Annotated in this window: 41 protein-coding genes (2 of these 41 running past the window's edge); 29 read left to right on the plus strand and 12 right to left on the minus strand. The window is 62.0% G+C overall.

Annotation, left to right across the window (positions count from 1 at the left end; genetic code table 11):
* The 6 genes from AC0IW7_RS05880 to AC0IW7_RS05905 all read left to right on the plus strand — a co-directional run.
* On the plus strand, window positions 1-86 hold the 3' end of the coding sequence (locus AC0IW7_RS05880; RefSeq protein WP_463536409.1) for a flagellar motor protein. It extends 655 nt beyond the left edge of the window; only the last 86 of its 741 coding nucleotides appear in the window; its start codon lies off the left edge, out of view; it ends in the stop codon at window positions 84-86.
* A 14-nt stretch (window positions 87-100) separates the two neighbouring features.
* On the plus strand, window positions 101-973 hold the full coding sequence (gene motD / locus AC0IW7_RS05885) for a flagellar motor protein MotD (protein ID WP_463382286.1): 873 nt from the start codon (window positions 101-103) through the stop codon (window positions 971-973).
* A 50-nt stretch (window positions 974-1,023) separates the two neighbouring features.
* Window positions 1,024-1,812, plus strand: a complete 789-nt coding sequence (locus tag AC0IW7_RS05890) for a ParA family protein (protein WP_122496990.1) — start codon at window positions 1,024-1,026, stop codon at window positions 1,810-1,812.
* Between the two features lie 87 nt (window positions 1,813-1,899).
* Window positions 1,900-2,928, plus strand: coding sequence for a CheW domain-containing protein (locus AC0IW7_RS05895; RefSeq protein WP_471816388.1), 1,029 nt, complete (start codon window positions 1,900-1,902; stop codon window positions 2,926-2,928).
* Between the two features lie 90 nt (window positions 2,929-3,018).
* The gene (locus tag AC0IW7_RS05900; protein ID WP_122451109.1) at window positions 3,019-3,498 is read left to right on the plus strand and encodes a chemotaxis protein CheW; all 480 of its coding nucleotides are present in this window, start codon (window positions 3,019-3,021) and stop codon (window positions 3,496-3,498) included.
* A 3-nt stretch (window positions 3,499-3,501) separates the two neighbouring features.
* Window positions 3,502-3,906 (plus strand): DUF2802 domain-containing protein, encoded by a 405-nt coding sequence (locus tag AC0IW7_RS05905; protein WP_122451110.1) that lies wholly within the window; start codon window positions 3,502-3,504, stop codon window positions 3,904-3,906.
* 26 nt (window positions 3,907-3,932) lie between these two features.
* Here AC0IW7_RS05905 and AC0IW7_RS05910 read toward each other — a convergent pair whose 3' ends face one another.
* Complete coding sequence (locus AC0IW7_RS05910; protein ID WP_471816390.1) at window positions 3,933-4,265, minus strand: EscU/YscU/HrcU family type III secretion system export apparatus switch protein; 333 nt, start codon at window positions 4,263-4,265, stop codon at window positions 3,933-3,935.
* The gene (gene fliK / locus AC0IW7_RS05915) at window positions 4,262-5,833 is read right to left on the minus strand and encodes a flagellar hook-length control protein FliK (RefSeq protein ID WP_471816391.1); all 1,572 of its coding nucleotides are present in this window, start codon (window positions 5,831-5,833) and stop codon (window positions 4,262-4,264) included. Before fliK ends, AC0IW7_RS05910 begins: the two co-directional genes overlap by 4 nt.
* A gap of 201 nt (window positions 5,834-6,034) precedes the next feature.
* On the opposite strand from fliK, the gene ccmA reads away from it, so the two are divergent.
* The 10 genes from ccmA to AC0IW7_RS05965 are packed head-to-tail and all read left to right on the plus strand — an operon-like array spanning window position 6,035 to window position 13,410.
* Window positions 6,035-6,670: a cytochrome c biogenesis heme-transporting ATPase CcmA gene (ccmA, locus tag AC0IW7_RS05920; protein ID WP_471816393.1), complete on the plus strand. Its 636-nt coding sequence runs from the start codon at window positions 6,035-6,037 to the stop codon at window positions 6,668-6,670.
* Window positions 6,667-7,338: a heme exporter protein CcmB gene (gene ccmB, locus AC0IW7_RS05925; RefSeq protein WP_122496998.1), complete on the plus strand. Its 672-nt coding sequence runs from the start codon at window positions 6,667-6,669 to the stop codon at window positions 7,336-7,338. The genes ccmA and ccmB overlap by 4 nt, the downstream gene beginning before the upstream one ends.
* Before the next feature lie 16 nt (window positions 7,339-7,354).
* Window positions 7,355-8,119 (plus strand): heme ABC transporter permease, encoded by a 765-nt coding sequence (locus tag AC0IW7_RS05930; protein WP_162998634.1) that lies wholly within the window; start codon window positions 7,355-7,357, stop codon window positions 8,117-8,119.
* Window positions 8,116-8,292: a heme exporter protein CcmD gene (gene ccmD, locus AC0IW7_RS05935; protein WP_122451116.1), complete on the plus strand. Its 177-nt coding sequence runs from the start codon at window positions 8,116-8,118 to the stop codon at window positions 8,290-8,292. Before AC0IW7_RS05930 ends, ccmD begins: the two co-directional genes overlap by 4 nt.
* On the plus strand, window positions 8,289-8,771 hold the full coding sequence (gene ccmE / locus AC0IW7_RS05940; protein ID WP_122497000.1) for a cytochrome c maturation protein CcmE: 483 nt from the start codon (window positions 8,289-8,291) through the stop codon (window positions 8,769-8,771). The genes ccmD and ccmE overlap by 4 nt, the downstream gene beginning before the upstream one ends.
* A gap of 11 nt (window positions 8,772-8,782) precedes the next feature.
* A complete protein-coding gene (locus tag AC0IW7_RS05945) occupies window positions 8,783-10,750 on the plus strand; it encodes a heme lyase CcmF/NrfE family subunit (protein WP_471816570.1) in 1,968 nt (655 codons plus the stop codon).
* Between the two features lie 2 nt (window positions 10,751-10,752).
* On the plus strand, window positions 10,753-11,289 hold the full coding sequence (locus tag AC0IW7_RS05950; RefSeq protein WP_122497004.1) for a DsbE family thiol:disulfide interchange protein: 537 nt from the start codon (window positions 10,753-10,755) through the stop codon (window positions 11,287-11,289).
* Complete coding sequence (locus tag AC0IW7_RS05955) at window positions 11,286-11,786, plus strand: cytochrome c-type biogenesis protein (protein ID WP_471816395.1); 501 nt, start codon at window positions 11,286-11,288, stop codon at window positions 11,784-11,786. Before AC0IW7_RS05950 ends, AC0IW7_RS05955 begins: the two co-directional genes overlap by 4 nt.
* Window positions 11,783-12,997, plus strand: a complete 1,215-nt coding sequence (gene ccmI, locus AC0IW7_RS05960; RefSeq protein WP_471816397.1) for a c-type cytochrome biogenesis protein CcmI — start codon at window positions 11,783-11,785, stop codon at window positions 12,995-12,997. Before AC0IW7_RS05955 ends, ccmI begins: the two co-directional genes overlap by 4 nt.
* Entirely contained in the window at window positions 12,994-13,410 is a 417-nt protein-coding gene (locus AC0IW7_RS05965; protein WP_471816398.1) for a hypothetical protein, read from the plus strand. The genes ccmI and AC0IW7_RS05965 overlap by 4 nt, the downstream gene beginning before the upstream one ends.
* A gap of 143 nt (window positions 13,411-13,553) precedes the next feature.
* On the opposite strand, the gene nhaA is transcribed toward AC0IW7_RS05965, so the two are convergent.
* Window positions 13,554-14,723: a Na+/H+ antiporter NhaA gene (nhaA, locus tag AC0IW7_RS05970; protein WP_471816400.1), complete on the minus strand. Its 1,170-nt coding sequence runs from the start codon at window positions 14,721-14,723 to the stop codon at window positions 13,554-13,556.
* Window positions 14,724-14,899: 176 nt separating this feature from the next.
* On the opposite strand from nhaA, the gene AC0IW7_RS05975 reads away from it, so the two are divergent.
* From AC0IW7_RS05975 to AC0IW7_RS05985, 3 genes are read left to right on the plus strand one after another with little or no spacing between them, the layout of a single operon-like run.
* Complete coding sequence (locus AC0IW7_RS05975) at window positions 14,900-15,763, plus strand: DMT family transporter (protein ID WP_463384671.1); 864 nt, start codon at window positions 14,900-14,902, stop codon at window positions 15,761-15,763.
* A 9-nt stretch (window positions 15,764-15,772) separates the two neighbouring features.
* On the plus strand, window positions 15,773-16,897 hold the full coding sequence (locus AC0IW7_RS05980) for a PLP-dependent cysteine synthase family protein (RefSeq protein ID WP_463551873.1): 1,125 nt from the start codon (window positions 15,773-15,775) through the stop codon (window positions 16,895-16,897).
* Between the two features lie 3 nt (window positions 16,898-16,900).
* Entirely contained in the window at window positions 16,901-17,419 is a 519-nt protein-coding gene (locus AC0IW7_RS05985) for a GNAT family N-acetyltransferase (RefSeq protein ID WP_471816402.1), read from the plus strand.
* A gap of 91 nt (window positions 17,420-17,510) precedes the next feature.
* Here the strand turns inward: AC0IW7_RS05985 and AC0IW7_RS05990 are convergent, their stop codons facing one another.
* A complete protein-coding gene (locus AC0IW7_RS05990) occupies window positions 17,511-18,260 on the minus strand; it encodes a 3-oxoacyl-ACP reductase family protein (protein ID WP_471816404.1) in 750 nt (249 codons plus the stop codon).
* Between the two features lie 128 nt (window positions 18,261-18,388).
* Between AC0IW7_RS05990 and AC0IW7_RS05995 the strand changes: the two genes are divergently transcribed.
* Window positions 18,389-19,330 carry a LysR substrate-binding domain-containing protein gene (locus AC0IW7_RS05995; RefSeq protein WP_471816406.1) on the plus strand — a complete coding sequence of 314 codons (942 nt, stop codon included), beginning with the start codon at window positions 18,389-18,391 and terminating at the stop codon, window positions 19,328-19,330.
* Window positions 19,331-19,598: 268 nt separating this feature from the next.
* Here AC0IW7_RS05995 and AC0IW7_RS06000 read toward each other — a convergent pair whose 3' ends face one another.
* Together AC0IW7_RS06000 and AC0IW7_RS06005 are read right to left on the minus strand one after the other, a co-directional pair.
* On the minus strand, window positions 19,599-21,215 hold the full coding sequence (locus tag AC0IW7_RS06000) for an NAD(P)/FAD-dependent oxidoreductase (protein ID WP_471816407.1): 1,617 nt from the start codon (window positions 21,213-21,215) through the stop codon (window positions 19,599-19,601).
* 99 nt (window positions 21,216-21,314) lie between these two features.
* Entirely contained in the window at window positions 21,315-21,698 is a 384-nt protein-coding gene (locus AC0IW7_RS06005) for a DUF4124 domain-containing protein (protein WP_122497023.1), read from the minus strand.
* 678 nt (window positions 21,699-22,376) lie between these two features.
* On the opposite strand from AC0IW7_RS06005, the gene tpx reads away from it, so the two are divergent.
* The 5 genes from tpx (at window position 22,377) to AC0IW7_RS06030 (ending at window position 32,118) form a co-directional block, all read left to right on the plus strand.
* On the plus strand, window positions 22,377-22,877 hold the full coding sequence (tpx, locus tag AC0IW7_RS06010) for a thiol peroxidase (RefSeq protein ID WP_122497025.1): 501 nt from the start codon (window positions 22,377-22,379) through the stop codon (window positions 22,875-22,877).
* A gap of 155 nt (window positions 22,878-23,032) precedes the next feature.
* Complete coding sequence (locus tag AC0IW7_RS06015; RefSeq protein ID WP_471816409.1) at window positions 23,033-24,310, plus strand: MdtA/MuxA family multidrug efflux RND transporter periplasmic adaptor subunit; 1,278 nt, start codon at window positions 23,033-23,035, stop codon at window positions 24,308-24,310.
* Window positions 24,307-27,414: an MdtB/MuxB family multidrug efflux RND transporter permease subunit gene (locus tag AC0IW7_RS06020; protein WP_471816411.1), complete on the plus strand. Its 3,108-nt coding sequence runs from the start codon at window positions 24,307-24,309 to the stop codon at window positions 27,412-27,414. The genes AC0IW7_RS06015 and AC0IW7_RS06020 overlap by 4 nt, the downstream gene beginning before the upstream one ends.
* A 139-nt stretch (window positions 27,415-27,553) precedes the next feature.
* The gene (locus AC0IW7_RS06025; RefSeq protein WP_471816413.1) at window positions 27,554-30,664 is read left to right on the plus strand and encodes a multidrug efflux RND transporter permease subunit; all 3,111 of its coding nucleotides are present in this window, start codon (window positions 27,554-27,556) and stop codon (window positions 30,662-30,664) included.
* The gene (locus AC0IW7_RS06030; protein WP_471816414.1) at window positions 30,661-32,118 is read left to right on the plus strand and encodes an efflux transporter outer membrane subunit; all 1,458 of its coding nucleotides are present in this window, start codon (window positions 30,661-30,663) and stop codon (window positions 32,116-32,118) included. The genes AC0IW7_RS06025 and AC0IW7_RS06030 overlap by 4 nt, the downstream gene beginning before the upstream one ends.
* A 150-nt stretch (window positions 32,119-32,268) precedes the next feature.
* Here the strand turns inward: AC0IW7_RS06030 and AC0IW7_RS06035 are convergent, their stop codons facing one another.
* The 5 genes from AC0IW7_RS06035 to AC0IW7_RS06055 all read right to left on the minus strand — a co-directional run bounded on the left by AC0IW7_RS06035 (window position 32,269) and on the right by AC0IW7_RS06055 (window position 48,571).
* On the minus strand, window positions 32,269-32,784 hold the full coding sequence (locus tag AC0IW7_RS06035; RefSeq protein WP_471816416.1) for a DUF1993 domain-containing protein: 516 nt from the start codon (window positions 32,782-32,784) through the stop codon (window positions 32,269-32,271).
* A gap of 57 nt (window positions 32,785-32,841) precedes the next feature.
* On the minus strand, window positions 32,842-35,703 hold the full coding sequence (locus AC0IW7_RS06040) for an RHS repeat-associated core domain-containing protein (protein ID WP_471816418.1): 2,862 nt from the start codon (window positions 35,701-35,703) through the stop codon (window positions 32,842-32,844).
* Complete coding sequence (locus AC0IW7_RS06045) at window positions 35,696-40,258, minus strand: SpvB/TcaC N-terminal domain-containing protein (protein ID WP_471816420.1); 4,563 nt, start codon at window positions 40,256-40,258, stop codon at window positions 35,696-35,698. Before AC0IW7_RS06045 ends, AC0IW7_RS06040 begins: the two co-directional genes overlap by 8 nt.
* Before the next feature lie 90 nt (window positions 40,259-40,348).
* Window positions 40,349-45,394, minus strand: coding sequence for a Tc toxin subunit A-related protein (locus tag AC0IW7_RS06050; RefSeq protein WP_471816422.1), 5,046 nt, complete (start codon window positions 45,392-45,394; stop codon window positions 40,349-40,351).
* A 42-nt stretch (window positions 45,395-45,436) separates the two neighbouring features.
* On the minus strand, window positions 45,437-48,571 hold the full coding sequence (locus tag AC0IW7_RS06055; protein WP_471816424.1) for a Tc toxin subunit A: 3,135 nt from the start codon (window positions 48,569-48,571) through the stop codon (window positions 45,437-45,439).
* A 230-nt stretch (window positions 48,572-48,801) separates the two neighbouring features.
* Between AC0IW7_RS06055 and AC0IW7_RS06060 the strand changes: the two genes are divergently transcribed.
* The gene (locus tag AC0IW7_RS06060; protein WP_471816425.1) at window positions 48,802-49,788 is read left to right on the plus strand and encodes a GNAT family N-acetyltransferase; all 987 of its coding nucleotides are present in this window, start codon (window positions 48,802-48,804) and stop codon (window positions 49,786-49,788) included.
* Window positions 49,789-49,847: 59 nt separating this feature from the next.
* On the opposite strand, the gene AC0IW7_RS06065 is transcribed toward AC0IW7_RS06060, so the two are convergent.
* On the minus strand, window positions 49,848-50,381 hold the full coding sequence (locus tag AC0IW7_RS06065; protein ID WP_122497040.1) for an RNA polymerase factor sigma-70: 534 nt from the start codon (window positions 50,379-50,381) through the stop codon (window positions 49,848-49,850).
* A gap of 254 nt (window positions 50,382-50,635) precedes the next feature.
* Here AC0IW7_RS06065 and AC0IW7_RS06070 point away from each other — a divergent pair, with 254 nt between their 5' ends.
* The 3 genes in view from AC0IW7_RS06070 to AC0IW7_RS06080 are tightly spaced (at most 54 nt apart) and all read left to right on the plus strand, a layout consistent with a single transcriptional unit that may run on beyond the window.
* Entirely contained in the window at window positions 50,636-50,854 is a 219-nt protein-coding gene (locus AC0IW7_RS06070) for an MbtH family protein (RefSeq protein ID WP_122451137.1), read from the plus strand.
* Between the two features lies 1 nt (window position 50,855).
* The gene (locus AC0IW7_RS06075; protein WP_471816427.1) at window positions 50,856-51,614 is read left to right on the plus strand and encodes a thioesterase II family protein; all 759 of its coding nucleotides are present in this window, start codon (window positions 50,856-50,858) and stop codon (window positions 51,612-51,614) included.
* Window positions 51,615-51,668: 54 nt separating this feature from the next.
* Window positions 51,669-57,671: the beginning of a non-ribosomal peptide synthase/polyketide synthase gene (locus AC0IW7_RS06080; RefSeq protein WP_471816429.1), read on the plus strand. The gene runs 6,930 nt beyond the window's last position; 6,003 of the gene's 12,933 nt are visible here — the first part of the coding sequence; its start codon is at window positions 51,669-51,671; its stop codon lies off the right edge, out of view.

Consider the following 57,671-nt stretch of genomic DNA (forward strand, 5'->3'; position numbering starts at 1 on the left):
AAATGCTCCTGGAAGGCATTCTCTCGATTGCCGAGGGTGAGAATCCGCGCTCCATCGAGCTCAAGCTGCAAGGCTTCATGGACTAAAGGTCGGGCTCACTATGGCGCGTCGGCGGCATCAGGAAGAACACGAAAATCATGAACGTTGGCTGGTGTCCTACGCCGACTTCATTACGCTGCTGTTCGCCTTTTTCGTGGTGATGTATTCAATTTCGTCAATCAACGAAGGCAAGTACAAAATTCTTTCCGACACGCTGGTGGGCGTCTTCAATCAGCCTGATCGCGCCGTCAAACCGATTCCGGTGGGCGAAGAGCGGCCGCTGACCACCGAGCCGGAAAAGATGCAGGACCAGGACGAAGCCCACGGCGAAGACCCGAGCAAGGCCCTGCAAGAAATCAGCGACGCGGTAAAAACGGCATTTGGCGACCTGATCAAAAGCGATGAATTGAAGGTGCGAGGCAACGAGTTGTGGATTGAAATCGAGCTGAACTCGAGCCTGCTGTTTCCCAGCGGCGACGCGATTCCCAACGACACCGCCTTCACCATCATCGAAAAAGTTGCCAAAATTCTGGCGCCTTACGAGAATCCGATTCATGTGGAAGGGTTCACAGATAACCTTCCGATCAAGACCGCGCAATTTCCTACGAACTGGGAGTTGTCTACGGCGCGGGCAGCTAGCATTGTAAGAATGATGGCCATGGATGGCGTGAACGCCGGGCGCCTGGCAGCGGTCGGTTATGGAGAGTTTCAGCCAATCGCGGATAACGCGACGGCAGAGGGAAGAGCGCGCAATCGCCGGGTGGTTCTGGTGGTGTCACGCAACTTGGATGTGCGGCGCAGTGTGAGTGGTGTAGGCAGTGGCCATGCACAGCCCGACGCCGCGTTAGAGCGGGCTGGCACACAACCTGCACAACCGCCTGCGGTGCAGCCGCCTTCGGGCGGTGCTGTCAATTCCCCGTCGCCGGCCCCTTAGGTTGGCGCTTGTTCTCGGTAAGCCCTTGGTGCGCCGGGAGGATAACGAACATGAGAGTCTGGGCAGTAGCCAATCAAAAAGGTGGGGTCGGCAAGACCACCACAAGCATCGCACTAGCAGGGCTGTTGGCCGATGCGGGCAAGCGCGTGGTTGTGGTCGACTTGGATCCCCATGGCTCCATGACGAGCTATTTCGGGCATGACCCCGATTCGCTGGAGCACAGCGCATTCGATTTGTTCCAGCACCAAGGCAGCGTGCCGCAAGGGTTGCCGGGGCAATTGCTGCTGCCCACCAGCCATCCGCTTATTTCGCTAATGCCCTCCAGCACGGCGCTCGCCACCCTTGAGCGGCAGTCGCCAGGGCAGAGCGGCCTGGGCCTGGTGATCGCCAAAAGCCTGGCGCAGCTGTGGGATGACTTCGACCACGCCATCATCGACAGCCCGCCCTTGCTTGGCGTGTTGATGGTGAACGCCTTGGCCGCCAGCCAGCAGTTGGCCATTCCGGTGCAGACCGAGTTTCTCGCCGTGAAGGGTTTGGAGCGTATGGTCAGTACGCTGGCGATGATCAACCGTTCGCGCAAACAAGCGCTGCCGTACACCATCGTGCCGACCCTGTTCGACCGCCGTACCCAGGCCTCGTTGAGCACCTTGCGCACCTTGCGCAACGCCTATCCCGATCACCTGTGGCCCGCCTACATTCCGGTGGATACCCGTTTGCGCGACGCCAGTCGGGCAGGGCAGACGCCGTCTCAGTTTGATGACAAGAGCCGGGGTGTACTGGCGTATCGCGCGCTGCTCAAGCATTTGCTCAGCCACGAACTGTCTGCGCAGGTCGCATAGCATGGCGATTTTTGCTATCAGGGCTGGCTCAAGTCTGCGGCAGATGCTGCCGATATATGAGTCAGTCCATTTCACCAGGTTTGTTCTATGAGTCGTCCTACCGCCACCGCTAATCGCCCGCAGCTGGCCTTGCAGTCATATCTGGACGGCTTGCTGCAGGAAGCGGCTGCCGAACTGGCCGACGCGCTTCCTGCTGAGCCGGTGAGCCTTGCGGTCGTTGCACCAACACCGGCGCCGGTGGCGGCTCCCGTGCGTGCCGTGCAGCCAGCGCCTGTGAGCAAGCCGACGCCGGTGGCGGTTGAGTCCGACGCCGTTTCCCTTGATGAATTCGAAGCCGCGGTGCTGGAAGAACAGGTGCGCGACGCGCGTCTGCAAGCGCCGCCTGTGGCTGCCCGACCTGCTGCGGTCGTGCTGGAGCGGCCGACGCTGGTCCTGCCTACCCTGGAAATGCCCAAGCCGCTGCTGATGCCAACCTTGCTGGTCGAGCAGGCTGAGCCAGTCGCGGAAAAACCGATTGAAGCAAAACCCGTCGTCGAAAAACCTGTGGTGCTTGCGCCGCCCGTGGCCGAGTCGATAGTCGAGCAGCAAATCCACACCGACATGACGCCCACGCCGCCACCGTTGCAGCTCGAAGGCCAGCCGAGCTGGGGCGAGGAGCCGTTCGAGTGCCTGCTGTTCGACGTCGCCGGCCTGACGCTGGCCGTGCCGTTAGTGTGTTTGGGCTCGATTTACCCGCTGGTGGGCCAGGAGCTGACGCCACTATTTGGCCAGCCGGACTGGTTCCTCGGTATCCTCCCGTGCCAGGCTGGCAACCTTCGGGTACTCGACACCGCGCGCTGGGTAATGCCCGACCGCTACCGCGATGATTTCCGCCAGGGCTTGCAGTATGTGATTTCCGTGCAAGGCTACGAATGGGGCCTGGCGGTGCATCAGGTCAGTCGCTCGATCCGCCTGGACCCCAAAGAGGTCAAGTGGCGCAGTCAGCGCAGCCAGCGGCCTTGGCTGGCGGGCACCGTAATCGAACATATGTGTGCGTTGGTGGATGTGGCCGTTCTGGCCGAGTTGATCGCCAGCGGCGCCGCCAAGCGCCTAGGCAGCGATGGTCGCGTGCAGTAACGGATTGAACAGCCCCGCCAGCCGGGGCGCTAAAGTAAACGGCGGGTTACACCCGTACGCCACGACAGTGGCATTGATGAGGCTAGGGATATGAAGAAAACGTCCGCGCAAGGTTCCGAAGATCCCATTCTGCAATGGGTGACGTTTCGTCTGGATAACGAAACCTACGGCATCAACGTGATGCAGGTGCAGGAAGTGCTGCGCTACACCGAAATCGCCCCGGTGCCGGGTGCCCCTAGCTACGTGCTGGGCATCATCAACCTGCGCGGCAACGTGGTGACCGTGATCGACACCCGCCAGCGCTTCGGCCTGGACTCCGGTTCGGTTACCGACAACACCCGTATCGTGATCATCGAAGCCGACAAGCAAGTGGTAGGCATCATGGTCGACAGCGTTGCTGAAGTGGTTTACCTGCGCCAGTCTGAAGTGGAAACCGCGCCTAACGTCGGCAACGACGAGTCGGCCAAGTTCATCCAGGGCGTCTGCAACAAGAACGGCGAACTGCTGATTCTGGTTGAGCTGGACAAAATGATGTCCGAAGAAGAGTGGTCCGAACTGGAGAGCATCTAACCCATGCTCGACATCGCGCTGTTGGTGCTTGCCCTGGCTTGCGTCTCGCTGGGCGGCACCTGCATCTGGCTGGCGGGACGACAGCGAGAATTCGCTCGTCAGTTCGAACACCAGGCACAGCGCGACGCACTGCGCGACCAAGCGATTAAAGAACTGAAAAAGCGGTTGGACACCTACCTGACCGGTAGCATCCGCATGGGTGAAGAACTCTACGAACTGCGCCGCACCCTGGCGCCGATTCCGGACAAACTCAGCCAGATTGAACAACGCGACCCTAGCAATCTCTCCTTCACTCAGGCCGCCCGCCTAGTCGGCCTGGGCGCCAGTGTCGACGACCTTACTCAATCCTGCGGCCTCAGCCGCGCCGAGGCTGAGTTGGTGAGCAAGCTGCATCAAGCCAAGCGCTAACGCCGCCTGGCTCCTACAAAGGGCGCTTAATCCAGCAACCGCTGCGGCGTATGCGGCGTGACATCTTTCTCGCCACCTTCATCCGGGGTAAACCCTTCCGGGCACTTGCCTTTCAAGTACCACGCAAACGCGATGATCTCGGCCACGCTGCGGTACAGCTCTTCGGGAATGGAATCACCTAATTCCATGCGCGCCAGCAGACGCACCAGTTCGGCGTTTTCGTAAATCGGCACTTCATATTCCCGAGCCACGGCCAAAATGGCTTCCGCCAATTCATCGTCGCCCTTGGCGGTGAGGCTCGGTGCGCTCTTGCCGTCGTAGTTGAGCGCAATGGCCTGGCGGGGGGCTTCACGTTTCATGCTTTTTCGTCAATCCAGCGTTGTTCGAGGGTGGTGCGCGGGCCTTGGGGCGGCACGCCTTGCTGGCAGGCCAATTCGCCGACATTCAAGCCAGCAGCGGTCAGGCGATCACGCAGGGTGCCCAGTTCGTTATCGATCAGGTTCACTGTGCTGGCCCGTTCTGCCCACAGCTGGCTGGTCAGGCTGCCGCGCGCCAGTTGCGCCTGAACTTGCAGCGGGCCCAGCGGCGGAATGTCGAAAGCCAATTCGATGCGCCACACCGGCTCTTGCTGCTGACCTTTCTTGCCGCCCTTGCCAGATTTCTCTTCTTCTTGCGCATCTTCACGCTGCATTTTCAATTGCAGCGGCACCAGGTCTTGCCCGTTGCGCATCGGAATTTCCATCTGCCAGGTGGTCAGCAGATTGCCTTCCGGCGTCAGCTGGCTCTGCGCCAGGCTCGACAGTTGATGCGTCTGCAAGCGGGCCACGGCGGCGGCGGCGAGCTTCAACAGGCCTTCCAGGTCGCCTTCGTTTTCCATTTCCTGTTGCAGCTTGCTTGGCAGCGGGAATGTCAGGCCTTGCTGCTTAACGCCGGTTTGCCCCAGCGCGCCGAGGGCGTTGCGCAGGAACACCGGTAGCGCTTGGCCGAGGTTGGCGCCGATGTTGTTTGGGCTAATCGCCGCGCCGCTGGGCAGGGCCGGCAAAATTTGTGCGATCAGGCGCAGCAGGTTGGCTTTCATGTCTTGCGAAAGCCCGGCGGTGTTGCCACTGAGCAGTTTGGCTTCGAGGAACATGCCGCTCTTTTCCAGCGCTTGCGACAGGCCTTTGGAATCGCTCAACTGCGCGCCGTCGGGCAGCGAGCCCAGCAGCTTGTCGATGGCGCCGCGCATGCCTTCGGGCAGGCCTTCCTTGCCGCTCAGGCCTTGCAGCGATTTCAGCAGATTCTCCAGAGAGCCTTGACGCGCTTGCTGACTGCCCAACTGTTGGCCCAGCTCAAGTTGATCGAGACGGCCGCTGAGTGGCAGAAAGGTCAGCGATTGGTTGCTCTGCACCTGCGCGGTCAACAGGCTGCCGACGGGCAAGTTCAGCGGCGTTTCAATCGACAATTTACTGCCGGCCAGCGGCGTGTTGAGCAGGGCGACCAGCACTTTATTCAGCACCTGCAACGTTTGCGGCTGCACAAACGGTTGGCTGGACTCGACCTTGCCTTGAATCACCGTGCCCGGCGGCATGGCCTCGCCATCTAGGCTGGTGAGCGGATTGCCGCCAGCGGCCACCTGCATCAGCACGGACAAACGCGTATCGGAAAGCGCCGTCACCGCCACGGTGCTGCCTTGGATCAGCGGTTGGCTGGTGGTTGCCTGCACGGTGGCTTGCTGGCCGCCGTTCACGGTCAGCCTGAGCAGCACTTGTTGGAAGTTCTGCGCCAGGTCTTTCACGCTGACCACTTCGGCGGTGGTGCTATCGCCTACGGCCAGCAGGTTGCCCAGCGGCTGCAAGAGTTTCACCGCCGCATCGGTCACCGAGGTGTTCGGGCGTGGGGTCGGCGCAACGGGGGAGAGTGGGCGAGTGCTACTGATTTCGCTCATCGGCGGTTTACAACCTGTCGAAAAAGCCAGCTTCGAGGGGCGGGCGTGACATGTATAATGCCGCCCCGTCCGGGTCGGCCGTGCAAGTGGCTTGCCTGAGTATAGCGGCCAAGCTTGCCTGGACTTGATAGCAAAAGCAGCGCCAGAACCACCCCGTCCGGAATTTTCCCCCGGCCCCTTAGCCCGCAGGTCAGCCTAACCTTGAAGAGCCCCTTTCTCGAAGCTGTAGCACTCGCCTGTGAGCGGGACTGGCGCATGCTTTTCGAACAGTTGGAGCTGCGGTTGGCGGCGGGCGACATGCTGCAAATCAGCGGCCCCAATGGCAGCGGCAAAACCAGCCTGCTGCGCTTGCTCGCCGGGCTGATGCAACCGACCGCTGGCGAAGTGTTGCTCAATGGCCAGCCGCTGACCACGCAACGCAACGAGCTGGCCCGCAACCTGTTATGGCTTGGCCACGCGGCAGGCATCAAGGGTTTGCTCACCGCTGAAGAAAACCTCACCTGGCTCTGCGCCCTGCATCAGCCGGCCACGCGCGATGCCATTTGGCAGGCGCTGGAACAGGTGGGTTTGCGCGGTTTTGAAGACGTTCCCTGCCACACCCTGTCTGCCGGCCAGCAGCGCCGCGTCGCCCTGGCGCGCCTGTATCTCAACCCACCACCGTTGTGGATTCTCGACGAACCGTTTACCGCGCTGGACAAAACCGGCGTCACCCAACTCGAAGCGCACTTGGCCGAGCACTGCGAACACGGCGGCATGGTGCTGCTGACCACGCACCACACCCTGGCGCAGCGGCCGAGCGGTTACCGCGAATTGGACCTGGGGCAGCCCCGCCCATGAGCAACGTCTTCACCTTGTTGGTCGCCCGCGAGGCGCGCTTGCTGTTCCGCCGTCCGGCTGAGCTGGCCAACCCGTTAGTGTTCTTCGCCATCGTCATCGCCTTGTTCCCGCTGGCCGTTGGCCCGGAAAGCCAACTGCTACAAACCCTGTCACCCGGCTTGATCTGGGTGGCGGCGCTGTTGGCGGTTTTGCTCTCGCTGGACGGGCTTTTTCGCAGCGATTTTGAAGACGGTTCCCTGGAACAGTGGGTCCTTTCGCCGCACCCGTTGGCTCTTCTGGTATTGGCCAAGGTGCTGGCACACTGGCTGTTTTCCGGCCTGGCGCTGGTGCTGCTGGCGCCCTTGTTGGCGCTGATGCTGGGCTTGCCGGGGCACTGCATTCCCGTGCTGTTGGCCACTTTATTATTGGGAACGCCGGTGCTCAGCCTGTTGGGCGCGGTGGGTGCGGCGCTTACCGTCGGCCTCAAGCGCGGCGGGCTGTTACTGGCGCTGCTGATTCTTCCGCTTTATATCCCCGTGCTGATTCTCGGCAGCGGGGCGCTGCAAGCCGCGTTGCAGGGCTTACCAGTGATCGGTTACTTGCTGTGGATGGCCAGCCTTGCTGCCTTGGCCGTTACCCTGACACCTTTTGCGACCGCCGCAGGCCTGGCCATTAGCGTCGGCGAATAAAAATGACGTGGTTACCCTGATGAATTGGACTTGGTTTCACAAATGGGGCTCGCCCAAATGGTTCTACCAGATCAGCGGCCGCTGGCTGCCCTGGTTGAGCGTGGCGGCCGTTCTGCTCATTGCCACCGGTCTGGTCTGGGGCCTGGCGTTCGCGCCGCCGGATTACCAGCAGGGCAACAGCTTTCGCATCATCTATATCCATGTGCCGGCCGCCATGTTGGCGCAGTCGTGCTACGTGCTGCTGGCGATTGCCGGTCTGGTCGGGCTGGTATGGAAGATGAAAATCGCCGACGTCGCCCTGCAATCCGCCGCGCCCATTGGCGCCTGGATGACCGCCATCGCGCTGCTCACCGGCGCCATCTGGGGCAAGCCGACCTGGGGCTCGTGGTGGGTGTGGGACGCGCGCCTCACCTCCATGTTGATTCTGCTGTTCCTCTATTTCGGCATCATCGCCCTGGGCAACGCCATCAGTAACCGCGACAGCGCCGCCAAGGCGTGCGCCGTGCTGGCGCTGGTGGGCGTGGTGAATATTCCGATCATCAAATACTCGGTGGAGTGGTGGAACACCCTGCACCAGGGCGCCACGTTCAAAATCACCGAACGTCCGGCCATGCCGTCGGAAATGTGGATTCCGCTGTTGCTGATGGTGCTCGGTTTCTACTGCTTCTTCGGCGCCGTGATGCTGATGCGCATGCGCCTGGAAGTGCTCAAGCGCGAAGCCCGCAGCAGTTGGGTGAAAGCCGAAGTGGCGCAACAGATTGAAAAAGGAGGCGTGCGATGAGCTTTGCCTCGTTCAGTGAGTTTCTCGCCATGGGCCACCATGGTGTTTATGTCTGGACCGCCTATGGCATCAGCCTGGCGGTGTTGGCGCTCAACGTCGCGCTGCCGGTTCTGGCGCGCCGTCGTTATCTGCAAGAAGAGGCGCGCCGTTTGCGCCGGGAGAGTCAGAAGTGAATCCGCTGCGTAAAAAGCGCCTGTTGATCATCCTCGCCATCGTCGCGGGCGTCGGCATTGCCGTTGGCCTGGCGTTGAGCGCCCTGCAGCAGAACATCAACCTGTTCTACACGCCCACGCAAATCGCCAACGGCGAGGTGCCGCATGACACCCGTATTCGCGCCGGCGGCATGGTGGAAAAAGGCTCGCTGGTGCGCAGCGGCGATTCGCTGGACGTGCAATTCGTAGTCACCGACTTTGCCAAAAGCGTGACCATTCGTTATCGCGGCATTCTTCCCGACCTGTTCCGCGAAGGGCAGGGCATCGTCGCCCTCGGCAAACTCAACGCCGACGGCGTGCTGATCGCCGACGAAGTGCTGGCCAAGCACGACGAAAAATACATGCCGCCCGAAGTCACCAAAGCGCTGAAAGACAGCGGCCAATCGGCTCCCCAAGACGGCGCCGCCTATGCCCCGGCAAGTGGAGATAAACAACCATGATGGCCGCCCTGATCGTTCCCGAAATTGGTCACCTGGCGATGATCCTCGCCCTGTGCATGGCGCTGGTGCAGGCCACCTTGCCCATGATCGGCGCCTGGCGCGGGGATCGGCAGTGGATGGGCCTGGCCCAGCCGGCCGCCTGGGGCCAGTTCAGTTTTCTGGTGCTGGCCTTTGCCTGCCTGACCTGGGCGTTTATGACCGACGACTTCTCCGTCGCCTACGTCGCCAACAACTCCAACAGCGCGCTGCCCTGGTACTACAAGTTCAGCGCCGTGTGGGGCGCGCATGAAGGCTCGCTGCTGCTCTGGGCGTTGATTCTCGGCGGCTGGACCTTCGCCGTGTCGGTGTTCTCCCGCCAGTTGCCGCAAGTGATGCTGGCCCGCGTGCTGGGCGTGATGGGCATGATCAGCATCGGTTTCCTGCTGTTCCTCATAATCACCTCCAACCCGTTCGAGCGCCTGCTGCCACAGAGTCCGGTAGACGGCCGTGACCTCAACCCGCTGCTGCAAGACATCGGCCTAATCGTGCACCCGCCGATGCTGTACATGGGCTACGTCGGTTTTTCCGTCGCCTTCTCCTTTGCCATCGCCGCCTTGCTTGGCGGGCGTCTGGACGCCGCCTGGGCACGCTGGTCGCGGCCGTGGACCATCGTCGCCTGGGCGTTTCTGGGCATCGGCATCACCCTCGGTTCGTGGTGGGCGTATTACGAGTTGGGCTGGGGCGGCTGGTGGTTCTGGGACCCGGTAGAAAACGCCTCGTTTATGCCCTGGCTGGTGGGCACGGCGCTCATCCACTCCCTGGCAGTCACGGAAAAACGCGGCGTGTTCAAAAGCTGGACCGTGCTGCTGGCCATTGCCGCCTTTTCCCTGAGCTTGCTGGGCACCTTCCTGGTTCGTTCCGGCGTGCTGACTTCGGTTCACGCCTTCGCCTCGGACCCCGAGCGCGGCGTGTTTATTCTGGCGTTCCTGCTGGTGGTGGTCGGCGGTTCACTCACCCTGTTCGCCCTGCGCGCACCGGTGGTGAAAAGCCAGGTCGGCTTTGCGCCGTGGTCGCGGGAAATGCTGCTGCTCGGCAATAACCTGGTGCTGGTGGTGGCCGCGTCGATGATTCTGCTCGGCACCTTGTACCCGCTGGTGCTCGACGCGCTGACTGGCGCCAAGCTGTCTGTCGGCCCGCCGTATTTCAACGCGCTGTTCGTGCCGTTGATGAGCCTGCTGATGATCGTGATGGCCGTGGGCGTGATCGTGCGCTGGAAAGACACCCCAGTGAAATGGCTGCTCGGCATGCTCAGCCCGGTGCTGATCGCCAGCGTGGTGCTCGGCGGCGTGGCCTCCATGGTGCTCGGCGACTTCAACTGGGCGGTGCTCGCCGTGTGCCTGCTGGCGGCCTGGGTGCTGCTGGCCGGCGCGCGCGACTTGCTGGATAAAACCCGCCACACCGGCCTGCTCAAAGGCCTGGGCAAAATGACCCGCAGCTACTGGGGCATGCAACTCGCCCACCTTGGCATCGCCGTATGCGCCCTGGGCGTGGTGCTCTCGAGCCAGAACAGCGCGCAACGCGACATGCGCATGGAGCGCGGCGAGTCGACTGACTTGGGCGGCTATCACTTCGTGTTCGACGGTGCCGAGCACTTCGAGGGCCCGAACTTCACCTCCGACCGTGGCACCGTGCGCGTCATTGAAGACGGCAAGGAAGTCGCCGTACTGCACCCGGAAAAACGTCTGTACACCGTGCAGCAGTCGGTGATGACCGAAGCCGGCATCGACGCCGGGTTTACTCGCGACATCTACATTGCCCTCGGCGAGCCGCTGGACAACGGCGCCTGGGCCGTACGCATTCACGTCAAACCCTTTGTGCGCTGGATCTGGTTCGGCGGCTTGCTCACCGGCTTCGGTGGCCTGCTGGCGGCGATGGACCGGCGTTACCGCGTCAAAGTCAAAACCCGAGTGCGTGAAGCCTTGGGCCTGGAAGGAGCGTAGGCATGAAGCGCGCGTTGTTGCTGTTGCCGTTGGCGGTATTTCTGGTGGGCGCGGTGTTTCTGTACCGCGGCCTGTTTCTCGATCCGTCGGAATTGCCGTCGGCCCTGATCGGCAAGCCGGTGCCGGAGTTTTCGTTGCCGGCCGTGGACGGGCAGAAGACCCTGACTCGCGCCGACCTGCTGGGCAAACCTGCACTGTTGAACGTGTGGGCGACGTGGTGCATTTCCTGCCGAGTCGAACACCCGGTGCTGAATAAACTGGCCCAGCAGGGCGTGCGTGTGTACGGCGTCAATTACAAAGACGAAAACGCCGCCGCGCTGAAATGGCTCAAGGAATTCCACAACCCGTACCAGCTGAACATCAATGACGCCGAAGGCAGCCTGGGGCTGAATCTGGGCGTGTACGGCGCGCCGGAAACCTTTCTGATCGACAGCAAAGGCATCATCCGCCACAAGTTTGTCGGCGTGATCGATGAGGTGGTTTGGCGCGAACAACTGGCCAGCAAATACCAGGAACTGGTCGACGAGGCCGCGCAATGAAGCGTTGGCTTGCCGCAATGGCGCTGGGCTTGAGCTTGGTCGGCGTGACTCAGGCTGCCATCGACACCTACGAGTTCGCCAACGAGGCCGAGCGTGAACGCTTTCGCCAGCTGACCCTGGAACTGCGCTGCCCCAAGTGCCAAAACCAGGACATCGCCGACTCCAACGCACCGATTGCCGCCGACCTGCGCAAAGAGATTTTCCGCATGCTCGGCGAGGGCAAAAGCAACGAGCAAATCGTCGACTTTATGGTCGATCGCTACGGCGAATTCGTGCGCTACAAACCGGCCGTCACTGCGCGCACCTGGCTGCTCTGGTTCGGCCCGGCTGCCTTGTTGGGCACCGGTTTGCTGGTGATGGTGGTGATGGGCGTGCGCCGTCGTAAGCCGGTTGCTGGCGCTGACCTCACCCTGTCGGGCGATGAACAAGCGCGCCTTGATGCGCTGCTCAAAGCCGACAACTCTTCTTCTGTGGCTGCGGACAAAACTTCCCAATGATTGAATTCTGGCTCTCTGCCGGCCTGCTGTTGCTGGTGGCCTTGGCGTTTTTGCTAATCCCCGTTTTGCGCGGTCGCCGCGCCCAGCGCGAAGAAGACCGCACCGCCCTGAACGTGGCGCTGTATCAGGAACGCGTCGCTGAACTGCAAGCCCAGCAACAAGCGGGCACGCTCGGCGACGAGCAACTGCAAGCCGCCAAAGCCGAAGCCGCCCGCGAGCTGCTGGCCGACACCGAAGGCGCCGACCAGGCGCGGGCCTCGAAGTTGGGCAAATGGGTGCCGCTGCTGGCCGCCGTGCTGGTGCCGGTGCTGGCCGTCGGCATGTATTGGCATTGGGGCTCGCTGGACAAAGTGCAGCTCGCACAAGACGCCACCCAAGCGCCGCGCACCATCGAAGAAATGACGGCGCGCCTTGAACAAGCGGTGAAAGCGCAGCCCGAATCTGCCGAAGCCTGGTACTACCTCGGCCGTGCCTACATGAGCCAAGAGCGCCCAGGCGATGCCGTCGGCGCGTTCGACAAGGCCATCAGCCTGGCCGGTCGCCAGCCTGAGTTGCTCGGGCAACTGGCCCAAGCCAAATACTTCGCCAACAACAAACAGTGGTCGGCCGAGTTGCAGGGCTTGACCGACGAGGCGCTGAAAACCAATCCGCAAGAAGTCACCAGCCTTGGCTTGCTGGGGATTGCCGCGTTCGAAGACAAACGCTTCCAGGATGCCGTGACCTTCTGGGGCCGGCTGGTCGCCTTGCTGCCGCCCGAAGATCCGTCGCGCGCCGCCATCGAAGGCGGCATCGCCCGCGCCCGCGAACAATTGCCCGCTGATCAGCAGCAAGCGCAACAGCCGCCGACGGCTGCCGAGAGTGGCACGGTGCTGAAGGTGCGCGTCGAACTTGCCGCCGCACTCAAAGACAAGGTGCACCCGGGCGACAGCGTATTTGTGTTTGCCCGCGCCGCTTCGGGGCCGCCGATGCCGTTGGCGGTAAAACGCCTAACCGTCGCCGACCTGCCCGCCGAGGTCAGCCTCGCCGACAGCGATGCGATGATGCCGCAGCTGAAACTCTCCAACTTCCCTCAGGTCATACTGCAAGCTCGCATTTCGCGGGCAGGCAATGCCAAGGCAGGCGAGTGGATCGGCCGCAGCCAGCCCTTGGCCAGTAGCAGCAAGGATCAGCAGCAGCTGACCATCGACTCCGCGGACGGACAAGCACAATGAGCACATGGGCACGGGGCGCAGCAGCGCTGATGATTTTGGCTTTGGCCGGTTGCACCACGCCGGCCGTGCAACAACCCAGCAGCGAACCGATTCCCGTGCCGCCCGGCAACCTGCCGCAAACCCCGCCGGGCAAAACCACGCAGCAACCCAAAAGCGCACCGTTGCCGACCCAGGCACCGGCCAGCACCCGTCTTAAAGCCCACCCGCACTTCGCCCCGCCACCCGGCGTAAGCAGCTACTGGGATACGCAGTTGGGCGTGTATGTGCTCGATAAAGTGCCGGGCCTTTACTACCGCCAACGCACCTACTACCGCTGGAACGACGGTTGGACCTGGGCCACCTACGCCAACGGCCCGTGGTTGCCGGTTGACGCCACCGGCCTGCCGCCGGGCTTGAATCGACTGCATCCGTAAGGGCAAAAGCTCGCGGCTGAAGCCGCTCCTACAGAGGTCAGATGCTGTTGCGGGAGCGGCAAAAGCTCGCGGCTGGAGCCGCTCCTACAGAGGTCAGGTGCTGTTGTGGGAGAGGCTTTAGCCTCGATAGCCGCAACGCCATTTCAGCGCTTGCTCGCTTTCACCATCACGCCATAACCAATCACTGCTGCGAAAAACGACCCGGTCAAAATGCCGATGCGGTCCATGCCCGCCAGCGCACTTTCGCCCGGCTCGAACGCCAGCGAACCGACAAATAGGCTCATGGTGAAACCGATGCCGCATAGCACCGCCACGCCGAGCACCTGACCCCAATTCGCGCCCTCCGGCAATTTGGCGATGCCCACGGCAATCGCCAGCCACGCCAGGCCAAACACGCCCACGGTTTTGCCCAGCAACAAGCCGCTGGCGATGCCCAACGGCACCGGGTGCAGAAAACTATCAAGCCCCACGCCCGCTAGCGGCACGCCGGCATTGGCGAAGGCGAACAGCGGCAGCACGCCAAACACCACCCACGGATGCAACCCATGCTCCAGCGCCCGAGCCGGGGAGGGCACGCCATCGCGGGTGCGCAGCGGAATGGTGAAGGCCAGCGCCACACCCGCCAACGTCGCATGCACGCCGCTCTTGAGCACGCACACCCACAAAATCAAGCCCACCAGCACATACGGACTGAGGGTTTGCACCCCCGCGCGGTTCATGCCAATCAGCACCGCCAGGCACGCACCCGCCAGCAGCAGCGAAAGGGTCGACAGGTCGCCGGAATAGAACAGCGCAATGACGATGATCGCGCCGAGGTCATCAATGATCGCCAGCGTCATCAAAAACAACTTGAGCGTCAGCGGCACGCGCTTACCCAGCAAGGCGAGCACGCCCAGGGCGAAGGCAATGTCGGTGGCCATGGGAATCGCCCAGCCGTCCATGGCCTCGGGGTGCTGACGGTTGATGGCCCAATAGACCAAGGCCGGCACCAGCATGCCGCCAATCGCCGCCATGCCCGGCAGCACAATCTGCGAGGGATGGGACAGGTGCCCCTCCAACACCTCGCGTTTCACTTCCAACCCGATGGTGAGGAAGAACAGCGCCATCAGCCCGTCGTTAATCCACAGCAGCAACGGCTTGGCGATTTTCAGCGCGCCGACTTGCACCACCACCGGCGTTTCCAGCAAACCGTTGTAGAGAAAATCCAGCGGCGAATTGTTGATGATCAACGCCAGCACCGCAGCGGCAATCAACAGCAGGCCGCTGGCCGCCTCCAGGCGGAAAAAGCGTGTCAATGCGTGGCGAACAGACAATGTCGTGCTCCTGAAAAGGCGGGTGCAACTGGTAAAACAGTTGCGCTGAGGATAGCTGCTCCACTGTAGCTGGGCGGGCGGGTGCACGGTTCCTATACTGGCCGTCAGAAAATGCGGAGGTGTGTGTGCAACAGCGTGAAGGCCAGGCGCTTGCCTGGGGTTGTTTGGTCGTTGCCATGGCCTTGTGGGGCAGTTCGTTTATTGCCTTGAAGTTCGCGTTCAGCGAGATGCCACCGATGTGGGTGATCTTCGGCCGCATGGCCTTGGGCAGCGTGGTGTTTCTGCTGGCCTGGCGCTGGCGTGGCCGCATCGACTACCGCGCTGGCGACTGGAAATACCTGCTCGGCCTGGCCGCCTGCGAACCCTGCCTGTACTTCATCTTCGAAGCGCTGGCACTGCAACGTACCAGCGCTTCCCAAGCCGGCATGATTACCGCGCTGTTGCCGCTGCTGGTGGCGGTCGGCGCCTACCTGACACTGCGCGAACGCATCAGCCGCACCACGCTCGCCGGCTTTCTACTCGCGGTAGTGGGCGCCACCTGGCTCAGCCTGGCGGGCGAGGCCGACGCCCATGCGCCGGCGCCGCTGCTGGGTAACTTCTTCGAATTCGTGGCCATGCTCTGCGCCACCGGCTACACGTTGCTGCTTAAGCATTTATCCAGCCGCTACTCGGCGTTTGCGCTGACCGCGCTGCAGGCGTTTGTGGGCTCGGTATTTTTTCTGCCCTTGGCGTTGCTGGGCGCCGACGTGCCGGCCGACGTCACGGTCAAAGGCTGGGGCGCGGTGGTGTACCTGGGCATTGTCGTCACGGTCGGCGCGTACGGGCTCTATAACTTTGGCGTCGGCCGCCTGCCTGCCAGTCAGGCCTCTGGCTTCACCAATTTGATACCGGTGTTCACCTTGCTGATGGCCGCGCTGTTTCTCGGCGAGCGCTTGAATGCATGGCAACTGTTAGCGGTCGGGCTGGTCTTTATTGGCGTAGCACTCAGCCAATGGCGGCGTGACCCCAAGGTGCCGGCCCCTGCTGGAATTCTCGACTGAAGGTAAGCCATGAGCGGTTCACGTAACGACGACCCCAACAAACAAATCGCCGCCCGCGCCTGGGCGCGAGAAGCCATTCGCATCATCGAGGCCGACTTCCAGCGCAGCGCCGACACCCACCTTATTCCTCTGACGGTGCCGGGCCTGCCGGGCATCGAGCTGTATTTCAAAGACGAATCCAGCCATCCCACCGGCAGCCTCAAACACCGCCTGGCGCGTTCGCTGTTTTTGTATGCGCTGTGCAACGGCTGGCTGAAACCGGGGGCACCGGTGATCGAGGCCTCCAGCGGTTCCACGGCCATTTCCGAAGCGTATTTTGCGCGGCTGCTGGGCTTGCCATTTATTGCCGTGATGCCGGCCACCACCTCGAAAGAGAAAATCGCGCAAATCGCCTTTTATGGCGGCCAGAGTCATTTGGTTAAAGACCCGACGCAGATCTACGCCGAATCCGAGCGCCTGGCGCAGGAGAGCGGCGGCCATTTCATGGACCAGTTCACCTACGCCGAACGCGCCACCGACTGGCGCGCGAACAACAACATCGCTGAGTCGATTTTTCAGCAGATGCGCTTTGAACATTGCCCCGAACCCAGCTGGCTGGTCTCCAGCCCCGGCACCGGCGGCACACTCGCCACCCTCGGCCGCTACGTGCGCTACCGTCGTCACGCCACCCGCGTGCTGTGCGCCGATGCCGAGCGCTCGGTGTTTTTCGACTACTACCGCACCGGCGACGCCAGCTTGCGCCTGGACCACGGCTCGGGCATCGAAGGCATCGGCCGCCCGCGCGTGGAAGCCTCGTTCGTACCCGCCGTGATCGACGCCATGTGCAAAGTGCCCGACGCCCTGTCGCTCGCCGCCATGCACTACCTGGCGCAGCGCCTGGACCGGCACGTCGGCGGCTCCAGCGGCACCAACCTTGTCGGCGCGTTGCTGGTCGGCCAGCGCATGGTTGCGGCCGGCGAGCAGGGCTCGATAGTTGCCGTACTCTGCGACGGCGGCGAACGCTACGCCACCTCTTATTACAACCCTGACTGGCTCGCCGCTCAGGGCTACCACTTACAACCCTTGATCGACCAGATCGCCGCTTGCGCCGAACGGGGCGAAGCGTTGCCCGATCTGCCCACCGCAGGAATCTGAGCCATGAGCGACGCTGCACCGACCATTCGATTCGCAGAACCTGACGACGTACCGGCGCTGACTGAACTGCTCCTCGAACACGGCCCCAATCCCTGGAACTACCTGCCCGAAGACGGCGTGCGCGAACACCTGCAAGGCATCGCCCACGGCTCGGTTGAAGCGGTAGTGGCCGAGCAAGGCGGGCGCATCGTCGGCTTTGTCAGCTTTATCCAAACCTACCAATTCGCCGACCAGCAACCCGCCGCGCGGCGCGATGAAGCGCAGGGTTATATCTGCGAAGCCGTGGTGCACAAAGACCTGGCGGGGCAGGGCCTGGGTTCGGTGCTACTGGAAAAAGCCGTGGCCCGGTTGGGCGAGAAGGGCTTGGTCGACATCTACATCGACCGCCACGAAGAAAACGTCGCCTCGGCCGGCATGATGCGCAAGGCCGGCTTCAGCGAACTGCTTACCTACTCCGATCCCGAACGCCGGCCCAACGGCTCGCGGCGAACGACGGTGTGTTACCAGCGGTTCAGTGCTTAATAGCAATCGAGGCTAAAGCCTCTCCTACAGAAACGAATTCCTGTAGGAGAGGCTTTAGCCTCGAGCTTTTTAAGGGTGGCCGCCTTTTCGCTTACGCCGCAAACCCACCATCAATCGTCAGGTTGGCACCGGTGATATAGCCCGCTTCCGGGCCTGCCAGGTAGCTGACGAAGCTGGCGATTTCTTCCACCTTGCCGTAACGGGCCAGCGCCATGCCTTGTTTCAGGGTGTCGGCGAACTCGCCGCTGTCCGGGTTCATGTCGGTGTCGACCGGGCCGGGCTGCACGTTGTTGACGGTGATACCACGGCCGCCCAGGTCGCGGGCCAAACCTTTGGTAAAGCCGACGATGGCCGATTTGCTCATGGCGTAAATCGAACCGCCAGCAAACGGAATGCGCTCAGCGTTGGTGCTGCCGATGGTAATGATGCGGCCGTTGTCGCGCAGGTGGCGCGCTGCTTCCTGACTGGCGATGACCACGCTGCGCACGTTGATCGACAGCGTGCGGTCGATGTCTTCCATGCTCAGTTGTTCGATGGGCGCAACGGCCAGCACGCCGGCGTTGTTGACCAGAATGTCGAGGCCGCCAAAGGCTTCCACGGCTTGGCCGATGGCGCCGCGAATGGCTTGCTCACTGGCACTGTCTGCCTTGATCGCCAAAGCCTTGCCGCCGGCCGCGACGATTTCTGCCACCAAGCCTTCTGACTGCAGTGCGCTCTGGCTGTAGGTGAAGGCAACGGCGGCGCCTTCACGGGCCAGACGTTTAACGATGGCTGCGCCGATACCGCGCGAACCGCCTTGTACAAATGCCACTTTGCCGCTGAGTGCTGTTTGAGTCGTCATGGTGATTCTCCGAAAGTAAGTAAGTAAGGGGTGTGTCGTTTGGTGTGGCGCCAGTATCAGCGGCGGATTAGTCGGCGAATAGTCGGTAATACGGATATGCTTTCGATACAAACGGTATGGAATGCGCCATGGACACCCTCAACTGCATCGAATGTTTTGTGCGCAGCGCCGAAGCCGGAAGTTTCGCCCAGGCCGCGCGGCGCCTAGGCTTGACGCCTGCGGCGGTGGGCAAGAATGTCGCCCGCCTGGAACAGAGCCTGGACGTGCGGCTGTTCCAGCGTAGTACCCGCAAGCTCAGCCTGACCGAAGCGGGCGAGTATTTTCTGACCGAAGCGGCTGGTGGCCTGACCACCCTGCAACTGGCAATGGGCAACCTAACCACGCTGAAAAGCCAGCCGGCGGGCACCTTGAAAGTGAGCATGGGTTTGTCGTTCGGTCGCGAATACATGGTGCCGTTGCTGGGGGAATTCCTTCAGCGTTACCCACGCGTGGTGCCGGACTGGCACTTCGACAATCGCCCCGTCGACCTGATAGCCGAGGGCTTCGATGCGGCCATCGGTGGCGGTTTCGATTTGCCGCAGGGCGTCGTCGCCCGTGAACTGGCGCCGGCGCACCGCATATTGCTGGCTTCGCCGAGCTACCTGGAAAATGCGCCGCCGCTGCGCACGCCCAGCGATCTGCCCGCGCATGCCGGCATTTTCATTCGCTCACCGCAAACCGGCCGCATCCGCTCCTGGACCTTGCGCAACCGCCAGGGCGCGTTGGCCCCCATCGACATTCCGCCGCGCATGACCTTGAGCGACCCCGAAGCCGCGTGCGCCGCCGCGCAGATCGGATTGGGCCTGGCGTTGGTGAGCGTCGCCCATGCGTTGCCCTATCTGGAACGCGGAACCGTGCAGCGGGTGTTGCCGGATTGGTACGTGGATACCGGCGGCACCACGTTGTACTTCGCCGGGCAGAAGTTATTGCCACAGAAGACGCGGGTGTTTGTGGATTTTGTCGTGGAGCGCTTTAAAGCGCTGGGGCTTGAGAAGCGACTGTCGGCGCTGGAAGGGCCGGCGGCGGGGTAAGCAGATCAGCAGCATCGCGGCTAATGGGAATGCCGCCCAGCCGCTCCTACAGAACCGAGTTGGCCATTAGAGGCACGCCGGGTTTGCCATTTTGGATTCCGAGTCGTCGGACCGCCACCTTCGCGGGAATGACGTGAATCCTCCAACCCACCTCCGTCATCCCCGCGTAGGCGGGGATCCAGAATCGCGAAAGGGAACGCCAAACTCGGCGCTAACACAGCACCTGAAGAAGCGACTGGGCGGCATCCCGTTCAGCCGCGATGTTGTTTCAACCCTCGCGAATCCCCAACAAATCCCGCGCCACCGCTTCGGCGATACGAATGCCATCGACGCCAGCCGACAGAATCCCCCCGGCATAACCGGCGCCTTCACCGGCCGGAAACAACCCGCGCACGTTCAGGCTCTGCAAGTCATCACCGCGGGTAATGCGCAGCGGCGACGAGGTGCGGGTCTCGATGCCGGTGAGCACGGCGTCATGCATGGCGAAACCTTTGATCTGCTTGTCAAACGCCGGCAACGCCTCGCGAATGGCCTCAATGGCAAAGGCGGGCAGGGCGTCGGCCAAGTCCATCAGGTTCACGCCGGGTTTGTACGACGGCTCGACACTGCCCAACGCCGTGGTCGCCTTGCCGGCAATAAAATCGCCAACCAATTGCCCTGGCGCGTTGTAGTTGCGCCCGCCCATGACATAGGCGTGCGACTCCAAGCGCTCCTGCAACTCCACGCCGGCCAGCGGGCCGCCGGGATAATCCACTTCCGGGGTGATGCCAACCACGATGCCCGAATTGGCGTTGCGCTCGTTACGCGAGTATTGGCTCATGCCATTGGTCACCACGCGCTCCGCCTCGGACGTGGCCGCCACCACCGTACCGCCCGGGCACATGCAGAAGCTGTAAACCGAACGCCCGTTGGAGGCGTGATGCACCAGCTTGTAATCCGCCGCGCCGATTTTCGGGTGGCCAGCAAAGCGGCCCAGGCGGGCCTGGTCGATCAGCGATTGCGGGTGCTCGATACGGAAGCCCACCGAAAACGGCTTGGCCTCCATAAACACGTCGCGGCTATGCAACATACGGAAGGTGTCACGGGCGCTGTGGCCGAGCGCCAGAATCACGTGGCGGCTGTTGATCTGCTCACCGCTGGCGAGGGTCACGCCCGTCAGTTGGCCGTTATCGATTTGCACGTCAGTCACGCGCTGTTCGAAACGCACTTCACCGCCCAAGGCAATGATCTGCTCACGCATATTCGCCACCACGCCCGTGAGGCGGAAGGTGCCGATATGCGGTTTGGCAACGTAGAGAATCTCCTCCGGCGCGCCGGCCTTGACGAACTCATGCAGCACTTTGCGGCCGATAAATTTCGGGTCTTTGATCTGGCTGTACAGCTTGCCGTCAGAGAACGTGCCGGCGCCGCCTTCACCAAACTGCACATTGGATTCTGGATTGAGCACGCTTTTGCGCCACAGGCCCCAGGTGTCTTTGGTGCGCTGACGCACTTCCTTGCCGCGCTCCAGCACGATGGGTTTGAAACCCATCTGCGCCAGCAACAAGGCCGCGAAAATACCGCACGGCCCAAAGCCGACCACCAACGGACGCTCGCCCAACTGCTCAGGCGCGTGGCCGACGAATTTGTATGAAGTGTCTGGGGCGACCGTGATGTGGCGGTCATCGCTGAAGCGCTTGAGCAACGTCGCTTCGTCGCTCACGGAAAAATCGATGGTGTAGATAAAACACAACTCAGCAGATTTTTTCCGCGCGTCATAGCTGCGTTTGAACAGCGTGAACTCCAGCAACTCGTTATCGGCAATACCCAGGCGTGCGACTAGGGCAGGGCGCAGGGCCTCATCGGCGTGGTCGATAGGCAGCTTGAATTCGGTGATTCGTAACATGGGTCGGTCCGTATCAGGGCCGGAGGTAACCCGGCAGCTTGGAGAGGCGCGGATTATAGCCGCGAAAGCCCCTACATGACCGCCACTGCGTCGGCCAGTCTACGGGCGAACCGGCTTCTCATTTTGCTGGCGTTCGAAGTCTTGATACATATCGCGCTTGTGCTGCTCAGCGTCTTCGCGCATTTCCGTGCGCTTGGTTTCGCGGTGCGGGTCTTCGCTGTCGGGGATAACAGTGAGGCCGCTGACGGGCGAGGCGGTTTTGTTGGCGGGCTCGGCGGGTTGTTGCTCGACCGGCAATTCCACCGCCGGCACATTCAGCACGCCGCTGGGCGGCACCGGCTCGATGATGCGCGTGGTTTGGCCCGTGCCTTCGGGGCAGGGCACGGTGGCGTAGGTGGTGCTGCCGTCGGCGGCTACGCATTTGTAGACTTGGGCGTGGGCCAGGGTTGGCAGAAAAATCAGCGCGATTGCAGCGAGTTTCAAAGTGCTTCCCTCACTTTGTGGGCGGTTGGTGCAAGGCTAGCAGGGGACGAAGGCGCGGAAAATGCGCCGGTCGAGGTTTGCAGGAGTCGAGGCTGAAGCCTCTCCTACAGGAGCCAGACGAGAAACTCTGGATCCCGAATCGTCGGACCGCCGCCTGCGCGGGGATCCAGTATTGCAAGCCGTACACGGTGGATCGGCGAACGTATTCATTACCGCGTGTGCTGAACGTTTTTGTTTCGCGCCTTACGCGCGAGTCACTTTTAGCATTGCCGGATTGCCGGACCACCCAAAAGTAACCAAAAGGTCTAGCCCCTACCTTGGCCCTCCGCTGCGCTGCGGGTTCCCTCGCTCCGTCGCCGCTCCGGGGGCACGGCGAGACGGGCCATCCTTGGCCCGACACGCCTTTCGCGGCTCCCTGCCGCTCAACCCCCTACACGTCGACTCCACTCGGCCTGCGATAAACGGGGCGGGGCAGATCAAAAGCGGCAGATCAAAAGCTAAGTCAAAATCGGGGAATCACCGTCTTTCCAGGCTGTAGGCGATCGCTCAGCTCAGACGCGGGCTTTGGGGCTGCGCCCCATTTTTTTGACCGCTGAGTCATAGTCGCGTAACCCCTTTCATGCTTAACTCAGCCCCCCTTAGCAACCCAAAACACTCACCATAAAAAGGAACACGTTCATGGCCCAAGTAACCTTGCGCGGCAACCCTGTTCAAGTCACCGGCGAGCTGCCGCACGTTGGTCAGCAAGCCCCGGCGTTCAGCCTGGTGGGCGCTGACCTCAGCGACGTAACCCTGGCCAGCCTGGCCGGCAAGCGCAAAGTGCTGAACATTTTCCCAAGCGTCGACACCCCCACCTGCGCCACCTCGGTTCGCAAGTTCAACGCCGAAACCAGCAAACTGGCCAACACCGTGGTGCTGTGCATTTCCGCCGACCTGCCGTTCGCCCAAGCGCGTTTCTGCGGCGCTGAAGGTCTGCAAAACGTGGTGAACCTGTCGACCATGCGCGGCGCTGACTTCCTCGCTGACTACGGCGTCGCCATTGCCAACGGCCCATTGGCCGGCGTGGCTGCCCGTGCCGTTGTGGTGCTGGATGAAAACGACAAAGTCCTGCACAGCGAGCTGGTGTCGGAAATCGGCAGCGAGCCGAATTACGAAGCAGCGGTTGCTGTGTTGAAATAAACATACCCTGCAACACATGAACGGCCCGCCTCGCGGGCCGTTTTCGTTGGTGGCTCAAGCGCTTAGTAAAAGGTCAGACTTAGGTAAAAAGCCGGTAAAGAGGCTTTCCGTCAGCGGTTGCAGTGCTTATCGTGCGGGCTCGAATTTCGTTATCGATGATGCCCATGACTTTGCGTACCCTTCGCCCTTGGTTGATCACTGCCGCTGCCTTCGCTGGCGTGGTGTTGTTGGTTATGTGGCTGTCCGCCGCGAAAAGCACGGGTGCCCCCGATGGCAAAGTGCGCGGGCGTCCTGGTATGGGGCCACCCGGTGCGGCGGCCGGCATGACGGTCAGCGTGGCAAAGGTGAAGCGCGCCAACCTCGATGTGCATTTCCACGCCCTCGGCACCGTCACCGCGTTCAGCACGGTGAATGTCAAACCGCGCGTGAATGGTGAACTGGTCAAGGTGCTGTTCACCGAAGGCCAGGAAGTGAAGGCCGGCGATCTGCTCGCCGTGGTCGATCCCCGCCCTTACAAAGCTGCCTTGGCGCAGGCCGAAGGCACGCTGCAGCAAAATCAGGCGCAGCTGAAAAATGCCCAGATCGATCTGGATCGCTACAAGGGCCTGTACGCCGAAGATTCCATTGCCAAGCAAACCCTCGACACCCAGGCCGCGCTGCTTAATCAGTACCAAGGCACGCTGAAGACCAACCAAGGCCAAGTGGACGACGCCAAGCTCAATCTGGCCTTCACCGAAGTGCGCGCGCCTATTAGCGGTCGTCTGGGCTTGCGCCAGGTCGATGTCGGCAACCTGGTGACGTCCAGTGACACCACGCCGTTAGTGGTCATTACTCAGGTCAAACCGATTGCCGTGGTGTTCAGCCTGCCGCAACAGCAACTTGGCACCGTGGCCGCCCAGCTCAACGGCGCCAGCGCGACGACCAAGCCGCTGCCGGTCGAGGCACTGGACCGCAATAAGGACGTGACCCTGGCCACCGGCGAGCTGGTGACGCTGGATAACCAGATCGACACCACCACCGGCACCGTCAAGCTCAAGGCCAAGTTCGAGAACGCCGACCGTTCGCTGTTTCCCAATCAGTTCGTCAACGTCCGTCTGCTCGCCGAAACCCTGCACGACGTGCTGCTGATTCCGGCCAACGCCGTGCAGCGCGGCAACGAAGGTACGTATGTGTATGTGCTGGGCGAGGGCGACAAAGTGGCTCAGCGCCCGGTCACGCTCGGCACCAGCGAAGCCGAACAGGTGGTGGTGGAGAAGGGCTTGAATGTCGATGAGCAGGTGGTGGTGGAAGGCACCGACCGCCTGCGTGACGGCATGGCGGTGCGCATTGCCGCGCCCGAGCAGGTGAAGAAAGACGTCAGCGAAGAAACCGGGCAGAAGCCTTTCGGTCAGGATGACGCCGCGCCGCAAGGCAAGGGCGGAGCCGCGCAATGAACCCGTCGCGCCCGTTTATTCTGCGGCCGGTGGCGACCACGCTGTTGATGATCGCCATCCTGCTGTCGGGCATCATTGCCTACCGGTTCCTGCCAATTTCGGCGCTGCCGGAAGTGGATTATCCGACTATTCAGGTGGTCACCTCGTACCCCGGCGCCAGCCCGGAAATCATGACCTCGTCGGTGACCGCGCCGCTGGAAAACCAGCTCGGGCAAATTGCCGGCCTGAATGAAATGTCGTCCAGCAGTTCGGGCGGCGCCTCGGTCATCACGCTGCAATTCACCCTCGACAGCAACCTCGATGTGGTCGAGCAGGAAGTGCAGGCGGCGATCAATACCGCCAGCAGCCTGTTGCCCAACGACCTGCCGTACCAGCCCTCGTACAGCAAAGTGAACCCGGCCGACGCGCCGATCCTGACCCTGGCCATCACCTCCAGCAACCTGCCGCTGCCGCAGGTGCAGGATTTGGTCGATACGCGTCTGGCGCAGAAAATTTCGCAGATTTCCGGCGTTGGCCTGGTCAGCATCAGCGGCGGCCAGCGCCCAGCCGTGCGTATTCGCGCCAACCCTTCGGCGTTGGCGGCGGCGGGACTGAACCTGGAAAACCTGCGCACCACGGTCGCCAACAACAACCTCAATGGCCCCAAAGGCAGCTTCGACGGTCCGACCCGCGCCTCGACGCTGGATGCCAACGACCAGCTGAAATCGGCCTCTGCCTACCGCGAGTTGGTGGTGGCCTACGCCAACGGCGCGCCGCTGCGCCTGAAAGACGTCGCCACGGTGGAAGACGCGGCAGAGAACACGCGCCTGGCCGCCTGGGCCAATGAAACCCCGGCGGTGGTGCTGAACATTCAACGCCAGCCCGGCGCCAACGTGATCAAAGTGGTCGACAGCATCAAAGCCATGCTGCCGCAGCTGCAAGCCAACCTGCCCGGCAGCCTCGATGTGAAAGTGCTCACCGACCGCACCACCACCATCCGCGCCTCGGTGGCCGACGTGCAGTTCGAGCTGGTGCTGGCCATTGCCCTGGTGGTCATGGTCACGTTCCTGTTCCTGCGCAGTTTTTCCGCCACGCTCATTCCGAGTCTGGCCGTGCCGCTGTCGTTGGTGGGCACCTTTGGCGTGATGTACCTGGCCGGGTTTTCCGTTAACAACCTGAGCTTGATGGCCCTGACCATCGCCACCGGCTTCGTGGTAGACGATGCCATCGTCATGGTGGAAAACATCAGCCGCTACCTGGAAAAAGGCGACACGCCGCTGGAGGCCGCGCTCAAGGGTTCGAAGCAAATCGGCTTCACCATTATTTCCCTGACCTTCTCGCTGATCGCCGTGCTGATTCCGCTGCTGTTTATGGGCGACGTAGCGGGGCGGCTGTTCCGCGAATTCGCCATCACCCTGGCGGTGGCCATTCTGATTTCCGGCGTGGTGTCGCTGACCCTCACACCGATGCTCTGCGCCAAGTTGCTCAAGCACACACCGGAAGAAAAACAGGGCCGCTTTGCCCGCGCTGCCGGTGGCGTCATCGACCGCATGATTGCCGCCTACGGCCGCGCCCTGCGCGTGGTGCTGCGTCATCAGCCGCTGACCTTGCTGGTGGCGCTGGCCACGTTGGCGCTAACGGCGGTGCTCTACACCTTTATGCCCAAAGGTTTCTTCCCGGTGCAGGACACCGGCGTGATCCAGGCCATTGCCGAAGCGCCGCAGTCCATCTCGTTTCAGGCCATGGCCGAGCGCCAACAGGCATTGGCCAAGGCGCTGCTGAGCGATCCGGCGGTGGAAAGCCTCACGGCGTTTATCGGCGTGGACGGCAGCAACGCCACGCTCAATACCGGGCGCATGTTGATCAACCTCAAACCCCACGGCGAGCGCGACGCCAGCGCCACCGAAGTGATCCGCCGTTTGCAGCCGACGCTGGACCAGATTCCCGGCGTGCGGCTGTACCTGCAACCGGTGCAAGACCTGACCATCGAAGACCGCGTGGCGCGCACGCAATACCAATTTACCCTGCAAGATTCCGACCCCGACGTGCTGGCCAAATGGGTGCCGCTGTTGGTGGAGCGCCTGCAACAACTGCCGCAACTGGCGGACGTGGCCAGCGACTGGCAAGACAAAGGCCTGCAAGCCTTCGTCAACATCGACCGCGATGCTGCCTCGCGCCTGGGGGTGTCGTTGTCGGACGTTGATAGCGCGCTGTACAACGCCTTCGGCCAGCGCCTGATTTCCACCATCTTCACCCAGGCCACCCAGTACCGCGTGGTGCTGGAAGTGGCGCCGCAATTCCAGTTGGGCCCGCAGTCGCTGGAGAACCTCTACGTCAGCAGCAGCGATGGCACGCAGGTGCGCTTGTCATCGCTGGCCACGATTGAAGAGCACAACACCTTGCTGGCCATCAACCACATCTCGCAATTCCCGGCGGCCACGCTGTCGTTCAACCTGGCGCCCGGCGTGTCGTTGAGTGAAGCGGTGGAATCGATTCGTCAGGTTGAGCAAGACATGCAATTGCCGGTCGGCGTGCAAACCAGTTTCCGCGGTGCTGCGCTGGCGTTTGAAAGCTCGCTGTCGAGCACCTTGCTGCTGATTCTGGCGGCCGTGGTGACCATGTACATCGTGCTGGGCATTCTCTACGAGAGCTTTATTCACCCGGTGACCATTCTGTCCACGCTGCCCTCGGCGGGCGTCGGCGCCCTGCTGGCCTTGATGGTGGCGGGGGAGGAGATTGGCATCGTGGCGATCATCGGCATCATCCTGCTGATCGGCATCGTCAAGAAGAACGCGATCATGATGATCGACTTCGCCCTGGACGCTGAACGCAACCAAGGCATGAGCGCGCCGGACGCCATTTACCAAGCGTGCCTGCTGCGTTTCCGGCCGATTCTGATGACCACCCTGGCTGCGCTGCTCGGCGCCTTGCCGCTGATGCTTGCCGCTGGCGCGGGTGCGGAACTGCGCCGGCCGCTGGGTATCGCCATGGTCGGTGGCTTGCTGCTCAGCCAGGTACTGACGTTGTTTACCACGCCCGTTATCTACCTCGCGTTTGACCGCCTGGCCACGCGCTGGAATGGCTGGCGCAAGAAGCGTGGGTTGGATATGTCGGTGCAGTCATGAGGGGCGGTGTGATGGCTGGCCCTCTCCCCCGGCCCCTCTCCCGCAAGCGGGCGAGGGGAGATAAGCGCGATGCGGTCGGCCCCCTCTCCCGCGTGCGGGAGAGGGTTGGGGAGAGGGCAAGGCAAACGGTGCTCCCCCAATGAGCATCTCCACCCCCTTCATCCGCCGCCCCGTGGCCACCACGCTGCTCACCCTGGCGCTGCTGCTGGCCGGCTGGCTTTCGTTCAATCTGCTGCCGGTGGCGCCGCTGCCGTCGGTGGATTTTCCGACCATCATGATCAGCGCCTCGTTGCCTGGCGCCAGTCCGGAAACCATGGCCACTTCGGTAGCCACGCCGTTGGAGCGGGCGCTCGGGCGCATTGCCGGCATCAGTGAAATGACCTCCAGCAGCTCGCTGGGCTCGACCACGGTGATCGTGCAGTTCTCGCTGGAGAAAGACATCGACGGTGCCGCCCGCGAGGTGCAGGCCGCCATCAACGCGGCCAGCAGTCTGCTGCCCAGCGGCATGCCCAGCTTGCCGTCGTACCGCAAGGCCAACCCCTCCGACATGCCGGTGATGGTGCTCACGCTCACGTCCGACAGCTACACCCGTGGCGAGATGTACGACATGGCCTCGACCCTGGTGTCGCCGCGCCTGGCGCAGGTCAAGGGCATCGGCCAGGTCAGCATCGGCGGTAGTTCGTTGCCGGCGGTGCGGGTCGACGTCAATCCGGACGCCCTGAACAAATACGGCATTTCCCTGGACAGCGTGCGCACGGCCATTGCCAACACCAATTCCAACGGCCCGAAAGGCTCCATCGACGGCGCCACGAAGCAATGGCAAGTGGACGCCAATGACCAGTTGCGCAAGGCCAGCGAATACCTGCCGGTGATCGTTCACTACAACGCTGAAACCGGCGCGGCGGTGCGCCTGGGCGATATCGCCGAGGTCAGCAACGCCGTGGAAGACGTGCGCAACGCGGGGTTTTCCGGGCCCAATCCGGCGGTGCTGCTGATCGTCACGCGCCAGCCCGGCGCCAACATTATCGAAGCCACCGACGCCATCCATGCGCTGCTGCCTGAATTGCAGGAGTTGATCGGCCCCAAGGTGCAGTTGTCGGTAATGGACGACCGCAGCCCGAGTATTCGCGCCTCGCTGGATGAAGCGGAAATCACCCTCATCATCTCGGTGCTGCTGGTGATTCTGGTCGTCTATATGTTCCTGCGCAGCCCGCGTGCCACGCTGATTCCCGCCTTGGCGGTGCCGGTGTCGCTGGTGGGCACCTTTGCGGTGATGTATCTGTGCGGCTTCTCGCTGAATAACCTGTCGCTGATGGCGCTGATTGTCGCCACGGGCTTTGTGGTGGACGACGCCATTGTTGTGGTCGAGAACATTGCCCGGCGCATTGAGGAAGGCGAGTCGCCGCTGGAAGCGTCCATTCACGGCGCCCGCGAAGTGGGCTTTACCGTGCTGTCGATGACCTTGTCGCTGGTGGCGGTGTTTATCCCCATCCTGCTGATGGGCGGCATTATTGGCCGGCTGTTCCGCGAGTTTTCCGTGACCTTGTCGGCGGCCATTCTGGTTTCGCTGCTGGTGTCGCTGACGCTTACACCGATGCTCTGCGCGCGCCTGCTTAAACCCCGCGACAAGAATGCGCCAGCAGTCGAGCCAAAGCCTGAGAGCCAGCGCTTCCAGAACCTGATGGCGCGCTACAAAGCGAGCCTTGAATGGGCGCTGGCGCATTCACGACTGATGATGGTGATCATGTGCGCCTGCATCGTGCTCAACCTTTACCTGTTCGTGGTGGTGCCCAAAGGCTTTCTGCCCGCACAGGATTCCGGGCGACTGCGCGGGTTTGCCATCGCCGACCAAAGCATCTCGTTCCAAGGCCTGCAGGCGAAAATGGCCAAGTTCCGCGCCATTCTCAGCGCGGATCCGGACATCGAAAACGTGGTGGGGTTTCTGGGCGGCGGGCGTTGGCAGTCGAGCAACACCGGCTCGTTTTTCGTCACCTTGAAACCGATTGGCGAGCGCGATGATGTCGACACCATCCTCGCCCGACTGCGCCCCAAACTGGCGGAAATTCCCGGTGCCGCGCTGTACCTGAACGCCGGCCAGGACGTGCGCCTGGGCGGTCGCGATAGCAACGCCAGCAACCAGTTCACCTTGCGCAGCGACGACCTCACACTGCTGCGCCAGTGGGCGCCGAAAGTGGAAGCGGCCATGCGCAAACTGCCGCAAGTGGTGGACCTTAATAGCGACTCGCAAGACAAAGGCGTGCAAAGCCGGCTGGTGGTAGACCGCGACCGCGCCGCCACGCTGGGCGTGAACATGGCGCTGGTCGATGAGGTGCTGAACAACTCATTTGGCCAACGGCAGATCGCCAATATCTACAACCCGCTGAACCAGTATCACGTGGTCATGGAAGTGGGCTCGAAGTACCAGCAGAGCCCGGAAATTCTGCGCCAGGTGTATGTGCTGGGCAGCGACGGGCAGAGCATGCCACTGGCCGAGTTCAGCCATTTTGAACCCAGTTCGGCGCCGTTGTCGGTCAACCACCAGGGCCAGTTCGCGGCGATCACGCTGTCGTTCAACCTGGCGCCCGGTGCGCAGATTGGCCCGACCCGCGAAGCGATCATGGCCGCCATCGAACCGCTGCAATTGCCGCTCGACGTGCAAGCCACGTTCGAAGGCAATGCCGGCGCCGTGCAAGACACGCAAAACAACATGCCGTGGCTGATTCTGCTGGCGCTGGTGGCGGTGTACATCGTGCTAGGCATTTTGTACGAGAGCTATGTGCACCCGTTGACCATTCTTTCCACCTTGCCCTCGGCCGGCGTCGGCGCGTTGCTCGCGCTGATCCTGTGCCGCAGCGAGCTGAGTCTGATCGCCTTGATCGGCATTATTCTGCTGATCGGCATCGTCAAGAAAAACGCCATTCTGATGATCGACTTCGCCCTGGAAGCAGAACGCCGACTGGGCATGACGCCTCGCGAGGCGATTCTGGAGGCCTGCGTCAAACGCTTTCGGCCGATCATGATGACCACCCTGGCGGCCCTACTGGGTGCGCTGCCGCTGATTTTCGGCATTGGTGGCGACGCCGGTTTGCGCCGGCCGCTGGGCATCACCATCGTCGGCGGCCTGATCGCCAGCCAATTGCTCACCCTGTACACCACGCCCGTGGTGTACCTGTACCTGGATCGTTTGCGCCACTGGGTTAACCGCCGCAGAGGCGTGCGCACTGATGCTTGGTTGGAGACTTCGTTATGAGCCTGTATTCGCGCAGCCTGTTGCTCGCGGTGGCTGTGGCTGTGGCCGGTTGCGCCGTAGGCCCGGACTATGAGCAGCCAGAAGTGGCCGTGCCTGCTGGCTTCAAATACCAGGCAGGTTGGACCCAGGCCGCGCCCAGCGATGCCTTGAACCGTGGCGCCTGGTGGGAGCTGTACGGCGACCCGACGCTGAACCAACTGCAACAGCGCCTGGAAACCTCCAACCAAACCCTGGCCCAGGCCGAAGCCCAGTATCGCCAGGCTCAAGCCCTGGCACGCGGCGCCCGCGCTTCGTTCTTTCCGAGCCTGAGCGCCGCCTTCAGCAAAACCCGCTCGGGCCAGGCCACGGGCGGTGGCGGCACGGTGTCGTTGTCCGACGGCTCCACCGTCAGCAGCGGCAGCTCCGGCGGCATCAGCGACAGCTACCAGGCCAGCCTGGGCGTGAGTTGGGAACTCGACCTGTGGGGCAAACTGCGCCGCCAGCTGGAATCGGACAACGCCAGCGCCGCCGCCAGCCAGGCGACGTTGGCCGCGACCAAGCTCAGCCAGCAGTCGGAACTGGCGCAGAATTACCTGCAACTGCGGGTGATCGACGCGCAAAAACGCCTGCTCGACGACACCGTCTCGGCCTACGAAAAAGCCTTCAAGCTGGCGGAAAACCAATACCGCGCCGGCATCGTCACCAAGGCCGACGTGGCCCAGGCGCGCACCCAGGTGAAAACCACGCAGGCTCAGGCCATCGACCTGAAATACCAGCGCGCGCAACTGGAAAACGCCATCGCCGTGCTGGTCGGCGAAGCACCGTCGAACTTCGAGTTGGCCGAGACCAACGACATTCCAGGCTTGCCGGCTATTCCCGCCAGCGTGCCCTCACAACTGCTACAACGCCGCCCCGACATTGCCTCGGCCGAGCGCGACGTGGTCGCCGCCAACGCGCTTATCGGCGTGAACAAAGCCGCGTACTACCCGGACATCACCCTCAGCGCCAGCGGCGGCTACCGCAACGACAGCCTCTCGCAACTGCTGACCACGCCAAACCGCTACTGGTCCATCGGCCCCGACTTCGCCATGACCTTGTTCGACGGCGGTTTGATCAGCTCGCGCGTCGAACAGGCCGAAGCCAGCTACGACGCCACCGTGGCCGCCTATCGCCTGAGCGTGCTGACTGGTTTTCGCGAAGTGGAGGACTACCTGGTTCAGCTCGACGTGCTGAAAGAAGAAAACGTGGTGCAGCAAGAAGCGCTCGACTCAGCGCGTGAATCGCTGCGGTTGATGCTTAACCAGTACAAAGCCGGAACTGTGGACTTCTCGGACGTGGTCACGGTGCAGACCACCGCGCTGTCGAACGAGCGCACGGTGTTGACGCTGTTGGGCAGTCGGTTGACCGCAAGTGTGCAATTGATTGCGGCGATGGGCGGGGGGTGGAATGTGCAGCAGTTGGGGGAGAAGGAGTAGGGCGCAAGGGCGGCCCTCTCCCTAACCCTCTCCCGCAAGCGGTAGAGGGGACTGACCGAGGTGGATCAGTTATCGCTTGTCTCCCCTCGCCCGCGAGCGGGAGAGGGGCCGGGGGAGAGGGCCGAGGCAAACCTCGACGCTCAGCCGCAATTACACCTGCGGCTGGCCCACATAATCCATCTTGCCCACTTCCACGCCGTTATGACGCAGCAGTGCATACGCGGTGGTTACGTGGAAGAAGAAGTGCTGCAGACCGTAAGTCAGCAAATACGACTGGCCAGTGAATTTGCGCTCTTTCGGCGTGCCCGGACGGGTGAGGATCTCGCGCTCTTCGTTGCCGTCGACCTGAGCCGGGGTAAACGTGCCCAGGTAATCGAGGGTTTCTTTCAACAGTGCTTGCAGCTGCTCGAACGTGGTTTCCACGTCGTCATGCTTCGGCACGTCTACGCCAGCCAGACGCGACGGCACGCCACGGGCAAAGTCGCAGGCGATTTGCACCTGGCGGATGAGCGGGAACATGTCGGGGAACAGGCGGGCCTGGAGCAGGGCGGCGGGGTCGATATTCTTGGCCGTGGCGTGGGCTTCAGCTTTGCTCAATACCGCGCTGAGGCTGGTGAGCATTTGCTTGAAAACGGGAACGGATGCGGCGTACAGAGAAATGGTCATGGCAGTCTCCGGTTGAAGGTGGCGCGAGTATACGCGCCGCCGAGAAGGGCGTGCCGGCTAGTTTCGATGCAAGGCACGGACCTTGTCGGTCTGAACAAATTGCTTGAATAACTCGCGAGAATTCTTATCCCCCAGCGACAAGCTGAAGCCGCTGACACCATGCTCTTCCGGCTTGATGCCGATATAACCGGTCAGCGTGCCTTCGCCTTTTTTCGCCTTGGCGTAGGCGCCTGCGCCGCTCAGTTCCGCTAACTTGGCCATCACGCTGGTGACATCCCCGGAGTCCAGCACAGCGGAAAATGCCGGCGTAAACAGCGCCTCATGCGCGCCTGGTTTCAATGGAAATTCCAGCAACGCTTTACCCGTGCCGTCGCGGTGAAAATAGCTCAGCGCTTGCGGGTAATCGCCCAAATGTTTGCCGATAGCCTCGTAATTGTTGTCGGTCAAAATGGCGTCGGCCTCCGCACCGTTCATGGTGCGGTATATGCTTACATGAGCTGTGGAACTGAGCGTGCTCAACGACTCGTCGACGTTAGCCAACGGCGTACCCGGTTTCGCGAAGGGGTAACTTTTCCAGAACGCTTGGGCGCGTTGGGTAAGGGGGAAGTCCCGCGGGCTGGTGGTCTTAAGGCGCTCATGCCAGCCCGCGCGCGTGAGGTACGCCCGCTGTGCGTTCTGGTCGGCGCTCACGGTGTCGCTTGCCAGCGAGGTGTGAAGGTCATGGGCAAACAAATCGGCCAAATGCGCGCCCGACAGGAATACATGGTCGTTGGTGTTGTAGTGGCTGATTAATCGGTCGAGCGGTTCGCCAGGATGGTTGGCGGCCAGTTGGCGGTAGTGCGCGCTTTTCTTGAAGGCCACATCGTTTTTATATTTTTCTTTGCCGACGGTAATGCTCAGGCCTTGCTCGTCGCGGTTCGAGGTGGGGTTGTTGCGCACCATGCTGAACAGATTCAGGCCGTCGACGGCTCCGGTGGGGTCGGCACTCAGCCAGCGTCCGCTCCAGGGTTGGTAGTAGCGCTTACCGTAGTAATACAAACCGGTGGCGTCGCGCTCTTTGCCGCCAAAGCGCCGGGTTTTATAAGGCGCTTCTGTTTGACTGCGAGCGGCCCAGGTCGCCGTGCCGCCGTAGGGGTAATACTCCTCACGGCTGACGATGTCGGCGTGTTGGTCCAGCTCAAGTTGCAGAGTGCCCAGCGCATTGCCGTAGCTGTAGAGGACGCTGTCATTCTCCAGCCCACCAGGCTTGCCGTCGCTCCAGTGCAGCACCCTAACGGCGCAACAGTCGCTGCCCAGGTGGATAACCTGTAAAGCTTCTTTGACCTGCTCGATTTGCCGCGTGGTGCGCAGTTCCAGACCGTTCAGGTACACCACTTTTTGCTCCAGCTTCGCCTGCTGGCTCACCTTCACCACCCGTGCTGCGCCGCTGTAGCCGTAGTGCTCACGCTGGTCGCTGGCTTCGCAGCGAACCTGCTGCAAATGGTTGCTGGCGTTCCAGCTGAGTGTCTGGCCCGGTTGCAGCTGGGTTTGGTTGCCGCGAGGGTCGAACAGCTGGTCGACCGTATCAGCGGCCACCGCGGTGAAAATCGAGCTGTTAGCGGCGTGGTTGCGGCGGGCGGACACCACCAGTGTGCTGGTCCATTGGTTGCCGGTCTTCGGTGCGCTATGGCGTATTTGCGTGAGGTTGCCGCCGCTGTCGTAGGCGAAGGTGCGGGTGTAGGCGGTGTATTGGCTGCTGTCGGCCGGCAGCGGAGTGATCAGCCCCGGTAGTGCCGTGTTCTGTTGTTTTTGATTGGCGTTTTCACGGCCGGTGGCGCTCAGCAGTTGATACAGGCTGTCGTAGGTATAGGTGTTCACAGGGCTGATTTGCTGGTTGCGAAACCAGGTGGTGCATTGGGCGGAGTCGGCGACCGCCACCAAGTTGCCCACCGGGTCGTAGCGGTAGGTCAGTGCTTGCAGAAGCGCCGTTTTGCCGTCGCGCTGGCGGACAAGTGTGGTGCCGATTTTGCGGCGGGTTTGTGCTTCATAGTGATGGCTGACCGTTACGCCGTTGCCCTGACTTTGCTGCAGCGGCTGGCTGGCTGCGTTGTAGCTCTGGCTACAGATGACGGCCTGTTCTGCTTGCCCCTGGAGGGTCAGCCACTGACTGGCCAAGCGACCTGCTACATCGTAAACATGGCGACGGCTGTGGCCTGCGGCGTCGAGCAGGGTAAGAACGCTGCCGCGCGCGTCCACGCTCAGGCGTGTTGCATAGCGGGTGCTATCCAGCGTGGCCTCCCAGTTGCTCCAACGGGTTTCATCGCCCGACCAGTCACCTTCGCCATCGGTTTTCAGCAGCAGACGTCGATTACTGCTGAGCACCACGCCGCCGAGGCTCGCGGTAGTGGTGCGCTGCTGGCCGGCGCTGTCCCAGAGGCATACCGTCTGGCCGCGCAGGTTGGCGATTTTTGCCTGCTGGGGCGATAGCAGATCGGCGGGCGCGGTATCCCCGTAGTAATGCCGCTCGCGCACGATCGGTTGGCTGCCGTTGTCATCATCGCGACGGCTAACGGTGGTGACACGGTTGAGCGCGTCGTGCTCATACGTGGTCGTCGAGGCCGAACTGTCGTGTGTCCACAGCGGACGTCCGAGGATATCGGCAAAACTCCATGTTTCGCCTTCATCCGCACCGTTGCTGTGCAGGGCTGCACCGCCCAGGCCGTTTGTTTGCCGCATATTCACCAAGCCCGCTGCGCCCAAGCGCGGGTCGGCGTGGGTTACGTGGAGGCCGGCAGGCAAAAATGTGCTGCAGGTCGCCCGAAGCTCCGCCGTCTCGCCGACTACGCTGCGGCAAAACTGCAACGTGCGCACCGGCTGGCCACGGTTGTCGCTAACGGTGACGGTGGGCGTGCCGGTATTGATGGATGCCATGTCAGCCATTGGCGATCCTGCTGCTGAGGTGCTCGGCTGCGGTGTCATTCTCATCTTCATGAACGGTGAACCACGGCGTGAAGCATTGGCGCCGCAGCCAACCGCTGGCTGTCATTACATGGGTTTCACGGCCGATGGCATCGAAGTAATGGGTGTCGGCATAGCCGTGGGCGTGCAGTGCGCAGTCTGTTAACGGCGGCCACTCATTGATGCAGTACGGCTGGTAGACCCGGACAACCTGTCCCCGTGGGCTGTATTCAACGCGGTCGCTAATGGCCCAGCGCGGGTCGGCAGGCGACTCTATCGGGCGATCGTCCTCAAACACCAAAGCGCCGTTGGCGTCGCGCTGATAAGCGAGCCCGGCGGGTTGCAGGGTTGCGGTTTGCAGCGTACGACCGGCACCGTCGCTGTGGCTGATCTGCACGCTGATCTGCTGCCGGCTGGCGGGATAAGCATCGGCACTCAACACGGCGATATGCACCGGTTGGCGGGGAAGGGCGAGCAGCCATGGACGCAATGCGGACGGAACGCCGTCGATGTCTACCGTGTCGTTTGCCCAGCGCCAGGCGCGAGTGAGCAGGTGGCCTTGCGCGGTAATAAAACGCCGCGCTAGCAACTGCTGAAACAGCGCGTCGGCGGCTGCCGCATCCGTCACCAACGGACGCAGCTGTGCCACGTCCAATTGGCCCATCTGGCTGAACATTCCATACACCGCGCGGCTCGCGACTCGTTGCTTGCCGTCGCCCCGATTGATGGCCAACGCCTGGGCCACGGCTTCTTGCACGGTCTGCCTGGAAGGCACCGGGCTGGTGTGCAACGGGTCGAAACCAACAGCAACGGCTGAGACATTGTCGGGCGCCAGTTCTGTGCCGTAGAGCGAGGTGGCGATGACGCGGCCAAGCGCATCCCGTTGCGCCTCATGCTTGTTGTCGTTGAGGTCGGTGATTTGCCAAGGCGCGAGAAAGCGGTAATCGATGGCGGCAGTGGCGGTGTTGCCGTACACGTCCGCGGTTGTTTGCAGGCAGCAGTAATAGGCATCCCAGGTGAGCGTCTGCACGGGCAGCTTGCCGTCCGCCGCCGGCAATTGCGCGGCGGTCTGTGTATGCATTCGCCAGAACTGCTCGGCCCCGAAAAACGTGTGGAAGCCGGTGTTCCCGGCCCATACCGCCGGTTCCGATTCCAGTTCCGCGGCCGCACCGGTAACCGGCAACAGCGCCGGCATGCTGTGGTAGCCGCCGTCGTGGAGTAGCTGTTGGCACTGCGTGTCGGTCAGTACGTTCGCATACGCTTTTAAATCCTTGGCGGTGAGCAGCGCGGTTTCGTTGTGGTCGAGTAGTGCCAGGGTTTTAGGCAACGCCGGGTCGCTGAGGTAGTGGTGCTGCTGTTGCGCGACCAGCTCGCGAAATTGGCCGGCGCCGAGCAAACCGTCCGGGGCGAGCAGGGCTTCCACGGTGAGCCCTGCGGCTGGACTTTTGTCGGCGGCATAGGTCAACACGTTCTGCCGGCTGGCGAGGGGAACCCCCAACAACCATGCTTGGGCGTCGGCCTGGTTGCGTACCTGGTTGCGGGTTTCTGTCAGGCGCAGCAGTGTTTGCTGGGCATCGAATGTGGCCGGCCAGGCGCTGGCGGGTAGGGCAGTGGCAGTGTAGGGATTGGCACTCTCGGCGCTGAGACGGCGCGGATAAACCACGCTGACGCGCCACAGCGAATGGCCAAAATTGTCGAATGCCAGCGGGATGTCTTGTGAAACATGCGGATCGCTTGCCACCCGTTCATAGCGGTACTGGTTGCTACCCCCATCGAGACGAAGCACGACCGGTTGCTCACCCGCTTGCACCAATCGAACGTGGCCCCGCGATTGCCTGACCTCGTACGGAATGGTCGCCGCCGCGCTACCGTCCAGACCGTAGTGTTCTTCACGCAGCAGACTGCCTTTGAGGGCGCGATGCAGCCACCATTCAGTGGCAGCGTCGGGGGCAAAGGGCTGGTCATGGCCATCGTCGGCGGTGCCTTGCCATTGGGTCAGACGCGGTGGCGGCACAGCAAAGGCGCCGGTGTCCTTGAACGGGGCGCCGAACAGTTGGCGGCCGTCTTCAGCACGTCCGGTGTGATACCAGCGACAGGCGCGCAATGGCACCGCTGCCAGTTCGCCGGGCACGTTGTCGGTTTCGCAGCTTTCACAGTAGGCAAAGCCGCGAAACTCCCGCTCGACCGGGTCCCAATAGCCGCGTCGGTACAGGTGGCGTTGAGTCAACGCGTGGTTGCTGAATTCATCGTGTTGTTCAACGCGGCTAAGCACCAACATGGGAAAGGGCACCCCTGGGATGGCAGCCGGTGCGGCCTGTTTTTCATCAAGCCATTCCTGCGCGGCGCTGCGGAATGTCAGGTGGGTGGTTGCTCCGCAGTTATTGCTGATGCTGCTGAGCAAGTAGGGCTTGCGTGGGCTCAAGTCGCAGCGCCAATGACGTGCGACGGCGTTAAGCCCGCGCGCCTGCTGAGTGAGCACCAGACTCACCGTGCCTTGACCGGCCAGGTCAACCAGGTGCAGCTGGCTCAGTAGGTCGTACGTCACACCGAATGGGTAAGGCAGCGTGATTGGCGGCGCCAATGCGTTGCCGGCTTTGTTGAGAAACAGCTGGATGCCATGGCTGTCGGCATAAATCAGGTCGGTGGCGCCCGAGCCGTCCAGATCAGCGAGAAACACCTGCCTGGGGTTGAAACATGTCGCGTCCAATGGCGGCGAAATGGCGAACGTGATGGGGGATGCGAAACGCCCTTCGCCGAGGTTAGGCCAGCATTTCACGCGGTCGTGCCGCACGCTTGCCAAGTGAAGCTGGCCACTCCCGAGCATGTCGCAGAACACCACCAGTTCACGGGCATCGCTTCCGGTTGTCGGCAGGGTGATCGAGCTGTTTTGCGCAATCGTTTTGGTGGTGTTGAACCCGCCTCCCTCGTTCACATACAGACGTACGCTGCGGGGGCCGATCATGGCGAGGTCGGGTATGCCTGTGCCACGCATATCTATCAGCGCGGCGTCCGGGTGCAGGTATTCGAGGGGAAAGCCGGTGAGCGGAGTAAAGCCTGACCAGCTGTGGTCGGCTGCCAGCGAGTAATAGCCGACCAGGCCATTGTCTTGGGTTATCAGCCATTCCAGACGGCCATCACCGTTGATATCAAGCAGCGCGACGTGCTGTGCGCTTTGCAATGAGGGAATCTGCGGCAATTTGCGCAGCTCGCCGAAGACAACGGCGTCGGCATCAGCCTTCGGCGCCGTATCGCGCTGCGCTGCCCGGTAATACCAGGCCTCAGGCGTTTGATACAGCAGCCCGGGTACGCCCTCACCATACAGATCGACCAGGTTATAGGCGGTCAGTCCGAGCGTGCCGGGTAGCGCCAGCGGTTGCCAGGCCTCGGCCTGCGATGGCGGGACGAAGGTGGAGTAATCGAGCTCTAACGGCGGCAGGCATTGCAGCGTATGTGCGGAGTCCGGTTCGTAGGCCAGGGTTTGTGCGCAGACGAGACGAGAGAGCAGCGGATTCTCGTCATAGCTCAGTAAAAGTCGCTGTACCAAGGTGGCTTCGGCGTCTAGCTCGGCGGGGAAGTGATGAAACATGAGCACCTGACGGCAGAGCAGGTGGGTGCGTATTTCAAACCCTGCGTCATAGGTCGAGAAAGGATCCTGGCGAACAGGCCAAGGTGTGGAGTCGGGAATGGTAAAGGGCGGTGGTACGGAGCTGTCGGTGCCCCGCGCGCCATAGTCCAGCACCAGGCTGAATAACCAGGTTTGCTTCCCGGGTGCTTCGTCGTTTTTCCAGATCCAAAGGTCAGGGGCGGCGCGGACATTGCCGTAGTGCACGCAGTGCAGAACCCGCTGGCTCTGCGCATCGCGGTCGCTCGGGTCTTTTATGCCGGCCTCGGCCGCACTGATGTAGCGGTAGTAGATGTGTTCGCCGGTCGGCGAGACCGACTCTTCGGCTAGCCAGTGGGCAATTCGCTGCTGAGGATCGGCCGGATCGGCAATGCGGGCCTGGGCGGTTTTGCCCAGACACAGCAGTTCGCCCGAGGGACGGTGTAGCAACCAGAAATCGGCAACGCCCGCGCTTTGCCAGCGCTCGATACGGGCGAAACTGGATTCGACGCGGGGCAGGTAGCGGGTGACGCGGTAGGTGCGGTCTAACGCCTGGGTATTGAACGTCGCGGTTGTTGTGGTCATTACCCGACCGTGCACATCGCACTCTGGCACCAGCACTTCGCCGTCGGGATCAAGAAACCGGTCCTGATCGGAATAGGTAGGCACGCCGCGTCGGGTATCGCGGCGAATGGTGGGCACGGCGCAATGCCAACCGCTGCCAAACACGTCGTTGCCCGAACCGCTCTGGTAGAGAAGCGCCAACGCAGGGGCGTAACCACGACCGGCAGAGACCGGGAGCGCAATCGACAGACTGGCCTGGCCGTCCGGGCCTATAGCGCCAGGCGTGGTGGCCATTCCCTGTAGTGAGCCGCCGCCTTTGGGAAGCGTGGGCGGCGTCAGCGTCAGGCTGCCAGCGTTCGGTGAAGGGGTCATTGAAACGTCTCTTTAGCACACCGCCGCGCTCGGCATCGCTAGCGCGGGCGCGCGCCGATCAGTCTGTCGAGCGGGACGGATGTGAGTGGGTCAGTCGGCGGCTTTCCAGAACTTGAGAACCTGGTCGGCAAACGCCTCTCCACCGTTGCGGGCGTTGTAACGAACCGTCACCACGACATCGGTCAAGCTGCTGAGCACGGTTTGCTGGGCGGCGGAGGCGGGATTGGGAAACGCGAGTATCCAGTCAGATACTGCGCCGGTGCCTTCGAAGGGCAGGTAGCGCCCGTCGTTGCTGTCGAGCACAAACGTACCGCTGTCATCGAGGCCAGCCGACAAGGCAATTTCCTGACTGGCGTTGAGGTTGCGTTTGACGTTGGCGGCGCTGCCGGTTTTGTTGTCTTTGAGAAACTTCACCGCCTCCAGATCCGGCTTCACTATCAGGCTGTTGCCGGTTTGGGTGAGGGTGGCGCGCACATTCTGGTACGGCCCGATCAGTGCCGGAAGCGAAACCGAGAGGCTGGCAATCTGGCGCAGGTAATGGCCGGGATAGTCCAGATCGAAGTCCTGCTCGGTCAGCGAGAAGGTGGCGTTGCCGGCCTTCAACGTGGCCAGGAATTGCTCCCACGCCTTTTCTCCCAACTTCTCCCGCAACGAGATTGAACGGGTGACGTTCAATGAGCGGGTATTGCGCATCAGCCAGGCGTTGTCCATTTGCTGCAAGCTCAGGCGCAGCGTTTCTCCAGCTAGAAGACCCTGGTACTGGCTGTTCCAGCCGCCGTACGGAATAAAGGTGCTGGTGAAATCGCCGAGCTCATATTGCCAGCAGGTTTGCGCGCTCAGACACAGGCTCAGGGTGGCGTCATAGGCTTGGTAATACAGGGCCGATAGCTGCGCAATCAGCCATTGATACAAGGCTTCGTTGGTGAAGCGGTTGCTGAGGAACGCGTAGGTCGCCATTACTTGCTGATGCTGGGCGGTGGCTAACGCCTTTGCGGTTTTCGCCGCAGCTATCTGCAATTGCTGCCCGACAATCTGGCTGTTTAATGTGGCGACATCGGCATTTGCCTGCGTTGTCTGCTGTTGCCATTCCGCCTGCCTGCGCTCGAACCCGGCATGCATGCCAATCGCTTGTGCGGCGGTGGTAGTGGCTTGAGCCAAGGCCATGGTGCCATCGGCAACGCCTTTGAGCGGCCCCGCCCAATTGCTGCCCCCGGCTGCGAGGCCGAAGATGTTCGGCGCCAGCGCCAGCGCCACGGCCCCGGCTGCGATGCTTATAGCGCCCACTGAGCCCATCAAGATGCCTGCGGTAGCCAGGGTTGCCAGGGTGTCGGATTCGAGGGGCGAGCGCCCGCCGTCAACCAGCCCCTGGTAGTACCCCGCGCGTTGCTGCGCTGCCGCCAGACTGGTGTGGAGCGTTGCCAGACTGTTCTCGGCGATATCCACCGCTTGTTGCTGCGCCTGCCGGGTGAACGTCCACAAGTCAGCCAGTTGGGTTTGACCAAGGATCTCTCTTTGGCGGTCGTCCTTGGCCTCCAGCGCCCGCAGAAGCTGCTGCCCGAATTGGCTAAGCAACGAGCAGGCCTCGCGCGCTTTGTCGCTCATGGTGCCGTAGCGGTACGGAACAATACTGGCTAAACCTGCACCACTCTGATTAACCGTGGTGCCCCCCTGCGCTGCGCGGGTCAATAGGGCCGTTGGGTCCAGCGGCGTAGCAAAAAGCGGCAGGTGCAGGGGCGCGCCGTTGATGTCCAGGCTGTGTCGCAGATTGAAGCGGCGCGAGTCCAGAATGTCCCACAGCGCTAATAAGTGATTATTAACTGGCGGGCGGAACGCGGTTGACGGCGCCGTTTTCAACGACGAGTAATCGGTTTCGGTGGGGTAACTGCTCCAGCTTTCCGGCAGGGTCATGAGCTGCTGCTCAAAGTCCGCCAGAAGCTCACCATGGGGCATGAGTCCCGCTGCCTGCTTGAGGCTGATGGGTTGCCAGGGACTTACCAGGCCGTCATCCGGGCGTGGCCCCATAAGAACGCTGGTTTGCGTATAAATCTGCAACGCCTGGTTGAGGCTGTCCGGGGTCAGCTGGCGGTAGTAAAGGTCGCCCAGGGCCAGCTGGGTACGCAGGTAATCCATGTAGCTGGCTTTTCGGAAGTGCTGTGGATCGGCATAGGCCAGCGCGTCGGGGTTGGTTGGGCCTTCGATGGCATAGGAAGAATCTTGTTTGGCGTATGTCGGTGAGACAGGGACCACTTTCCAATAATTGCCGATGGTGTTGCCCTGACTATCAGTCCCCTGATTAATCGCAGCCGGGTCGAAAATTCGCTGCTTCCAAGTGCGGGCATCTGCGTGCTGGCCACGCGATTGCAGGGCATATGCGACCATGGCCGGTGTGTGGAAGAACAGCTCCCAGAAATACAGGCCATTGGCGTCTGAGAAATCCATGGCGTTCGTGGCGCCCGGTTCTGCCGCGGCTTTGGTGAACTCGCTGTAGCGTTTGAAACGACCCCAGGCAACGTCGTTGAGAACCTGAGGCACGATGGCCACGCGCTCCTTCTGGAAGGCCAGCACAACTTGATCTGTCTTGTCGCTAAAAGGGACCTGCGCGTCTTGCAGGTATACGCGAATGATCTGGTAAGAAACGCCCTGGCTGTCTTTTTCATCCAGCAACAATACGTCATTGGAGGGAACGAAAACCTCTATCAGTTTGGGGCTGTCTGCCAGCGTAGCTGCGGCCAACGGATAATGAAGGTTGTCCTTGGGGAACATCACCACGGAACGCGTCCGGCGATCACCATGTACAGCCGGATCGTAGGCCGGGAGGGTTAAGGCCAGCCAGGTTCCCCGCCCCATGTTCGGTTCAGGGGTTAATTGGGTATTCCACTGGAAAAGCCGGTCTAAACCACTTTGTGCGGATTTAACCAGTTCTTTGGCGAAGAGTGTATTAAGCCGAATGTTTTCCGGGGCAAACGCGGCGGTTTTATTGGCGTTTGCTTTGAAGTCGAAGTGTATGAATTCGGCAGTACCGAGTTTGGTGTCGGTGTAACTGTCGAGCACCGGCATGGGGTCGGTGGCGGGCGTTAACGATTGAGGAGTCCTAAGTGTGGTAAACGCCCGGCGGGTAGTGTAGCGCTTCCAGGCCTTACGTTTGGAAGGTGGAGAAACAGCCGCCACGCTTGCTGCGAACTGGAAGCTGTATTCGCTTTTTTGGGTCAGGTCGAGGTTCGTTAACGTGGCGGTGCAATGATCCTCGGCGCTTACCGCTATGCTATCGATATATACGCTGGCCACTTCGGTGTCGCCGTTGGTAATACTGAGCTCAAGTCCGTAGGCGGTGATGTTTAAAACATCTTTGGTCATATCCCCGGGAAGCAAAGCCCGGGCGATGAGTTTTCCGTCTGCTCGTTTAAAAGTAATTGCACTAAGATTTTCCGGGTGCAAAGCGCGGTTGTCATTGCTGATATCGCCTACCGTACCTATATATCTGTTAGCGGGAAGCAACTCGTGATTATTGGTTTCTATTTCGATGAATTGTTCGCTATCAGGTGTGTTGAATCCTAGAAAAAGGCGACAGTTATTTGCCAAGGTGTCATAGGCGGCTTGATCGTTAAAAGCGATAGCGACCTCAAGTCGTCCAGAATCGAATTTAACGTAGTAATTCGCGCTGTCCACGTTGGCAGGGTCGATGAACTTTACATGACCTTCACCTTCGCATTTACGGTCACAATCGACCGTCAGCTTCCCGGGCCGAAAATCTACCCAGACTTGGCTGCTGGCCATGTTAGTGGTGTCGATGACGACCATGTTGGGGCGCGGAGCCGTGCCCGTAACAACCTGCAGGACTGGCATTTTGCCGGCTACGCCAGCGTCATTCTTCATCAGGCTGCTATCGGTCAGCAAGACTTCAGGCGTAGTAGCAATCGCGCGCTGCAGGAACCGTTGGCTGGTCGTTTGGGTATTCGCCACGCTGGCATTTTGATTGTCTTTGGCCGGTTTCTGATCTGCATATAACGCAAAGAGAACTTCAATGGCGTCGCTATTGGGGGTGGCAGGATTCATCCATGCATCCAGTGCGCAGACCATCGCCTTTTCATTAGCCATTTGCCTAACCGGGCATTTGGCGTCGGCAGCGCTATACAAACCGGCATAGAGAAAGGGATTTTGAGAGGCGTCGGTGAACTGCAATGCCACGGTAGAGTACTTGGCGTTCCTGGAGTACAGGCCATCGCCGGCGTCCACGGTATTGCCCTCAGCGCTGCCCAGAATTTGCGGCGTGCTCCAGGTGCCGTCAAATTTGAGATACGCCATTTGCGCGGACAAGGTGGTGGTGGGCGTGACGGTTTGTTTGGCGTCGGTGGGCTTGCTGTCGGTTGCCTTGCGCTCAAACCAAACGACGTGCAGACGCTTGTTATGCAGCACCGGCCTTGGCAGCCCGATGATGTTGTCCGAGCCCAATGGCAGGTCGACTTTCAGCCATTCCGACCAGGCATCCGGAACCATGGTGGTGACGGTGTTCAAGCGCATGGCGCACTTGCGCCAGTAGTGAGTGTGCGGTTTGCTCGCGGTGCGTCCGAGGAAGTAATAGTCGTCCTTGGTGAGGTCGGTACCCGCCACATAGCCGCTTACCAAGCTCAGGTTGGCGACGTCTTCAAACCGGTTCAGATAACCCTGCACCGCCTCCAGAATGGTGTCGTCATTCAATGGGCCTTGATTCAGGTCGCTGACCATCTGCGCGAAGTCGCGGGTCTGACCGGTTCGCAGCGGCGGCGACAGGTAGTTCTCCGGGTATTGCGCAAGCATGACGTTCGCTGCCCAGACGTCGTATTGCGCATTGGTAGAACGCCAGTTTTCAAGCAGCGTGGGGTGTTCTTGCTGCCAACGCACCTTGCTGTAGCCGGGCTCGCTGCCGAGCAGAATATTGTTGATGTACTGCTGAAGCGATGCGATCACCTGAGCAACCACACTGGTGGTCAGTTCCCAACCGCTGCGTGTATCGATCAGCAGGTAACTGTACAGATCATCCGAGGTATCAAGTTTCGTCGCAGTGGCGCCAGGTATACGAGACAGCTGTCCCAGCCAGGCGGCTTCCAACGCATTGCGTTTGCGTTCGGCTATCGGGCCGGTGAATTTGGTGTGTTGCATGCCTGAGCTCCGCAGTGGATGAGCGTAGAGAGTGGTGAGGGCTTAGTTGGCGCCAGGGGTGGCGAGGTCCAGCGTGGCCACGAGCGCTAGCGCTGCCACTCTCCAGGTTGCGAAGGCCGTATCGTCGGTCGCGGTGTCAGGCAGAACGCCTTCAGTGCTGTCCAGTTCGGTCAATTGGCGCAGCAGGTTGATGGACAAACCGGTTTTCTCCGCCAGGCCCAGCAGCCGAATCAGGTGACTGACCTCGGTAACCGTTGCGGCCCGTCCCGTTCCTGGGGCGCTCTGAGTGATGAGGTCTACCGCTTGCTGAACCTCATTGGTTTCTGCGTCGAGTACCGTTGCCAGCCTTGCGTTTGCGTCGGCAGCACTTGGCGGAGCCGTGCCGTTGACATCGCGGAGGTATTGCAACACCGCGTCTTCTTTTCCTGCCGCCTGACGCCACGCGACGAAATCGGACAAAACGGGAAGCAGGTTCAGACTAAGCGTCAGGTTGGCGCCAAATGCGGATGGCACCGCACTCATCAGGTTCAGGCCGGCCGGCGTTAACGCGTAGTGGGCGACAACCAGGCTGTAGCGGGCGAGCTTTTGCAACGTCTGCATCAACGTGGACGGGATATCGGCAGGGCTGAGCGGCGGTTTGTTCAGCGTCTGGCAGGTGGCTAGAAGGTCGTGGCTGTTAAGGCCCAGGCACGCGAGCATGGCTGCGACCGTGCCGTGTTCCACGCCCAGGAATTTGCCGAACTGGGTGTCGGTCAGTGCCTGTTGGTTCCGCACCAGGCCATCGAGGCGAGCCTGCAAAATTTCAAGCGCATCGGCCTTGTTCGAGTCGCTGAGTTTCAGGGTATTCAAGATCGACTTGAGGGCTTCGGTGCGGGCTTGCGGTGCCTCTATTTTGACCAGCCCATGCGGATCCACTAGCCCAGTGGTTTCATCACTTAGCAGTGCAAGCCAGTGCAGTGCGAGACCGTTCGTGTCCGTTGCCGGTAAGCCGGCGTTTTGCAGAGTAGTGGGGTTGAGACGGATATTGCCCAAGTGCTGATTGATGTCGTTAACCAGCGCCACTTCCTTTGCGCCTGCCGGCGGTAATTGCGCGGTCGGGGCCAGCAAAATCATCAGGTCAGTCACGCTTAGCTTCTGATTTTTCAGCCAGCTAACCATTTCCGCCAGGGCCTGCAGATCGTCAAGCAGGTCTGCGTGTTTGGGTTGGCCGTTGGCGTCCAGTTCTGCCAATTGCGCAATACCTGCCAGTTGGGTCAGCAGGGCGTTGCCGCGTGGCATCAGTTGCGACAAGGCAATCATGTCCGCCACCCGAATGCCCAGAAGCGCCGGTATTCGGCTCAGCCGGTACAAGGCCGAGAGAACAGTTACGCTTCGCACTAGACGGTTTTTGTCCAGCTTTTGCACGTTGTTCACGTAGCCAGCCAGGAGCAGAAATTCCGTTTCGCTGACGTTAAGACCCGCACAGAGCTGCCGTACGCACACCGCATCGTTGCCCTCCGGGGCGTGGTAGACAAACGCCGCGCCGTCGATTTTCAACGCCGATTCACTTGTGCCACGGGGGTTGAATACACGGTCGAACTGCGGCACCGCGGTACCCACCGAACAGACCGCCACCTGGTGCAGAAAAGCGCTTAGCTCTTCAGCTTTCAGGCCGTAAGCGCCATTCCAGAGTTGGTAGAACCCCAGCGTGCGTACGCTGTGGGTGTTAAGCGTGAGCTGCGCATTGTGCTGACCTTCGGCGCGCATGGCCGCTACAAGCACGGTGTCCAGTTCGGCGAAGGGCAGGTCGGTTTGGCGTTGCAATCGGATCAGGCGGTTGAGCCGGTCGTAACGGTCGTCGTCCAGGCCTTCGATGCTGATGGGGTTGTTGACGTTGTCTTGCTTGAGAAAAAGGTCGGGTTGCTTGCCGCCGTGGATGAGCACGGCGCCATACAGGTGAGGCGCTGCCGTTTGGCCGCTGACATGGATCGACGCCACCACGGAGGTGTTTTGCGAGCCAAGCCCGGCTACGCAAAGCAGCGCCATTACCTCGTCGATCGAAAGTCCGGTGGCTGCGCAAAAGTTGGGCAGTTTATTGAGTCCGCTCGACGTGGCCACGCCAAAGTTGTACGAGAAGAACGCTTTGCTCTGCGCGGCGGTAGGCGGCGCTTTGCTGACCAGGCTCGACAACGCCGGGCTAAGCAGCGCGGCTTGTTGCAAGACACGGTTGGAAAGGTTGAAAGCGCCGTCGGCAAAACAAAACGCCGGCCTGCTCGCGCGCACCTGCTGGGTCAGTTGAGCCAAGCCGCTGCCGTGTTCGGCCAGGGCGCTGACGATCTGGTCGTGGGGTTCGTGGTAGGGAAGTGCATGGCCGGGAAAGTGCAGGCGGGCGAGCAATGCGTCACAACTCAATTGCGTGACGCTAGCGGGTAGCACGCCCTGATCCTGCAGGGTTTTGACCAGCGCCTGATTGTTTTTGCTGCCTTCAAGACCGGTTTGTAAGGCGCCAGTGACGATATCCAGCTTGGCCAATGGCTTATTGACCGTGACGTCGCTGAGCAAGGTGTCGCCCAGTTCCGGACGTCGGGTCGCCAACGTTATGCGCGTGTTGTCGGCCGGTGCTATCGCTTCGAGTTGCAAGGCAAGCGAATAAAGACTGGTGGCGTAGGACGCCGGTGCCGAGGAGTCACCAATACTGCCTGGCGCCACGAGGGTGGTTTTCTGCGGGAACTGGGACATCCAGGTCGGCGAATTGGCATCGAAAACAGAGCCCACCTGCGGGCTTGCCGGCGGTTGATCACGGGGTGGGTCGGAGGAGATGAAACCAGGCGGCGCGTAGTCGGGCACCTGGATCACTTGCGGGCCCGCCGCTCGGGCCATACGACTTAGCCTCACGCCCAGCTCGGGTGAATCGGCGAAAGCGCTCGGCGTTGGAGCGGGCGTATCAGTTGGTTGTTCGGTGGTTAAGCGAGCGGCTGCCTGATGCAAGAGTTTGATCAGTTGCTGTTCGGCCGCGCGGGCCGTTCGATAAAGCGTGCTGGCTGCCGTAGGGCCCAGGGTGCCTGCCAGTCGATGGGTGAACTCAGCCTCGGTATGCGAGACCACATCCTGCACGCTTTTCAGGCCGAGTTCGGCAAGCAGGCCGGGGCGCAGTTGGCAGCTTGTTTCCAAGGCTTTCATCGGTTGGGTAATGGGCATTGGCAGGTCCGTAATGCAGCGCATGTAGTGATTGCGGACTTTAGGTGTGAGGGTTTTCCGAATCTGTCGGCAGGGGCGGGCCGGTGCGAAGGAAAGCGCCGATGAAACGCCAATAGTCGGCTGCCAGCCCCGGCCCACTTGAGTCGTAGCGCGACGGAGCAAGGCGTGAATAGCCTAAATTTCCTGCGCGTTCCGACGTCACAGTCAATGAGCCCATCCGCGAGTTGACCATGATGCACACCCTGCCACTGCCCAGCGGCCAATGCCTGCACGGCGACGAAAGCGCCAGCGCCTTGCACCTGCAATTGGACCTGCACGAGCCCATTCACGTGCAACTCGCCCCCGGCGAACCCGTGCAAATAGCAGCCCGCGAGGCGTTGTCTGCCCAGGCGCTGTGGATGACCAGTTATTGGTGTTTCGCCCGCGACGATGCTTGCCAGAAAATACGCTGGACAATGCCTGCGCTGCCTCTGGAAACCCTGCAAAACGGCCTGCTGATCTGCGCTGCCGATGGCACGCTCACCACCGAGCGCACCGCGTTCTGGCAGATGGCTGAACCGTGGCTAATGCGGGAGCAGGGCGCGGCGTATCCGCAGCACATGATCATCAGCGACGGCAAACGCCATCCGCGTCGAGCCCCAAAGCCGACGGGCGAGTTGTACCGGCGTTTCGATGCACGGCTGGGCAGCTGGATTTCCCTGCGTGCACTGGATATCGATAACGATCTGGAGCGCTTCAACCGCTGGCAGAACAGCCCGCGTGTAGCGCAATTCTGGCAGGAAAGCGGCACGCTTGAGCAGCATCGCCAGTACCTGGAAAAGCTCGACCGCGACCCGCACACGCTGACGTTGATCGGCAGTTTCGACGACCAGCCGTTCGCCTATTTCGAAGCCTATTGGGCCAAGGAAGACCGCATCGCACCGTTCTATTCAGCGGGCGATTACGACCGTGGCATTCATATGCTGGTGGGCGAGGAAAACCATCGCGGACCGCATAAAGTGGCGAGCTGGTTGACTGCGCTCACGCACTTTCTTTTCCTCGATGACCCGCGTACCCAGCGCATCGTCGCCGAGCCGCGCGCCGACAACGCCCGCATGATCGGCCACATGCACAGCGCCGGTTTTCACTGCGAAAAGGAATTCGATTTCCCGCACAAGCGTGCGGCCCTCATGAGCATCGAACGTGAGCGGTTTTTTGATCGGTGTGTATTGCGCTGAGGTGGTGGTGCGGTGATCGCCAAGGGCTTCGCTGAGGGCAGCGAAGCCCCATAACGGGATCACGCCGCCGCGTCTTTGCTGACTTTGCGGCAGTGCACCAACGCGTCGCGAATCATGAAATTCACCAGCGTTGGCGACACGCCCAATTCCTTGGCGATGTCTTTCTGCGGCACGCCGTGCAGGCGGTACATTTCGAAGGCGTAGCGGGTGCGGCTGGGCAACTGGCCGAGGGCGTCGGCGATGTGTTCCAGGGTCGCGTAGTTGATGTGCAGGGCTTCGGGCGAGGCGTTGTGGTTGACCACATTCATGCCTTCTTCTTCGCTGCCGGCGTAGCGCTGTTCGAGCGCGTTTTTGCGGTAATGATCGATGGCCAGGTTGCGCACGATCTGAAACAGATAGCTCAGCTGAGCCTTGAATGACGAGGTGATCTGTGGTGCCGAATGCAGCCTGAAATAGGCGTCTTGCACCACGTCTTCGGCGCGTGAACGACAGCCCGTAATGCGCGTGGCCACCTTGACCAGAATCGAGCGGTTATCAACGAATGCTTGGAATAGGGGTGTATCGCACCTGCTTGTGGACAGTTGTTCCGTCATGGAATTCACCTTGCTACCGGGGGCAGTTAAGCGCTTGCAGGAGGCTGCCTGCGAGCGGGGTAACAAACTATGTCCAATGATAATGATTGTCAATTGCGAGAGATAATAGATTTCGTCTGGTTGCAAAACCGTGACCTGAACGTGATGTTGGCGTGACAAAAACACCCGTCGAAATCCGCTAATTATTTTCCGCTGCCGTCCGTTCTCCACTGTGAAGGCCCGCGCAACCGGCACGGGCGCAACGGAGAGCGACCATGGTGTTCGATCGTGATGACGTGATTTTTCAAGTGGTTATCAACGACGAAGAGCAGTACTCGTTGTGGCCCGATTACAAAGCTATTCCTGCCGGCTGGCGCACCGTGGGCATGAGCGGTTTGAAGAAAGATTGCCTGGCGTACATCGAACAGCACTGGACTGACATGCGCCCCCTGAGCCTGCGCCAGAAGATGGACCAGGACGCTGTGAGCGCCTGACATGAGCGCGCCCGCCACCCTGCCTTTGCTGTGCCTGCCGTACTCCGGCGCCAGCGCCATGTTCTACCACCGCTGGCGCAAACGGCTGCCCGAATGGCTGCACGTTCAGCCGCTGGAATTGCCCGGCCGTGGCCTGCGCATGGACGAACCCTTGCAGCGCAATCTCAACGCGCTGATCAAGCAGCTCGCCGACGAAATCGCCTGCGACCTGAGCACCCCCTACGCCTTGTTCGGCCACAGCCTCGGCGGCTTGCTGGCCTTCGAACTGGTGCACGCGCTGAAAGCCCGAGGCCTGCCCGAGCCGCTGTGCGTGCTGGTGTCAGCCACCGCCGGCCCGGCGCGACGTGACGTCAGCGAGTACCGCGAGGCCAAAACCGATGCCGAGCTGATCGGCAAATTGCGCAGCCTGCAAGGCACGCCGGAAGACGCCCTGGCCAACCAGGAATTGCTCGACCTGATGCTGCCCATCCTGCGCGCCGATTTCCTTGTCGCCGGCAGTTACCAGTACGCCGAGCGCGCGCCGCTGCAAGCGCCGATCCACGTGTTCGGCGGCAAAGACGACAGCATCAGCGTCGATGAATTGCTCGACTGGCAATGCGAAACCGCCAGCGGTTTTTCCCTCGATATGTTCAGCGGCGGTCACTTCTTTTTGCAGACCCAGGAAGCGCCGTTGCTGCGCTGCATCCGCCGTTACGCCGAGCAGCACCTGTTGCGCCATCGCGCCCAGCAGACCCGGCCCGTTCCCCGCGTCGCCAGTTAACCGAAACCCCCAACGCTCCGTCCGCCGCCCGCCCGATTTCAGCAGGATTCCGCCATGCCTTCGTTCGAAAGTCCCCGCACTCTGGTTCACGCCTTGCAACATCGCGCCGCGCAGCAACCGCATGCGCTGGCCCTGCGTTTTCTGGAAGGCGACGACAGCGAAGGCGTGGTGCTCACCTACGCCGAACTCGACGGGCGCGCGCGTACCATCGCCGCCGCACTGCAAGCGCAATCCAGCCGGGGCGACCGCGCCGTGCTGCTGTTTCCCAGCGGCCCGGATTACGTCGCCGCCTTTTTTGGCTGCCTGTACGCGGGCGTGATTGCCGTGCCGGCGTATCCGCCCGAGTCGTCGCGCCACCAGCATCAGCTGCGGTTGCTGTCGATACTGGCCGACGCCGAACCCAGCGTGCTGCTTACCAGCAGCGATGGGCGAGCCACCTTGCAGCACCTCGATAACGCGCCCGCATTGCTGCTGGTCGACGCCCTCGACCCCGCGCTGGCCGCCCAGTGGCAAGCGCCCGAGCTGGCCGCCGACGACATCGCCTTTTTGCAATACACCTCCGGCTCCACGGCGTTGCCCAAAGGCGTGCAGGTCACCCACGGCAATCTGGTCGCCAACGAGCTGCTGATTCGCCAGGGCTTCGGCATTCAGGCCGACGACGTGATCGTCAGCTGGCTGCCGCTGTACCACGACATGGGCCTGATCGGCGGGCTGCTGCAACCGATCTTCAGCGGCGTGCCGTGCGTGTTGATGTCGCCCAAATCATTCCTCGAACGGCCGGTGCGTTGGCTCGAAGCCATCAGCCGTTACGGCGGCACCGTAAGCGGCGGCCCGGATTTCGCCTACCGCCTATGCAGCGAGCGGGTCAGCGCGTCGGCAACTGTTGGCCTCGACCTTAGCCGCTGGCGCGTGGCGTTTTCCGGCTCCGAACCGATCCGTCAGGACAGCCTTGAGCGCTTCGCGGAGAAATTCGCCGCCAGCGGTTTTTCTGCCAGCAGTTACCTCGCCTGCTACGGCCTGGCCGAGGCCACGTTGTATGTCACCAGCGGCACGCGCGGGCAGGGTATTGCGGCGCTGGGTGTCAGCAAACAGGCGCTGGCGCGACACCGCCTCGAAACCGGCGGCGACAGCGTTCTGCTCAGTTGCGGCAGCGTGCGGCCGTTGCATGAGGTGCGCATTGTCGAACCCGTTAGCGGCACCGTACTAGGCGACGACCAGGTTGGCGAAATCTGGGCCAGCGGCCCGAGCATCGCCCACGGCTACTGGCGCAATCCGCACGCCAGCGCCGAGACGTTTACCCAGCAAGACGGCCAAACCTGGCTGCGCACCGGCGACCTCGGCGCGCTGCGCAACGGCGAGCTATTTGTCAGCGGCCGGCTGAAAGACATGCTTATCGTGCGTGGCCAGAACCTGTATCCACAGGACATCGAGCGCACCGTCGAAACCGAAGTGGCCCACGTTCGCAAAGGGCGGGTGGCGGCGTTTGCCGTGCGCCATAACGGCGAAGAGGGCATCGGCGTCGCCGCCGAAATCGGCCGCAGCGTGCAGAAAAATGTGCCCGCCGACGAGGTAATAAATGCCATTCGCCAGGCCGTCGCCGGGGCCTATCAGCAAGCGCCGCAGGCAGTGGTGTTGCTCAACCCCGGCGCCTTGCCGAAAACCTCCAGCGGCAAGTTGCAGCGCTCGGCGTGCGCGCTCGGCCTGGCCGATGGCAGCCTCGACAGCTACGCGCAGTTTCCTTCGGCCAAAGCCGAGGCAGAGCGGGAAACGCCAACTGCTCAAGGGCTCGAACAACAGATCGCGGCGGTCTGGGCCGAGCACCTGCATGTGCCAAATGTGAGCGCCAGCGACAACTTTTTCCTGCTCGGCGGTAACTCCATTTCCGCCGCGCAAGTCATGGCGCAGCTGCGCGATCAATTGAGCGTCAACCTGGAACTGCGCGACCTGTTCGAAACCGGTCACCTTGCCGGTTTCGTCGCAAAAGTGGCTGAACATATTGCCCGTGGCGGCAGCAAGCCGAACGCGATTATCCGCCTGCCGCGCAACCAGGATCTGCCGCAATCGCCCGCACAAAACCGTCTGTGGTTTCTCTGGCAACTGGACCCCACCAGCGCCGCCTACAACATTCCGGGCGGCCTGCACCTGCGCGGCGAAGTGGATGACCACGCCCTGCACGCCAGCTTTGCGCGCCTGATTCAGCGCCACGAAGCGCTGCGCACGGTCTTCCTCGAATGCGACGGCCAGGCCCTGCAACGCGTGCAGCCCGACGCCACGCTGCACGTTCGGGATGTCGACCTGCGCCACCTGAGCGGCGCTGCGCAAACCGAGCAGGCAGAACGCGAACGTGAGCAAGAAGCCAACGCACCGTTCGACCTCTCCACCGGCCCGCTGCTGCGCGTGACGCTGCTGCGCCTGGCTGACGATGAGCAGCAGTTGCTGGTAACCCTGCACCACATCGTGGCCGACGGTTGGTCGCTGAATATTCTGCTCGACGAATTTGCCCGCCTGTACGCCGAAGCCTGCGGCGGCCAGCCGGCCGACTTGCCGGTGCTGCCGCTGGGCTACGCCGACTTCGCCAGTTGGCAGCGCCAGTGGCTGGCGGACGGAGAAGGGCAGCGCCAGCTCGACTATTGGACTGCGCACCTGGCCGATGAGGCGCCGGCCCTGCAATTGCCCCTCGACCAACCCCGCAGCCACCAGCGCCGCCACAGTGCCGCGCGTTATCGCTTCAAGCTGGACGACGCCCTGAGCCAGCGCCTGCGCCAGGTCGCCAACGGCCAGAACGCCACGCTGTTTATGCTGCTGCTCGCCAGTTTCCAAACCCTGCTGCTGCGTCATACCGGGCAAACCGACGTGCGCATCGGCGTGCCCGGCGCCAACCGTCAGCGCCTGGAAACCCAGGGTTTGCTCGGCTTCTTTATCAACACGCTGGTGCTGCGCGCCCAGCTCGACCCCCGCCAGCGCTTCACCGACGTGCTGGAAAACACCCGCGCCGCCACCTTGCACGCACAAGCCAATCAAGACGTGCCGTTCGATCAGGTGGTGCACGCCCTCGGTGGCGAAACGCCGTTTCAGGTGATGTTCAACCACCAGCAGCGCGACCTCGGCAGCCTGCGTCGGCTGCCCGGTTTGCTCGCGCAGGAACTGCCGTGGCACAGCCGCGAAGCCAAGTTCGACCTGCAACTGCACAGCGAAGAAGACGCCCGTGGGCGCCTCAGGTTGTCGTTCGACTACGCCGATGAAGTGTTCCACGCCGCCAGCATCGAGCGCCTCGCCCAGCGTTTTGTCAGCCTGTTGCAGCACGTGGCGGAGCAGCCAGACATCACCCTCGGCGCGTTGGAAATAATCAGCGCCGCCGAACAGCAACAACTGGCCGAGTGGAGTCGTGCGCCAATGCCGACAGCTCAGCATTTGCTGCCCGAATGGCTGGCGCACTACAACGCCGAGCACACGGCGCTGCTCTGGCAAAACGGCAGCCTGAGTTACGCCGACCTGCACGCCCAGGCCAACCGCCTGGCCCACAGGTTGCGCGGCCTTGGCGTTGGCCCGGATGTACGCGTCGCCATTGCCACCGAACGCTCGCCGCAGTTGCTGATCGGCTTGCTGGCGATCATCAAAGCCGGCGGCGCCTATGTGCCGCTGGATGCCGATTATCCGGCCGAGCGCCTGGCGTTCATGCTCCACGACAGCGGCGCGAAGCTGCTGCTGACGCAACGTCACCGCGCGCAAACCCTGGCCGTGCCGAGCGACATTCAAGTGCTGGGGCTGGACGCGCTGAAGCAGGGCAGTGAACCCTGCGCCGCGCCAGTGTCGGGCGTACACGCCGACAATCTTGCCTATGTCATTTACACCTCCGGCTCTACCGGCCAGCCCAAGGGCGTGGGCGTTACCCACGGCGCGCTGGCCGAGCGCCTGAACTGGATGCAACGCACCTATGCGCTGGACGCCAGCGACGTGCTGATGCAAAAGGCGCCGGTGAGTTTCGATGTATCGGTGTGGGAATGCTTCTGGCCGCTGATTACTGGCGCCCGCTTGCTGCTGGCCGCGCCCGGCGAGCACCGCGATCCTCAGCGCCTGGTGCAACTGGTGCGCGACTTCGGCGTCACCACCTTGCACTTCGTGCCGCCGCTGTTGCAGCTGTTTGTGCAGGAGCCACACGTGGCGCAGTGCACCAGCCTGCGCCGACTGTTCTCGGGGGGCGAAGCGCTGCCCGCCGCCTTGCGCGACCGCGTGCTGGCGGCGCTGCCGCAGGTAGCGTTGCACAACCGCTACGGGCCGACCGAGACCGCCATCAACGTCAGCCACTGGCACTGCCAAACCGGCGACGGCGAGCGCTCGCCCATCGGCCGGCCTTTGGGCAACGTGCAATGCCATGTGCTGGATGCCGAGCTGCAACCGGTGCCCGTCGGTGTTGCTGGCGAGCTGTGCATCGGCGGCGCTGGCCTGGCCCGTGGTTATCTCGGGCGGCCGGCGCTGACCGCCGAGCGTTTTGTTGCCGATCCGCTGGGCGAGCCGGGCGCGCGTTTGTACCGCACCGGCGACCGGGCACGCTGGTGCGCCGATGGCGCGCTGGAGTATTTGGGCCGTCTTGACCAGCAAGTGAAGCTGCGCGGTTTTCGCATCGAGCCGGAGGAAATTCAGGCGCGGCTGCTGGCCGAGGCCGGTGTGGCGCAGGCCGTGGTGCTGATTCGCGACGGCCATGCCGGTGCGCAACTGATCGGTTATTACACCGGCACCACGGCTGAAAGCGAGACCGAACAAAGCGCCCGTTTGCTCGCCGCGCTGGCCGCCCAGTTGCCGGACTATATGGTGCCGGCGCACCTGCTGCGCCTGGACAAAATGCCCCTGAGCCCGGCGGGCAAACTCGACCGCAAGGCGCTGCCCGAACCGGTATGGCAGCAACGCGAGCACATCGAACCAAGCACGCCATTGCAGGTGCAGATCGCCGCCATCTGGCGCGAGGTGCTCGGGCTTGAGCAGGTTGGCCTTGCCGATGATTTCTTCGAGCTGGGCGGCCATTCCTTGGTGGCCACGCAAATCGTTTCCCGCGTGCGCCAAGCCTGCGACGTCGAGCTACCGCTGCGTGCGTTATTTGAAGCCAGCACGCTTGCGGGTTTCAGCGCGCAGGTGGCGGCCGTTCAGGCCAGCGGGCAACGCAACAGTCAGCAGGTCATCGCCATCGTCGACCGCGCGCAGCCGCAGCCGCTGTCGTATTCGCAGCAGCGCATGTGGTTTCTCTGGCAACTGGAACCGGACAGCCCGGCCTACAACGTCGGCGGTCTGGCCAGGTTTAGCGGGGCGCTGAATGTCGACTGTTTCGAGGCGGCCTTTCAGGCGCTGATCGAACGCCACGAAACCCTGCGCACCACCTTTCCGAGCACTGACGGCATCGCTCGTCAGCAGGTCTCGCCGCAGTCCAGCGTGCGCCTGGATTGGCAGGATTTCTCCGCGCTCGATGCCGCCGAGCGCGCGCAACGCTTGCAGCACTTCGCCGATGCCGACGCCCACCAACCGTTCAATCTGGAAACCGGACCGCTGCTGCGCGCCACGCTGATCAAATGTGCCGCGCACGAGCATTACCTGGCACTGACGCTGCACCACATTGCCACCGAAGGCTGGGCGATGGATATTTTCGCCCGCGAACTGGCGGCGCTTTACGAAGCGTTTGTGCAGGGACGCGAGTCGCCGCTGGCGCCGCTGCCGGTGCAATACCTCGATTACAGCCAGTGGCAGCGCCAATGGATGGAAGCTGGCGAGCGTGCGCGGCAGCTCAGCTATTGGAAAGCCCAACTCGGCCACGAACACCCCGTGCTCGAACTGCCCAGCGACCGTCCGCGACCGGCGCGGCAAAGTCATCGCGGCGAGTTGTACCGCTTCGATCTCGCGCCGGAGCTGGCCCAGCGTCTGCGCGCCTTCAATGCCGCCCATGGCCTGACGCTGTTTATGACCATGACCGCTGCTCTGGCCACGTTGCTGCACCGCTACAGCGGGCAAACCGACCTGCGCATTGGTGCGCCGGTGGCCAACCGCATTCGCCCGGAAAGTGAAGGGCTTATT

Source organism: Pseudomonas sp. AC229 (assembly GCF_979254655.1).

What these genes read in the sequence shown, in the direction of transcription:
- AC0IW7_RS06050 (WP_471816422.1), bottom strand. Translation starts at nt 45,394, where the DNA reads ATGCAACACACCAAATTCACCGGCCCGATAGCCGAACGCAAACGCAAT.
- AC0IW7_RS05890 (WP_122496990.1), top strand. Translation starts at nt 1,024, where the DNA reads ATGAGAGTCTGGGCAGTAGCCAATCAAAAAGGTGGGGTCGGCAAGACC.
- AC0IW7_RS06040 (WP_471816418.1), bottom strand. Translation starts at nt 35,703, where the DNA reads ATGGCTGACATGGCATCCATCAATACCGGCACGCCCACCGTCACCGTT.
- AC0IW7_RS06065 (WP_122497040.1), bottom strand. Translation starts at nt 50,381, where the DNA reads ATGACGGAACAACTGTCCACAAGCAGGTGCGATACACCCCTATTCCAA.
- AC0IW7_RS06000 (WP_471816407.1), bottom strand. Translation starts at nt 21,215, where the DNA reads ATGTTACGAATCACCGAATTCAAGCTGCCTATCGACCACGCCGATGAG.
- AC0IW7_RS06015 (WP_471816409.1), top strand. Translation starts at nt 23,033, where the DNA reads ATGATGCCCATGACTTTGCGTACCCTTCGCCCTTGGTTGATCACTGCC.
- AC0IW7_RS05900 (WP_122451109.1), top strand. Translation starts at nt 3,019, where the DNA reads ATGAAGAAAACGTCCGCGCAAGGTTCCGAAGATCCCATTCTGCAATGG.
- AC0IW7_RS05955 (WP_471816395.1), top strand. Translation starts at nt 11,286, where the DNA reads ATGAAGCGTTGGCTTGCCGCAATGGCGCTGGGCTTGAGCTTGGTCGGC.
- AC0IW7_RS05905 (WP_122451110.1), top strand. Translation starts at nt 3,502, where the DNA reads ATGCTCGACATCGCGCTGTTGGTGCTTGCCCTGGCTTGCGTCTCGCTG.
- AC0IW7_RS05990 (WP_471816404.1), bottom strand. Translation starts at nt 18,260, where the DNA reads ATGACGACTCAAACAGCACTCAGCGGCAAAGTGGCATTTGTACAAGGC.
- ccmI (WP_471816397.1), top strand. Translation starts at nt 11,783, where the DNA reads ATGATTGAATTCTGGCTCTCTGCCGGCCTGCTGTTGCTGGTGGCCTTG.
- AC0IW7_RS05995 (WP_471816406.1), top strand. Translation starts at nt 18,389, where the DNA reads ATGGACACCCTCAACTGCATCGAATGTTTTGTGCGCAGCGCCGAAGCC.
- motD (WP_463382286.1), top strand. Translation starts at nt 101, where the DNA reads ATGGCGCGTCGGCGGCATCAGGAAGAACACGAAAATCATGAACGTTGG.
- AC0IW7_RS06020 (WP_471816411.1), top strand. Translation starts at nt 24,307, where the DNA reads ATGAACCCGTCGCGCCCGTTTATTCTGCGGCCGGTGGCGACCACGCTG.
- AC0IW7_RS06070 (WP_122451137.1), top strand. Translation starts at nt 50,636, where the DNA reads ATGGTGTTCGATCGTGATGACGTGATTTTTCAAGTGGTTATCAACGAC.
- AC0IW7_RS05980 (WP_463551873.1), top strand. Translation starts at nt 15,773, where the DNA reads ATGAGCGGTTCACGTAACGACGACCCCAACAAACAAATCGCCGCCCGC.
- AC0IW7_RS05975 (WP_463384671.1), top strand. Translation starts at nt 14,900, where the DNA reads ATGGCCTTGTGGGGCAGTTCGTTTATTGCCTTGAAGTTCGCGTTCAGC.
- AC0IW7_RS06030 (WP_471816414.1), top strand. Translation starts at nt 30,661, where the DNA reads ATGAGCCTGTATTCGCGCAGCCTGTTGCTCGCGGTGGCTGTGGCTGTG.
- ccmD (WP_122451116.1), top strand. Translation starts at nt 8,116, where the DNA reads ATGAGCTTTGCCTCGTTCAGTGAGTTTCTCGCCATGGGCCACCATGGT.
- AC0IW7_RS06055 (WP_471816424.1), bottom strand. Translation starts at nt 48,571, where the DNA reads ATGCCCATTACCCAACCGATGAAAGCCTTGGAAACAAGCTGCCAACTG.
- tpx (WP_122497025.1), top strand. Translation starts at nt 22,377, where the DNA reads ATGGCCCAAGTAACCTTGCGCGGCAACCCTGTTCAAGTCACCGGCGAG.
- AC0IW7_RS06025 (WP_471816413.1), top strand. Translation starts at nt 27,554, where the DNA reads ATGAGCATCTCCACCCCCTTCATCCGCCGCCCCGTGGCCACCACGCTG.
- fliK (WP_471816391.1), bottom strand. Translation starts at nt 5,833, where the DNA reads ATGAGCGAAATCAGTAGCACTCGCCCACTCTCCCCCGTTGCGCCGACC.
- AC0IW7_RS06060 (WP_471816425.1), top strand. Translation starts at nt 48,802, where the DNA reads ATGATGCACACCCTGCCACTGCCCAGCGGCCAATGCCTGCACGGCGAC.
- AC0IW7_RS05895 (WP_471816388.1), top strand. Translation starts at nt 1,900, where the DNA reads ATGAGTCGTCCTACCGCCACCGCTAATCGCCCGCAGCTGGCCTTGCAG.
- AC0IW7_RS05985 (WP_471816402.1), top strand. Translation starts at nt 16,901, where the DNA reads ATGAGCGACGCTGCACCGACCATTCGATTCGCAGAACCTGACGACGTA.
- ccmB (WP_122496998.1), top strand. Translation starts at nt 6,667, where the DNA reads ATGAGCAACGTCTTCACCTTGTTGGTCGCCCGCGAGGCGCGCTTGCTG.
- AC0IW7_RS06045 (WP_471816420.1), bottom strand. Translation starts at nt 40,258, where the DNA reads ATGACCCCTTCACCGAACGCTGGCAGCCTGACGCTGACGCCGCCCACG.
- AC0IW7_RS06075 (WP_471816427.1), top strand. Translation starts at nt 50,856, where the DNA reads ATGAGCGCGCCCGCCACCCTGCCTTTGCTGTGCCTGCCGTACTCCGGC.
- AC0IW7_RS05950 (WP_122497004.1), top strand. Translation starts at nt 10,753, where the DNA reads ATGAAGCGCGCGTTGTTGCTGTTGCCGTTGGCGGTATTTCTGGTGGGC.
- AC0IW7_RS06035 (WP_471816416.1), bottom strand. Translation starts at nt 32,784, where the DNA reads ATGACCATTTCTCTGTACGCCGCATCCGTTCCCGTTTTCAAGCAAATG.
- AC0IW7_RS05910 (WP_471816390.1), bottom strand. Translation starts at nt 4,265, where the DNA reads ATGAAACGTGAAGCCCCCCGCCAGGCCATTGCGCTCAACTACGACGGC.
- AC0IW7_RS05965 (WP_471816398.1), top strand. Translation starts at nt 12,994, where the DNA reads ATGAGCACATGGGCACGGGGCGCAGCAGCGCTGATGATTTTGGCTTTG.